54 protein-coding genes, 1 tRNA gene and 2 pseudogenes (2 of these 57 cut by a window edge) are annotated in these 57,671 nt (G+C 43.2%); 32 read left to right on the plus strand and 25 right to left on the minus strand.

What is annotated here, in order from left to right:
• From xanQ to mocA, 6 genes are all read right to left on the minus strand, one after another.
• Positions 1 to 757, minus strand: the 5' portion of a protein-coding gene (xanQ, locus tag FQ015_RS00730) for a xanthine/proton symporter XanQ (protein WP_039020574.1). Its footprint begins 644 nt before the window's first position; 757 of the gene's 1,401 nt are visible here — the first part of the coding sequence; it begins with the start codon at positions 755 to 757; its stop codon lies beyond the left edge, outside the window.
• 164 nt (positions 758 to 921) lie between these two features.
• Positions 922 to 3,792: a molybdopterin-dependent oxidoreductase Mo/Fe-S-binding subunit gene (locus FQ015_RS00735; protein ID WP_160523578.1), complete on the minus strand. Its 2,871-nt coding sequence runs from the start codon at positions 3,790 to 3,792 to the stop codon at positions 922 to 924.
• Positions 3,789 to 4,568 (minus strand): molybdopterin-dependent oxidoreductase FAD-binding subunit, encoded by a 780-nt coding sequence (gene ygfM, locus FQ015_RS00740; RefSeq protein WP_160523579.1) that lies wholly within the window; start codon positions 4,566 to 4,568, stop codon positions 3,789 to 3,791. The genes FQ015_RS00735 and ygfM overlap by 4 nt, the downstream gene beginning before the upstream one ends.
• A gap of 50 nt (positions 4,569 to 4,618) precedes the next feature.
• Positions 4,619 to 5,947: a putative aminohydrolase SsnA gene (gene ssnA, locus FQ015_RS00745; RefSeq protein ID WP_160523580.1), complete on the minus strand. Its 1,329-nt coding sequence runs from the start codon at positions 5,945 to 5,947 to the stop codon at positions 4,619 to 4,621.
• 2 nt (positions 5,948 to 5,949) lie between these two features.
• Entirely contained in the window at positions 5,950 to 9,048 is a 3,099-nt protein-coding gene (gene ygfK / locus FQ015_RS00750; protein WP_160523581.1) for a putative selenate reductase subunit YgfK, read from the minus strand.
• Between the two features lie 321 nt (positions 9,049 to 9,369).
• A complete protein-coding gene (gene mocA, locus FQ015_RS00755; protein ID WP_160523582.1) occupies positions 9,370 to 9,948 on the minus strand; it encodes a molybdenum cofactor cytidylyltransferase in 579 nt (192 codons plus the stop codon).
• 102 nt (positions 9,949 to 10,050) lie between these two features.
• Here mocA and yqeC point away from each other — a divergent pair, with 102 nt between their 5' ends.
• Together yqeC and yqeB are read left to right on the plus strand one after the other, a co-directional pair.
• The gene (gene yqeC / locus FQ015_RS00760) at positions 10,051 to 10,821 is read left to right on the plus strand and encodes a selenium cofactor biosynthesis protein YqeC (RefSeq protein ID WP_001604791.1); all 771 of its coding nucleotides are present in this window, start codon (positions 10,051 to 10,053) and stop codon (positions 10,819 to 10,821) included.
• A 47-nt stretch (positions 10,822 to 10,868) separates the two neighbouring features.
• The gene (gene yqeB / locus FQ015_RS00765) at positions 10,869 to 12,494 is read left to right on the plus strand and encodes a selenium-dependent molybdenum cofactor biosynthesis protein YqeB (RefSeq protein ID WP_001020405.1); all 1,626 of its coding nucleotides are present in this window, start codon (positions 10,869 to 10,871) and stop codon (positions 12,492 to 12,494) included.
• 40 nt (positions 12,495 to 12,534) lie between these two features.
• Here yqeB and arcC read toward each other — a convergent pair whose 3' ends face one another.
• The 5 genes from arcC to ygeW are packed head-to-tail and all read right to left on the minus strand — an operon-like array spanning position 12,535 to position 18,664.
• Positions 12,535 to 13,467: a carbamate kinase gene (arcC, locus tag FQ015_RS00770; protein WP_000037992.1), complete on the minus strand. Its 933-nt coding sequence runs from the start codon at positions 13,465 to 13,467 to the stop codon at positions 12,535 to 12,537.
• A 47-nt stretch (positions 13,468 to 13,514) separates the two neighbouring features.
• A complete protein-coding gene (gene hyuA, locus FQ015_RS00775) occupies positions 13,515 to 14,900 on the minus strand; it encodes a D-phenylhydantoinase (protein WP_160523583.1) in 1,386 nt (461 codons plus the stop codon).
• Between the two features lie 52 nt (positions 14,901 to 14,952).
• Positions 14,953 to 16,164, minus strand: coding sequence for a YgeY family selenium metabolism-linked hydrolase (locus FQ015_RS00780; protein WP_001107125.1), 1,212 nt, complete (start codon positions 16,162 to 16,164; stop codon positions 14,953 to 14,955).
• A 57-nt stretch (positions 16,165 to 16,221) separates the two neighbouring features.
• On the minus strand, positions 16,222 to 17,418 hold the full coding sequence (dpaL, locus tag FQ015_RS00785; RefSeq protein WP_000110502.1) for a diaminopropionate ammonia-lyase: 1,197 nt from the start codon (positions 17,416 to 17,418) through the stop codon (positions 16,222 to 16,224).
• Between the two features lie 58 nt (positions 17,419 to 17,476).
• Complete coding sequence (gene ygeW, locus FQ015_RS00790; protein WP_001360948.1) at positions 17,477 to 18,664, minus strand: knotted carbamoyltransferase YgeW; 1,188 nt, start codon at positions 18,662 to 18,664, stop codon at positions 17,477 to 17,479.
• A gap of 478 nt (positions 18,665 to 19,142) precedes the next feature.
• On the opposite strand from ygeW, the gene FQ015_RS00795 reads away from it, so the two are divergent.
• Positions 19,143 to 20,921, plus strand: coding sequence for a sigma-54 interaction domain-containing protein (locus FQ015_RS00795; protein ID WP_000417774.1), 1,779 nt, complete (start codon positions 19,143 to 19,145; stop codon positions 20,919 to 20,921).
• A gap of 39 nt (positions 20,922 to 20,960) precedes the next feature.
• On the opposite strand, the gene xdhC is transcribed toward FQ015_RS00795, so the two are convergent.
• The 3 genes from xdhC to xdhA are packed head-to-tail and all read right to left on the minus strand — an operon-like array spanning position 20,961 to position 24,623.
• Complete coding sequence (gene xdhC, locus FQ015_RS00800) at positions 20,961 to 21,440, minus strand: xanthine dehydrogenase iron sulfur-binding subunit XdhC (protein WP_001016587.1); 480 nt, start codon at positions 21,438 to 21,440, stop codon at positions 20,961 to 20,963.
• Complete coding sequence (gene xdhB / locus FQ015_RS00805; protein WP_105276700.1) at positions 21,437 to 22,315, minus strand: xanthine dehydrogenase FAD-binding subunit XdhB; 879 nt, start codon at positions 22,313 to 22,315, stop codon at positions 21,437 to 21,439. The genes xdhC and xdhB overlap by 4 nt, the downstream gene beginning before the upstream one ends.
• Before the next feature lie 10 nt (positions 22,316 to 22,325).
• Entirely contained in the window at positions 22,326 to 24,623 is a 2,298-nt protein-coding gene (xdhA, locus tag FQ015_RS00810; RefSeq protein ID WP_160523584.1) for a xanthine dehydrogenase molybdenum-binding subunit XdhA, read from the minus strand.
• A gap of 415 nt (positions 24,624 to 25,038) precedes the next feature.
• Here xdhA and actS point away from each other — a divergent pair, with 415 nt between their 5' ends.
• The 17 genes and pseudogenes from actS to FQ015_RS00890 all read left to right on the plus strand — a co-directional run bounded on the left by actS (position 25,039) and on the right by FQ015_RS00890 (position 40,418).
• Positions 25,039 to 25,791 carry an amidase activator ActS gene (actS, locus tag FQ015_RS00815; protein ID WP_001309712.1) on the plus strand — a complete coding sequence of 251 codons (753 nt, stop codon included), beginning with the start codon at positions 25,039 to 25,041 and terminating at the stop codon, positions 25,789 to 25,791.
• A 78-nt stretch (positions 25,792 to 25,869) separates the two neighbouring features.
• Positions 25,870 to 25,943 (plus strand) — tRNA-Gly (locus tag FQ015_RS00820).
• A 233-nt stretch (positions 25,944 to 26,176) separates the two neighbouring features.
• The gene (locus FQ015_RS00825) at positions 26,177 to 27,787 is read left to right on the plus strand and encodes a glycoside hydrolase family 15 protein (RefSeq protein ID WP_160523585.1); all 1,611 of its coding nucleotides are present in this window, start codon (positions 26,177 to 26,179) and stop codon (positions 27,785 to 27,787) included.
• Between the two features lie 66 nt (positions 27,788 to 27,853).
• Positions 27,854 to 28,033, plus strand: a complete 180-nt coding sequence (locus FQ015_RS00830; protein ID WP_001352966.1) for a GhoT/OrtT family toxin — start codon at positions 27,854 to 27,856, stop codon at positions 28,031 to 28,033.
• Between the two features lie 345 nt (positions 28,034 to 28,378).
• The gene (gene eivF / locus FQ015_RS00835; RefSeq protein ID WP_000568778.1) at positions 28,379 to 29,128 is read left to right on the plus strand and encodes a type III secretion system transcriptional regulator EivF; all 750 of its coding nucleotides are present in this window, start codon (positions 28,379 to 28,381) and stop codon (positions 29,126 to 29,128) included.
• Positions 29,125 to 30,828, plus strand: coding sequence for a type III secretion system outer membrane ring subunit SctC (gene sctC / locus FQ015_RS00840; protein WP_160523586.1), 1,704 nt, complete (start codon positions 29,125 to 29,127; stop codon positions 30,826 to 30,828). The genes eivF and sctC overlap by 4 nt, the downstream gene beginning before the upstream one ends.
• Before the next feature lie 4 nt (positions 30,829 to 30,832).
• Positions 30,833 to 31,978, plus strand: coding sequence for a YopN/LcrE/InvE/MxiC type III secretion system gatekeeper (locus FQ015_RS00845; RefSeq protein ID WP_160523587.1), 1,146 nt, complete (start codon positions 30,833 to 30,835; stop codon positions 31,976 to 31,978).
• Positions 31,971 to 34,031, plus strand: a complete 2,061-nt coding sequence (locus FQ015_RS00850) for an EscV/YscV/HrcV family type III secretion system export apparatus protein (protein ID WP_000482504.1) — start codon at positions 31,971 to 31,973, stop codon at positions 34,029 to 34,031. The genes FQ015_RS00845 and FQ015_RS00850 overlap by 8 nt, the downstream gene beginning before the upstream one ends.
• Before the next feature lie 31 nt (positions 34,032 to 34,062).
• Entirely contained in the window at positions 34,063 to 35,355 is a 1,293-nt protein-coding gene (gene sctN, locus FQ015_RS00855; RefSeq protein WP_000734320.1) for a type III secretion system ATPase SctN, read from the plus strand.
• The gene (locus tag FQ015_RS00860) at positions 35,345 to 35,803 is read left to right on the plus strand and encodes a type III secretion protein (protein WP_001354951.1); all 459 of its coding nucleotides are present in this window, start codon (positions 35,345 to 35,347) and stop codon (positions 35,801 to 35,803) included. Before sctN ends, FQ015_RS00860 begins: the two co-directional genes overlap by 11 nt.
• Positions 35,781 to 36,011, plus strand: a pseudogene (locus FQ015_RS24060) (type III secretion system needle length determinant, SpaN/EivJ family); the annotation flags it as partial. The gene FQ015_RS00860 and the pseudogene FQ015_RS24060, both read left to right, overlap by 23 nt.
• 297 nt (positions 36,012 to 36,308) lie before the next feature.
• Positions 36,309 to 36,656: a SpaN/EivJ family type III secretion system needle length determinant gene (locus FQ015_RS24065; protein WP_001329739.1), complete on the plus strand. Its 348-nt coding sequence runs from the start codon at positions 36,309 to 36,311 to the stop codon at positions 36,654 to 36,656.
• A pseudogene (locus FQ015_RS00870) lies at positions 36,616 to 37,603 on the plus strand (YscQ/HrcQ family type III secretion apparatus protein). The gene FQ015_RS24065 and the pseudogene FQ015_RS00870 overlap by 41 nt, the downstream one beginning before the upstream one ends.
• Complete coding sequence (locus tag FQ015_RS00875) at positions 37,593 to 38,258, plus strand: EscR/YscR/HrcR family type III secretion system export apparatus protein (protein WP_000071537.1); 666 nt, start codon at positions 37,593 to 37,595, stop codon at positions 38,256 to 38,258. Before FQ015_RS00870 ends, FQ015_RS00875 begins: the two are co-directional and overlap by 11 nt.
• 9 nt (positions 38,259 to 38,267) lie before the next feature.
• Positions 38,268 to 38,528: an EscS/YscS/HrcS family type III secretion system export apparatus protein gene (locus tag FQ015_RS00880; RefSeq protein WP_000341004.1), complete on the plus strand. Its 261-nt coding sequence runs from the start codon at positions 38,268 to 38,270 to the stop codon at positions 38,526 to 38,528.
• 1 nt (position 38,529) lies between these two features.
• On the plus strand, positions 38,530 to 39,297 hold the full coding sequence (sctT, locus tag FQ015_RS00885; RefSeq protein WP_039020562.1) for a type III secretion system export apparatus subunit SctT: 768 nt from the start codon (positions 38,530 to 38,532) through the stop codon (positions 39,295 to 39,297).
• Between the two features lie 8 nt (positions 39,298 to 39,305).
• Positions 39,306 to 40,418: an EscU/YscU/HrcU family type III secretion system export apparatus switch protein gene (locus FQ015_RS00890; protein ID WP_001284723.1), complete on the plus strand. Its 1,113-nt coding sequence runs from the start codon at positions 39,306 to 39,308 to the stop codon at positions 40,416 to 40,418.
• Positions 40,419 to 40,487: 69 nt separating this feature from the next.
• Here FQ015_RS00890 and FQ015_RS00895 read toward each other — a convergent pair whose 3' ends face one another.
• Together FQ015_RS00895 and FQ015_RS00900 are read right to left on the minus strand one after the other, a co-directional pair.
• Entirely contained in the window at positions 40,488 to 40,781 is a 294-nt protein-coding gene (locus FQ015_RS00895) for an invasion protein (RefSeq protein WP_000060687.1), read from the minus strand.
• A 1-nt stretch (position 40,782) separates the two neighbouring features.
• The gene (locus FQ015_RS00900) at positions 40,783 to 41,283 is read right to left on the minus strand and encodes a helix-turn-helix transcriptional regulator (protein ID WP_001195865.1); all 501 of its coding nucleotides are present in this window, start codon (positions 41,281 to 41,283) and stop codon (positions 40,783 to 40,785) included.
• Positions 41,284 to 41,541: 258 nt separating this feature from the next.
• On the opposite strand from FQ015_RS00900, the gene FQ015_RS00905 reads away from it, so the two are divergent.
• From FQ015_RS00905 to FQ015_RS00935, 7 genes are all read left to right on the plus strand, one after another.
• Entirely contained in the window at positions 41,542 to 42,723 is a 1,182-nt protein-coding gene (locus FQ015_RS00905) for a PrgH/EprH family type III secretion apparatus protein (RefSeq protein WP_160523589.1), read from the plus strand.
• Positions 42,724 to 42,736: 13 nt separating this feature from the next.
• Entirely contained in the window at positions 42,737 to 42,976 is a 240-nt protein-coding gene (locus tag FQ015_RS00910; protein ID WP_000796272.1) for a type III secretion system needle complex protein, read from the plus strand.
• A 19-nt stretch (positions 42,977 to 42,995) separates the two neighbouring features.
• The gene (gene sctI, locus FQ015_RS00915) at positions 42,996 to 43,328 is read left to right on the plus strand and encodes a type III secretion system inner rod subunit SctI (RefSeq protein WP_000116717.1); all 333 of its coding nucleotides are present in this window, start codon (positions 42,996 to 42,998) and stop codon (positions 43,326 to 43,328) included.
• On the plus strand, positions 43,325 to 44,059 hold the full coding sequence (locus tag FQ015_RS00920) for an EscJ/YscJ/HrcJ family type III secretion inner membrane ring protein (protein ID WP_160523590.1): 735 nt from the start codon (positions 43,325 to 43,327) through the stop codon (positions 44,057 to 44,059). Before sctI ends, FQ015_RS00920 begins: the two co-directional genes overlap by 4 nt.
• 15 nt (positions 44,060 to 44,074) lie before the next feature.
• Complete coding sequence (locus FQ015_RS00925) at positions 44,075 to 44,656, plus strand: type III secretion apparatus protein OrgA/MxiK (protein WP_160523591.1); 582 nt, start codon at positions 44,075 to 44,077, stop codon at positions 44,654 to 44,656.
• On the plus strand, positions 44,598 to 45,305 hold the full coding sequence (locus FQ015_RS00930; protein ID WP_123058298.1) for a hypothetical protein: 708 nt from the start codon (positions 44,598 to 44,600) through the stop codon (positions 45,303 to 45,305). Before FQ015_RS00925 ends, FQ015_RS00930 begins: the two co-directional genes overlap by 59 nt.
• A gap of 222 nt (positions 45,306 to 45,527) precedes the next feature.
• Complete coding sequence (locus FQ015_RS00935; protein ID WP_000516283.1) at positions 45,528 to 46,160, plus strand: LuxR C-terminal-related transcriptional regulator; 633 nt, start codon at positions 45,528 to 45,530, stop codon at positions 46,158 to 46,160.
• Positions 46,161 to 46,177: 17 nt separating this feature from the next.
• Here FQ015_RS00935 and FQ015_RS00940 read toward each other — a convergent pair whose 3' ends face one another.
• The 5 genes from FQ015_RS00940 to FQ015_RS00960 all read right to left on the minus strand — a co-directional run bounded on the left by FQ015_RS00940 (position 46,178) and on the right by FQ015_RS00960 (position 50,070).
• Complete coding sequence (locus FQ015_RS00940) at positions 46,178 to 46,681, minus strand: lytic transglycosylase domain-containing protein (protein WP_001239196.1); 504 nt, start codon at positions 46,679 to 46,681, stop codon at positions 46,178 to 46,180.
• Between the two features lie 83 nt (positions 46,682 to 46,764).
• Positions 46,765 to 46,983, minus strand: coding sequence for a hypothetical protein (locus FQ015_RS00945; RefSeq protein WP_000184104.1), 219 nt, complete (start codon positions 46,981 to 46,983; stop codon positions 46,765 to 46,767).
• A gap of 166 nt (positions 46,984 to 47,149) precedes the next feature.
• Entirely contained in the window at positions 47,150 to 48,526 is a 1,377-nt protein-coding gene (gene ygeH / locus FQ015_RS00950; protein WP_160523592.1) for a HilA family transcriptional regulator YgeH, read from the minus strand.
• Positions 48,527 to 48,860: 334 nt separating this feature from the next.
• Positions 48,861 to 49,352, minus strand: a complete 492-nt coding sequence (locus FQ015_RS00955; RefSeq protein WP_000102383.1) for a tetratricopeptide repeat protein — start codon at positions 49,350 to 49,352, stop codon at positions 48,861 to 48,863.
• Between the two features lie 226 nt (positions 49,353 to 49,578).
• Positions 49,579 to 50,070, minus strand: coding sequence for a hypothetical protein (locus FQ015_RS00960; RefSeq protein WP_160523593.1), 492 nt, complete (start codon positions 50,068 to 50,070; stop codon positions 49,579 to 49,581).
• Between the two features lie 430 nt (positions 50,071 to 50,500).
• Here FQ015_RS00960 and yqeK point away from each other — a divergent pair, with 430 nt between their 5' ends.
• Both yqeK and FQ015_RS00970 read left to right on the plus strand, forming a co-directional pair.
• Positions 50,501 to 50,926 (plus strand): protein YqeK, encoded by a 426-nt coding sequence (gene yqeK, locus FQ015_RS00965; protein WP_000350603.1) that lies wholly within the window; start codon positions 50,501 to 50,503, stop codon positions 50,924 to 50,926.
• Between the two features lie 35 nt (positions 50,927 to 50,961).
• Positions 50,962 to 51,042 (plus strand): hypothetical protein, encoded by an 81-nt coding sequence (locus FQ015_RS00970; RefSeq protein ID WP_072132081.1) that lies wholly within the window; start codon positions 50,962 to 50,964, stop codon positions 51,040 to 51,042.
• Between the two features lie 32 nt (positions 51,043 to 51,074).
• Here the strand turns inward: FQ015_RS00970 and yqeJ are convergent, their stop codons facing one another.
• From yqeJ to FQ015_RS00990, 4 genes are all read right to left on the minus strand, one after another.
• Complete coding sequence (yqeJ, locus tag FQ015_RS00975) at positions 51,075 to 51,557, minus strand: protein YqeJ (RefSeq protein WP_160523594.1); 483 nt, start codon at positions 51,555 to 51,557, stop codon at positions 51,075 to 51,077.
• Complete coding sequence (locus FQ015_RS00980; RefSeq protein WP_088542177.1) at positions 51,550 to 52,359, minus strand: winged helix-turn-helix domain-containing protein; 810 nt, start codon at positions 52,357 to 52,359, stop codon at positions 51,550 to 51,552. The genes yqeJ and FQ015_RS00980 overlap by 8 nt, the downstream gene beginning before the upstream one ends.
• Positions 52,360 to 52,692: 333 nt before the next feature.
• The gene (locus tag FQ015_RS00985; protein WP_160523595.1) at positions 52,693 to 53,325 is read right to left on the minus strand and encodes a helix-turn-helix transcriptional regulator; all 633 of its coding nucleotides are present in this window, start codon (positions 53,323 to 53,325) and stop codon (positions 52,693 to 52,695) included.
• A 459-nt stretch (positions 53,326 to 53,784) separates the two neighbouring features.
• Positions 53,785 to 55,014, minus strand: coding sequence for an amino acid permease (locus FQ015_RS00990; RefSeq protein ID WP_160523596.1), 1,230 nt, complete (start codon positions 55,012 to 55,014; stop codon positions 53,785 to 53,787).
• 254 nt (positions 55,015 to 55,268) lie between these two features.
• Between FQ015_RS00990 and FQ015_RS00995 the strand changes: the two genes are divergently transcribed.
• From FQ015_RS00995 to kduD, 3 genes are all read left to right on the plus strand, one after another.
• Positions 55,269 to 56,450: an acetyl-CoA C-acetyltransferase gene (locus FQ015_RS00995; RefSeq protein WP_000656041.1), complete on the plus strand. Its 1,182-nt coding sequence runs from the start codon at positions 55,269 to 55,271 to the stop codon at positions 56,448 to 56,450.
• 286 nt (positions 56,451 to 56,736) lie between these two features.
• On the plus strand, positions 56,737 to 57,573 hold the full coding sequence (kduI, locus tag FQ015_RS01000; RefSeq protein WP_000383251.1) for a 5-dehydro-4-deoxy-D-glucuronate isomerase: 837 nt from the start codon (positions 56,737 to 56,739) through the stop codon (positions 57,571 to 57,573).
• A gap of 29 nt (positions 57,574 to 57,602) precedes the next feature.
• Positions 57,603 to 57,671 carry the 5' end (the start) of a 2-dehydro-3-deoxy-D-gluconate 5-dehydrogenase KduD gene (gene kduD, locus FQ015_RS01005; protein WP_032185041.1) on the plus strand. Its footprint extends 693 nt past the window's final position, so only the first 69 of its 762 coding nucleotides appear in the window; the start codon lies at positions 57,603 to 57,605; its stop codon lies beyond the right edge, outside the window.

Consider the following 57,671-nt stretch of genomic DNA (forward strand, 5'->3'; position numbering starts at 1 on the left):
TAAACCCGTATTTGAACGGATGCGGGATGGTGATTAACGGCAAATTGCGCATACTGCTGAAATCCACCATGCCCAGGCATAACGACGCGATATAACCGACACATAGCCCAATGGCAATCCCTCCCATGCGTAGTAACGGACTGCGGCAGCAGTTAAAGCCGATCACCACAATCAAAACCAATAAACCAACGCCGAGATGTTCGTAATTGCCGAACGTACCGCTGCTTTTGGCAGCAAATCCTCCACCAAAATCGATAATGCCGACTTTAATCAGACTTAAGCCGATCATCAGCACCACAATGCCGCTAACGGTAGGTGTAATAACCCGACGTAAATAGGGCAGGATAAAAGAAGAGCCGACAACCAGAAATGCGCCAACGAAGGAGACGCCGAGAAGCGACGACATGATTAACTCTTCGTGAAAACCATCGCTTTTCATGCTGCTGCCCAGCGCAATCATGACTGTAACAAATGAAAAATTGACTGACTGAATTGAGAGTAGGCCAGAACCGACGATGCCATAGCGGTTTACCTGTAACCAGGTACCAATACCAGAGGCGATCATCGCCATAGAAACAAGATAGGCGGTTGTTTCAGCGGAAAGCTGTAAGGCCGCACCCACGATTAACGCAGGGGTTACCATCGGAACGAAAATTGCCAACAGATGGGTAATGGCACCAACGAGAGCCTGATGAAAGGGAGGGCGATCCTCCAGTTCAAATATAAGGTCAGAACCTGCATGGTTTATATCAGACATCCCTTCACTCCTTTTAAAGTAAATTTGATCATCTGAATCAGTAAAATAAATTCCCACGAATTTGGGGCGCAGGACGCCTTGAGAACGGCTTATCTCATTTTCGCAGTCACTATTTAGTCATCGTTCAAACAGAGAAACAGGCCGCCGAAGCGGCCATTTATTATTTATATTTTTTCCAGCGCGGTGAGTATTTTCTCCGGTGTGAAATGCCATTCGCGTAACCAGATGCCGCAGGCATCGTGAATTGCGGTAGCAATCGCCGGAGCTGCGCCATTTACACCGATTTCTGAGATTGATTTCGCCCCGAATGGGCCGACTTTATCGTCGCTCGGCACCAGCACAGCGCGGAAATCACGCGGAATGTCACCAATTTTCGGTGCGCCGTAACTGCGTAAATCACGCGTTAACGGGTGGCCTTCGGCGTCATAAATGATTTCTTCGCTCATACTGTGCCCGATAGCACGCAGGGTGGCTCCGTAGATTTGTCCCAACGCTAACTCTGGATTGACCGGTGTACCACAGTCCAGCAAGGCATAGAATTTATCCAGGCGGATTTCACCCGTACGTGTGTTGACGGCAACTTCAGCAAAGTTTGCGCCATACGGGAAGGCGAAATCAGGCGTGATATAACTGGCAGTTCCCACCAGTGAACCAAAACCGGTGCCGGTTTCGCCTTTATGGGCAATATCCCCGAAACTAACTTCGCCTTTCTTGCCGCGCACGACGCCCGGCGTTGCTAGTTGAACATCTGCCACTGGCTCACCCAACATTTGCGCGCCGTGGAACAGAATTTTCTCCCGCAGATTTTCCGCTGCCAAACGCGCCGCGTTACCCGAGAAGCAAGTACCGGACGAGGCATATGCGCCTTTATCAAACAACGCATGATCGGTATCACCGGAGATAACATGCACGTCCTGCGGTGGGCAGTGCAGCACTTCTGCTGCCAGTTTCGTCACCACAGTATCCAGACCAGTACCAATATCCGCACCGCCAGAATGAACGATAAAGGTACCGTCTGATTCCAGTTTGATCATGCAGTTAGCCTGATCGATATCCGGGATCCCTGATTTCTGCATGATAATGGCGACGCCACGACCGATGTGCCAGTCACCGTTTTGTGGTTTTGGTGAAGACCATTGGATCATCTCGCGACCCTGACGCAGGATCTCTTCCAGTGCGCAGCTGGCGGCGGAAGGAACGGAGGTCGGCGCTTTACCTTCACCGATTGCACCGAGAATTTTCAGCTCTTGCCCTTCGTGTACCCGGTTACGTTCGATAATTTCCAGTTGGTCGATCTGTAACTGTTCAGCCAGTTCGGCTAATGCCATGGTGATAGCGAAGTTACCTTTCGGTGCGCCATAACCCTGATAAGCACCATTTGGGCAAATGTTGCTGTAGTAGGTGGTGACCTGGAAATCGACGTTATCGCACGGATATAACGGCAGCGACAGCGCCGGTCCGTTACACGGTACGGTGAGTGAGTGGTTGCCGTAAGGGCCTGTGTTGGCGCGGAAATCCATCTTCACAGCCGTCAGGCGACCATCTTTCTTTGCCCCCAGTTTGACGGTGACTTTCGCGACGTGACGAGAGGTGTTAGCAATAAACTCTTCTTCACGGGTGTAGCGGAACAGTACCGGACGCCCGGTCACGCAGGTTGCCCAGGCGCACACTTCTTCCAGCAGGATGTCCTGTTTAGACCCAAAACCGCCGCCAACTCGCTCTTTAATGACATGAACTTTATGTTGTTTCATGCCCACGAGGCGCGCGACCTGGCGGCGTAAGTGCCATGGTACCTGGGTGGAGGCGTGGATAACCAGACGATCGCCGTCCATACGGGTAAAGCAGATATGAGTTTCAGTCGGGCATTGCTGCGCCTGAGTTGAGTTATAGGTTCGCTCAATGATCACATCGGCATCGGCAAAGCCTTTATCCATATCGCCAATATGACCATGAATACTGGCGGCGATATTTTTACGAGGGCGAGAACCGATAGGGAAGTTGATAATCATATGCTCGCCGCGCTGGGCTGCATGGCTGTTATCGTCTTCCAGAGTGTCTGGCGCACCCGCCACATACACCACCGGTTCATCGTGTACGACAGGCGCATCTTCCGCCATTGCCTCGTCAATCGACATTACCGGCTTAAGCACTTCATATTCAACGTCGATGAGCTTCAGTGCTTCGAGCGCAATTTCTTCACTTTCAGCGACTACCGCAGCAACGCGATCGCCGACGTGACGCATTTTCTTGCCGAACATACGGCGGTCAAGCGGTGACGGTTCCGGTGCGCTCTGACCACCCGGGGTGTAGTAGATATCCGGGCAATTCAGATGAGTAATAACGTGAACGACGCCTGGTAAGGCTTCAGCTTTGCTGACATCCAGGTGAGTAATCAGTGCGTGAGCGTGAGGGCTACGTAACATTTTAATGACGCAGGCGTCAGCCGTTACGCGGTCTTCAACATAGCAGGGTTTCGCCTGCACCATTTTTGCGGCATCAGTTTTAGGATAATGCTTACCAATGACTTCAAGGTCATTGCGGAAAGTCGGAGCGATATCAATGGTGGCCTGCGGGTTATTTTTACGTGCAACCGCCAGTTCAATGACCTGATAGTATTGTTGCCAGCCTGCATCGCGACTGAACAAACCAGAAAGCGCGTCGTCGATCTCTTCGCGGGTCGGTGCGGCGATACGCTCGAGCAGATCAGTGATAATCAGAGCAGCAGCTGGATCGTTATAACCAGACTGCACCACGCCAACATCAACCATTGCCTGTTGAACCAGACTTAACTCGTTCCATTTTCCCAGAGACTCTGCGGTACGAATATTAGCCTTCTCTATCTGTGCGGCAATAAGTAAGGACGCGTTGACGATATTACCGTTAAAGATAATTGCGTCAGAACCGGCAAAACCGAATCCATCATCGCTGTTGCGTACAGAGTGCATTCCCATGTTAAACAACAGCTTTTGCACGTTTTCACCAGGATTAACGGTTAGCTCCTGGGGCGTGCCATTTAATGTAAAGTGGATGATCATACGGCTTCCTCCCCAGCCTGTTGGCAGTCGGCATAAAGGTCGGCTACCAGAACTCCCGTGATATAGCGTTTATAGGCCACGCTGCCCCGCAAATCTTCCTGCGGGAAAATGGCGTTGGCGACAGCCTGTTCAAGGGCATCGCCTTCCAGGTTTTGTTTTTCAACATCGTGCAGACGCAGTGCTTTACTGGCCACGCCATCCAACGCAATTCGCATACCGTCGTGATCGGTTAACGCAACGGCTGCCGTTACTACCGTTAACCCAGCCTGAGAACGGCTAATTTTGCGAGTCGCACAGGTGCGATACGGATCTTTAATGATGATTTCGGTTAGCAGGTGATCGCATGGGCAGGCCAGGTACTCCTCAATTGACAGAGTTTCACCGTTGCCAAAAACCAGTTCGGCATCCAGTGCCAGCAGGACGGGAAGCAGCACCGACTCTTCCTGCCGGGCGGCGATTTCACCACCAATGGTCGACTGATTACGAATATGGCGAGAGTAGACAAAGCCGAGGGCCTCACGCAGTGCTGCAGGAATAAACCGTGCATCACGTAGTGTTTGCAAGCGAGACATTGCGCCAATCCGCAATGCACCGTTATCCCAGTCAACCCAGTCCAGTTCCAGATCCTGTAAGGATATGGCAATCTTTTTATCGGTACGGGTTGGTGTGGCGTTGAGTTTACTGCCTCCGGCAAACCAGACAGCTTCATCCTGATAGCGGCGCTTCAGTTCCAGCGCCTGTTCGACAGAGTCGGGCCTGAAAAATTGTTCAATCATCTTCTTTCCTTATTTAACCCTCTTCCCTGCGGGAAGAGGGTATTTGTCATTTATGCCAGCGCATCCATCCGACGCCACATACTGGCAGCGGCTTTTCTGGCTTGCGCATAAATGGAATCGCAATCGAAGTTAAACTGACGGTCTTCATAGACCATCATGCCATTGACCATCACGCTATGAACGCTGCCTGAACCCATGCCGAAAGCGATATGTCCAGCGATATTGTCTGCCAGCAGTGGCGTCGGCGAGTTGTAATCGCAAATGGTTAAATCGGCTTTATAACCGGTTTCCAGCAGGCCAAATTTCGCGCCAAAGTTGCGGCTCATCAGTTCGTTGCCGTTAGCCAGAGCTTTGGCAAAGCTGTCAGGCCACAGCGGACCACCCGCATCGCGATGTTTAAAGAAGGCAAATTTCATCTCTTCAAACATATCTGAACCAATACCGTCCGTACCCAACGCCAGATTGCGGATGTCGCAAAGATGATGGTTGTAGCCGACATGGTTGTTCATGTTTGAACGGGCGTTATGCACCAGGAATGCATCACGCTGATTGAGCAACGCGATGTCGTCTTTAGACAGATAAAGCCCATGAGCGACCAGCGTTTTGCTGTCGATGAGATCGAATTGCGCTAATCGTGCCAGCAGATCTTTGCCGTACCAGTGATGACTATGGGAAACATCGTAAAGGTCTTCCGCAGCGTGAATATGTAAACCACGGCCTGTGGCTTTCACGGCCTCACGCAGCATTTCCAGACCGGCATCCGGCACAGTAAACGGCGCGTGAGCACCAATATGAGCCTCTACCAGATACGGTTCAGTTGCCGCTTTCTTCGCATCATCAATCTGACGGGCGAAGCGGATATTTTCCTCTACTCCTTCCTGTAGTTCTTTAATGCCGTTGTTACGGTCAGTGGTTTCAAAACAGGTCATCGCACGCAGGCCAACTTTTAAAAATGCGTTGCGCAATGTGGAGAGCGACCCGCTGATATACGCCGGAGAGGCATGGTGATCGATAACAGATGTACAGCCGCTCTTAATCGCTTCCAGTGAACAAATCAGCCCGCTGTAATAGAGCGACTCTTCATCAAGGGCGCGATCGAGCCGCCACCAGAGATTTTTCAGCGTTGAAATGAAATCCGGGCAGGGGGCGATGTTTGCCATAATTCCACGGGAAAGCCCCGAGTAAAAATGGTTGTGCGAGCAGACAATTCCCGGCATCACAATCCGACCATGCATCTCTTTGTAGTTGGCATCGGGGTAGCGTTGCGTCAGCGCATCGCCGATAGCGACAATCACATCATTTTCGATGGCGATATCAACGCCTTCCTGCACTTTCGCCGGGTGTAACTGCACTGCGGTGACATTCTTCAGAATCAACATGATTACACCTCCACGCGGCCCAGCAGATAATGATGATGCTGGTGGACATGGCTAATGATGCGGCACATATCGTTCAGCTCCGGTGGTACGTTGTTGAACTGACCTTCGCTGTCGATGTTTAACACCCAGCTTTGGTTATTCAGACGTATGCGTACCTGGCAATCTTCCACAAGGAAGCCTGGGTTGCTGCTGTTATCAAAGTCTTGCGACAGGCTGAATACGGTGATTTTGTCTTTATATGGTTTACCGTTCCACGGGCAGAACTGGGCGCAGTTGCCGCATTCGTTACAGTAAGCGTCGAGGTGCAGCGTCTGGAAACGGTTCTGGAATCCAGGGACCGCAATTGAGACATTGGCGCGGTTAGGGCAGACATCCACACACTTGCTGCAAACGTAGTTACATTCAAGACAGCGAGAAGCTTCCTGAGCGACAAACGCATCACGATCGTCGCTATCCACTAGGGTGATAGAGATATCGCCTTTGCGTTGATAGATTTCCGCCGGATTGACGTTGTTCCAGTATTTATCGTTCTGGTGGGAACGGATATTTTCCCGACTAAGGATGGCATCGGTCGCCCGACGCGCGGTTCCGACAGCAGCGACAATGGAGGATGGTCCGCGCTGTACGTCGCCGATCATAAAGACGTCAGTCAGACGAGTTTCGCCATTATGGTCGACGTCTGGCCAGCCATTTTTGTCCAGCGGCACGCCCATCGCATTCAGGGCTTCAGTATCCTGCTGTTCGCCAATGGCGGTGATCAGGCTGTCTACATGCAGTGTTACTGTTTCGTTGGTTTCAACCGGACGGCGACGACCTTTCTCATCAGGTTCGCCAAGCGACATAACGCGCAAGGTTAAGGTGCCATCAGCATCGAAACGTTCCGGATTATTCAGGAAACGGAACTCCACGCCGTCGTGCAACGCTTCTTCATACTCTTCGCGCCATGCGGGCATCTCTTGCAGTGAACGACGATAAACGACCGTTGCTTTTTCTACGCCTGGAACGCGTAACGCCGCACGAGCGCAGTCCATTGCGGTGTTACCCGCCCCGACAACGACCACATGCTTGCCCAGCTTGAGCGTAGTGCCTTTGTTGTATTCACGCAGGAAGGGGAGTGATTTCCACACATTTTGGTTGTCGCCCGCCAATTTCACACCGCTATTTTTATCAGTGCCGGTGGCAATCAGAACATAGTGGAAGCCCTGATTTTTTAACTGTTCAACGGTCAGATCGGGTGAGCAGCCATACTCAAATTTCACGCCGTGAGCGGCAACAAAATCGATATCGTGCTGAATTAACTCTGCAGGAATACGGAACTGAGGAATGATATTTTTCACCACGCCGCCCGCATTGGCTTCGCGTTCAAACAGCGTAACCGGATGGCCCGCTCTGGCAAGGAAGTAACCTGCTGCCAGACCCGCCGGACCTGCACCAATCACGGCAACCGGATGGCGTGAACCAGAACCGGCTGGTTTGTGCCAGCGTTGCTTATATTCATCCCAACCTTTTTCCAGCGCGACTTTTTTCAGTTCGCGGATATTCAGCGCACTGTCGTAATCCAGGCGGGTACAGTTGTATTGGCACTGGTGATCGCAAATATGACCGGTAATGGCGGGCAGGGCGTTGCGTTGGTAGATGAGTTCCAGTGCGTCGGCATAGCGGTGTTCGCCAAGCAGACGGATGTATTCCGGAATATCCTGTTTAATGGCGCAAGCAGTAACGCACGGTGCAACGTAGCAGTCGGTCAGCGGCAGGTCTTCTGCCACTTCAATACGCTCTTCTGGCTTCCAGTGTTTCTGCGTGTATTCCATGGTTAACGCGTCTGCTGCCAGTTTGTTCAGTCGTTCGACGTCAACATGGTCAAGCCCCCAGGCGTCGGAGCCTTCCAGCTCGCGCATGCAGGCACTTAAGCGCAGATAGCCGCCGGGTTTCAGCAGGTCGGTTGCCATAGTAATAGGGCGAATACCAGTATCAAAAATATCGCGGATAGTCAGCTGACTGGCACCACCGGAATAAGAAATGGGCAGTTTGCCGTCAAAGGCGCGAGAGAGAACTGCTGCAACATTGATGGAGAGCGGGAACAGCGCACGGCCTGACATATACATCTCTTCACCAGGCAGTGCGCCTTTATTGTTGATGGTGCCGAGAGTGTTAGTCAATTTTACGCCAAAGCCGAGTGATTTTTCTTTTGCCAGTACCATCAGGCGTTCCAGCATTTCCAGCGCTTGCGTCAGCTTGAGGTCGTGATCAAATGACTCTTCTTTTAAGCCAATGTAACCGAAACCGCAGACATTGAGGATCTCACGAACACGCGCGTACCCCAGTAAGGTCGGGTTGAGTTTCACAAAGGTATTGAGCCCTTTTTCTTCCAGCATGTAGCGGCAAATGGCTTCGATTTCATGCGGAGGACAGCCGTGCATCGTGGAGAGGGTAACGCCTTGTACCATGCTGGTGGGGATGCGTGCCGGTAAGGCCTGCAAGCATTCGCGTTTTTCCTGTAAGCCGTGGCGGGCTAAAAATGCGTCATCCTGGAGTAATTTATTCAGCGTATCGCGATATTGAGCGAATTTCGGATGGTCAGATGCGTCCATCATATTGTCGATGAACTGTTGCATCGGCGGTTGCTTAATACCTTCGAGGTTGTAACCGACGCTCATATTAAAGATGAACGATTTACCGGAATCAGAAGGCTGGAACATCGCTTCGAGAAGGTGCAGGGCAAACCAGGCTTTGAGGTATTCATCCCAGGCTTTAAGCAGGGTAAATTCGGTAGACCATTCGGTGTTAAAGCACTCGTCTTCAGCGTCGATACAGGGCTTTTCCAGTTCCAGGCGGTCAAGAATTTGGACAGTTTTTAGTTCGATGAAGCGTCCGCCAGTCAGCCAGGATGTGACAATATTTTGCGCGAGCTGCGTGTGCGGACCAGCGGCAGGGCCGACGGGAGTGGCACAGGTTTCACCGAAGACGCTAACAGTTTTACCTTTTACGGGTGAGTAAAACTGTTGCTCGGGAATACCAAAGATTGAGCGTTGTTGTTGGTATTCATCAAATATGCGCGTCAAAAGTTCCTCAAACGGAATGGGACGCATAATATCCCCCATAACCCTCTCCTTAGCTTATACAGATATCATTGAGTGACCGGTGTTGAGAAATCCGGTGGTTTAGGGGGATAGAGCAACAATCGCACCACTCTTGCCAGGTTTGGCGGGAAATATAAAAAAATGTGAGGCGGCTCGAAACTTAAGGGCTTTTTGTGAATGAACTCACAGGTGCCAAATGAGAATTAAAATCACTCCTGGAAATTATTATTACCAGCCCATTTATCACTTTTTCTCTTTTCTCAAAATCAGTGATTCCTTATCATAATGATAAAGCAGGCTGGATGGTTTAAATATTTGAACGCAAACGTTTAACTACGTTTTCTAAATTTTAGTATACCTTTTTTGCGCTGTAATAAAGTCGTCCGGAGTATCAATATCTAAAATTATTTCTGCATTTTCTATTTCGACGGAATAATGTTCTCCCATAAGGAGAGCCTGACGCATATTGGTGACATTGGGTCGCTGGGTTGCCTGCATCAGGCATGGCTTTGACACTAAAATCGGATGGCCGGGGATACCTTTATGGAGTGGCAGTATTGCGCCATCATTACGTAACGGCCAGATTTTTCTAAAAATATCGATGGTGAGGGTTGGCATGTCACCGTGGGTGAGAAAACAATGTTCGGTTTGCACCGCGGGTACTGCGGCCTTTACTGATGTCAGTAAACCCTGCGCATAATCTGGGTTGTGGATAATAGTGATATTACTCTGGTTCGCATAACGTTCGTGCAGTTCATTACCACGATAGCCGGTGACTAAAATAATTCGGCTACAAAACTGCAACGCATTTTTGATACTTGCATCAAGAATTGTTCCCTGTTGCCAGGGTAACATCATTTTCCATTGCCCCATTCTTGATGATAATCCGGCAGCGGTAATTATACAGTCGATGGCTGACATAGTGGTTCCATTATTTATAGGGGCTAATAACGCCTGATAATTGCGTTACTTCCTGATGGATTAAGTTGGGGATAATTTATCCCAGAGAGGTCATAAAGACTCGTGAAAAGTATAGTTGACCCATCGGCATTATTCATTGATTTAGGCGCGCAGAAACGTCCCACTGTGATTTCTGTTGTTGGGGCTGGGGGGAAAACCAGCTTGCTTTTTTGGCTGGCAGAACTGCTCCAGGCTAGCGGCAGGCGTGTGTTAATCACTACGACGACACATATGTTTATGCCAACGTCTCACTGGCCCGTGGTTTTCTGTCGTGATCCCGCCATGCTTCCTCATGCGTCTCTTACATCCCCCATTTCATTTTGTTTTCACAGCTGGAAAGCGAACCAGGGAAAAGTGCAGGGATTTATGCCAGAAGCGATTGATGCACTGGTGCAACGACCAGAGTGTGACGTAATTCTCATTGAGGCAGATGGCTCGCGTGGAATGCCGTTAAAAGCGCCTGATGAGCACGAACCTTGCATACCCAAAAGCAGTTGCTGCGTAATTGCTGTGATGGGAGGACATATTTTGGGTGCGAAAGTGAGCACAGAAAATGTCCATCGCTGGTCGCAGTTTGCTGATATTACCGGGTTAACACCTGATGCGACCTTGCAACTGAGCGATCTCGTTGCGCTGGTTCGCCACCCTCAGGGCGCATTTAAAAACGTACCGCAAGGTTGTCGGCGAGTCTGGTTCATTAACCGTTTTTCTCAATGTGAGAATGCGATTGCGCAAAGCGAGCTCCTTCAACCGCTGCAACAACACGACGTAGAGGCAATCTGGCTGGGCGATATACAAGAACATCCTGCAATCGCGCGCAGATTTGTGAATTAGCGGCCCGGGTATTCCGGGTTACTGAAAGGATATCCATTGAGGTTGGTATGAATATTTTCACAGAGGCTGCAAAACTTGAAGAGCAAAATTGTCCGTTTGCGATGGCGCAAATTGTTGATAGCCGAGGCTCGACTCCCCGCCATTCTGCACAAATGTTAGTGCGCGCCGATGGTTCTATCGTCGGTACAATTGGTGGTGGAATGGTTGAGCGGAAGGTGATTGAAGAGTCGCTTCAGGCATTGCAGGAACGTAAGCCGCGATTATTCCATGGACGTATGGCTCGTAACGGTGTGGATGCTGTCGGGTCAGATTGTGGAGGTGCAATGTCCGTGTTTATCAGCGTCCATGGTATGCGTCCTCGTCTGGTGTTGATTGGCGCGGGGCATGTCAACCGGGCGATAGCCCAGAGTGCGGCGCTATTAGGATTTGATATTGCCGTTGCCGATATTTATCGCGAAAGCCTTAATCCTGAATTATTCCCACCATCAACCACGCTTCTCCATGCTGAGTCGTTTGGTGCGGCAGTGGAAGCACTGGATATTCGCCCTGATAATTTTGTCCTGATTGCCACGAATAATCAGGATCGTGAAGCCCTCGACAAACTCATTGAACAGCCCATTGCTTGGCTGGGGTTGCTGGCAAGTCGCCGCAAGGTTCAGCTTTTCCTACGTCAATTGCGTGAGAAAGGCGTGGCTGAAGAACATATTGCCCGTTTACATGCGCCCGTTGGTTACAACATAGGTGCGGAAACGCCGCAGGAGATCGCCATCAGCGTGCTGGCAGAAATATTACAGGTGAAAAATAACGCGCCGGGTGGGCTGATGATGAAACCTTCTCATCCTTCCGGACACCAGCTGGTGGTGATTCGCGGTGCGGGGGATATCGCCAGTGGTGTGGCGCTACGTCTGTATCATGCGGGTTTTAAAGTGATCATGCTGGAAGTGGAAAAACCGACAGTGATTCGTTGTACCGTGGCGTTTGCCCAGGCCGTGTTCGATGGCGAAATGACGGTCGAAGGCGTCACTGCCCGCCTGGCAACCAGCTCTGCGGAAGCGATGAAACTTACCGAACGCGGATTCATCCCTGTGATGGTAGATCCCGCCTGTTCATTGCTTGATGAACTGAAACCGCTTTGCGTGGTGGACGCTATTCTGGCGAAACAGAATTTGGGTACGCGGGCAGATATGGCACCAGTAACAATCGCGCTTGGGCCGGGCTTTACTGCTGGGAAGGATTGCCATGCGGTAATTGAAACAAATCGCGGGCACTGGCTCGGTCAGGTGATTTACTCTGGTTGTGCGCAGGAGAATACCGGTGTTCCCGGCAATATTATGGGGCATACCACCCGACGGGTGATCCGTGCTCCTGCTGCAGGCATTATGCGATCCAACGTGAAATTAGGCGATCTGGTGAAAGAGGGCGATGTGATTGCCTGGATTGGTGAGCATGAAATTAAAGCACCGTTGACGGGGATGGTGCGTGGCTTGTTGAACGACGGACTGGCGGTGGTCGGTGGTTTTAAAATTGGTGATATCGATCCACGTGGTGAAACGGCTGATTTCACCAGCGTTTCTGATAAAGCCCGGGCAATTGGCGGCGGCGTACTTGAGGCGTTAATGATGTTGATGCATCAGGGCGTTAAAGCGACAAAAGAAGTGCTGGAAGTGGCTTAAATGAAAATGGCCGGATGGTATTACCCACCCGGCCTTTAAATTACTGACAAATCACCGTTCCGGTTTTGCCTTCAATCCCTTCTTTCGCTTTGCTCAATACGGTAATCAGTGCTTCGCGTCCAGCGCGAGAGCGAGCAAACGAGGCGGCTGCTTCCACTTTAGGCAGCATAGAACCTTTCGCAAAATGACCTTCTTCGATAAAGCGTTCAGCATCACTTAATGACAGGCGATCGAGCCACTGTTCGTTCTCTTTACCGAAGTTAATGGCCACTTTTTCTACCGCAGTCAGAATGATCAGCATATCGGCATCAATCATTTCTGCTAAACGGGCGCTGGCCCAGTCTTTATCAATAACCGCGCTGGCACCACGCAGATGGTTACCTTCACGAATAACAGGAATACCACCACCGCCAACGGTGATCACTACCTGGCCTGCATCTACCAGAGCTTTAACCGTTTCTTTTTCAATGATATCAACCGGTTTTGGCGAGGCAACAACACGGCGATAGCCGCGACCAGCATCTTCTTTCAGAGTGTAACCCTGTTTTGTCAGTTGCTCTGCTTCCTGCTCGGTAAAGAACGAACCGATCGGCTTGGTCGGGTTGAGGAATGCCGGATCGTTAGCGTCGACTTCGACCTGGGTAACCAGCGTTGCTACAGGTTTATTAATGCCACGAGAAAGCAGTTCTTCTCTTAAGGCGTTTTGTAGATCGTAACCAATATAACCCTGGCTTAAGGCAACACAGACGGACATCGGCAGCATTGGCGAGTGCGCTTCAGTTTTTGCCGCGGCTTCAAAGGCCTGGTTAATCATGCCTACCTGCGGCCCGTTACCATGAGTGACGATGACCTCATGTCCCTGGGCAATTAAATCAACAATTGCCTGAGACGTAATTTTTACCGCTTTCATTTGTCCGGCTAGATCGTCGCCCAGCGCATTCCCGCCCAGGGCGAGAACAATTTTCTTACTCATTTTTCCTCACTCATCATTCTTGATTGTGTATAGATCCCTGGCAGTGGTTAGAGCACGGGAGGGACAAACGGTTTGCGTCGCAGGAAACGACCTCGCCCGGCTTTGCCTGTAAAGGTGCCGTCACAGAAAATCGTTTCACCACGGGATAATGTTCTGACAATCGCGCCCTGACAGGTAAACCCCTCCCAGGGCGAGTAGTCGGCGTTGTCGTGGAGATGGCTATGCTGAATTTGTTGGCTCTGACGTGGGTCGATAATCACCACGTCACCATCGGAACCGGGCGCTAATATCCCTTTTTGCGGCCACAGGCCAAACAGCCTGGCGGGCATTGCACTGGTTAGTTCAACAAAACGTTCCGGTGTTATACGTCCCGTCATCACGCCACTGGAGAACAGCAACTGCATGCGGTTTTCCACACCGGGCAAGCCATTTGGGCAGCGGCTGAAATCGCCTTTAGAAATTTGCAGGCGTTGAGCCATCGAGAAGGTGCAGTGATCGGTCGCCACCACGTCAATCGCACCATCACTAATGCCACACCACAGTTTGTCCTGCTCACGCACGTTACGCAGTGGTGGGCTAAGAATGAACTTCATGCCGTCTTCTGTATCGTAACTGCGTTCGTCCAGCAGGAGATATTGCGGGCAGGTTTCAACCCAGACTGGCTGGTGATTCGCTCGGGCAAGACGCAGATAATCCAGACCTAAGCCGTTAGAGAGGTGGACGATATAGAGCGGGGCGTTACCGGCAATTTGTGCCAGGTTAATCATGCGGGCGATTGCTTCCGCTTCGCATTCCAGAGGGCGACTCAAGGCGTGATAGCGCGGCGCGGTTAACCCTGCGGCAATAAACTCCGCCCGCTTGCTGGCGATAGCCGCGTCATTTTCCGGGTGCACGGTGGTCAGTGCGCCAGACTCATGCAAGCGGCGTAATGCCTGCAACACTTCATCATCGTTGAGTTTATATTGATAGGTTAAATAGAGTTTAAAACTGCTCAGCCCTTCTTCGACCATCATCGGAATTTCGTCGAGGATGGCGTGATTAATGTGCTGGATAACACCGTGAAAGCTGTAGTCAATAACCGCTTTATGGGCGGCATAACCACGATAAACTTCCAGTTGATGGCGTAATCGGCAGCCATTTGGTCCAAATCCCATATGGTCAATAATGGTTGTTGTACCGCCACACGCAGCTGCGCGGGTACCGGTAAAAAAATCATCACAACTGCGCGCGATGCCGACATCAATATTGAAGTGTGTATGGACATCTACGCCGCCAGGGAAAACGTAACAGCCAGTAGCATCAATTTCTTCATACGGGAGCTGCGGCGAAATATCGGTGCCCAACTGGCGAACAATCCCGCTTTCAATCAGCAAATCCTGTTTGGCTTGTCCATCTGCGTTAACGATAGTGCCGTTTTTGATCAATACGCGCATAGCAAACTCCAAAAACCCTCCGGCGAACCGGAGGGGAATAAGTGAAGAATAATTATTCGGTTGCCAGCCAGCTTAACGGGATTGCAGCGTACATAGCGGCACAGGTCACCAGGTGAGATTTCCAGGTTTTTTCGTTAGGTGCGTGCGCTTCAGGTTCTTTACCAGGGCCAAAACCGATCACCGGAATGCCGTGACGACCCATGATGGAGACGCCGTTAGTTGAGAAGGTCCACTTATCAACAACCGGCGCTTTGCCAAACAGCCCTTCGTAGGCGTTTACCAGGGCTTTAACAGTGAAGTGATCTTCTTCCACTTTCCAGGTCGGGAAGTAGCATTCGGTTGGGTAAACCAGGCCAGTCCAGGAAGGACGGTCGTAGTTGTACATAGAAACAACCGCGTTAGCTTTCTGTACCGCAGGCAGGGCGCGGATTTCGTCCAGCGCGCCTTCCCAGGTTTCGCCCCAGGTCAGACGACGGTCAATTGAAACTGCGCAGCTGTCTGCTACAGCGCAACGGCTTGGGGACGTGAAGAAGATTTCAGAAACGGTGAGGGTGCCTTTGCCGAGGAATTCGTCATAGCCCAGGCGCTGGGAGAGTTCCTGTAATTCGCCAAGAATCGGACCCATTTTGAAAATGGCGTTATCACCGCGTTCTGGCGCAGAGCCGTGGCAGCTAACGCCCTGAACATCAATGCGAATTTCCATACGACCGCGTTGACCACGATATACCTGGCAGTCGGTTGGTTCGGTACTGACCACAAATTCCGGGCGAATGCCAGATTGTTCAATAATGTACTGCCAGCACAGACCGTCGCAGTCTTCTTCCTGCACAGTGCCGGTGACCAGCAGGGTGTATTCATCTTCCAGACCGAGGTCTTTAATGATTTTACCGGCATAAACCATAGATGCCATGCCGCCTTCCTGGTCGGAAGTACCACGGCCGCCGATCAGCTCATCAGTTTCCATGCCTTCGTACGGATCGAAGTCCCAGTTTTTGATGTTGCCAATGCCGACGGTGTCGATATGCGCGTCCATCGCCACCAGACGCGGGCCGTGACCGATATAACCGAGCACGTTGCCCATCGGGTCGATTTCAACTTTATCGAAGCCGACTTTTTCCATCTCTTCTTTAATACGATGTACTACGCGTTTTTCGTCGCAGCTTTCGCTGGGGATCGCAACCATGTCGCGCAGGAAGCGAGTCATGTCTGCCTGGTAATCTTTTGCTTTTTCAAGAATCAGTTTGAATGGAATATTCTTAGCCATTATTTTTCTCCAGATTTTTTACTCCCCGTTTTGCGGGAAGCAGTTCCAATAGGGTGATTAAGGTGCTACAGAGTGTTTGCCTTCCCAGACAACTTCGCGGTAGTGCTTCACATCGGTGTCGCCTTCAGTGCTGATAACCAGCACCACGGCATCTTTGTTCAGCGCCAGTTTTTCCATCAGGCTTTGACGTTGCGGGTGATAATGAACCGCTGCGAGAACGCCCAAACCGACAGCGCCGGATTCACCGGAGATGATGCGCGGGTCGTTGCCGTACGGATTACCCAGCACGCGCATACCTAATGCGGCAACGCTGTCCTGGCAGGAGATGAATTGGGTGGCGCAGTTACGAAGGATTTCCCAGCCCAGTGGGTTAGGTTCGCCGCAAGCCAGGCCCGCCATGATAGTGGCCATATCGCCGCCAACGTTGACGATGTCGCCTTTGACACCAGAACGATAGATACAGTCAGCTTTGTCAGGTTCAACAATAATGCTGTGCAGATTTTGCGGGCTGTAGACGTCGACCAGATAACCCAGTACGCCGCCGGCCATCGCGCCGACACCGGCTTGCAGCAGAACGTGAGTTGGGGTTACGCCCATTTCACGCATTTGCTCGACGGCTTCATCTGCCAGAGTGGCATAGCCCTGCATGATCCAGGTTGGGATTTTGGTGTAGCCTTCCCAGGCGGTATCTTGCACCACTTCCCAGCCGTGTTGCTGCGCGTGTTGCATGGTCAGACGAACGGTATCGTCATAGTTCATATCAGTGACGATGCACTCGGCTCCGAGGTTCAGAATGGCGTCAACGCGTTCCTGAGCGGAACCTTTCGGCATGTAAATTACCGCGTTCTGACCGAGTTGCTGTGCTGCCCAGGCAACACCGCGCCCGTGGTTGCCGTCGGTCGTTGTAGCAAATGTCATTTTTTCGCCGATGGCACTTTTCAGATGCTCGAATGACAGTGTTTCGATATCAAGATGATATTTTTCGCACAACAACTGAGCGATGGCATATGCGCCGCCGAGCATTTTGAATGCGTTCAGACCGAATCGTTTTGATTCGTCCTTAACGAGAATTTTTTTTACCCCAAAAAGGTTTGCGAGATCGTCCAGCGCGCAAAGTGGTGTTGGGCGATAGCCAGCAATTTTCTGGTGGAACTGGCGCGCCAGTTTTGCCTGGCTTTGCGAAAAGAGCGGTGATGTTTCGCCGTTGAAAAATTTGTTATCGGCGATATCAATCTTCAATGAGAAAACGGACATATCCTATCCTTTTGGCCTCTGGAAATAGAGAGCCGACCTGTCGATCGGCCCGAGGGGGTTATTTCACGCGTTCTTGCGCTTCTTTCAGCAGTTGTTCGAGCAGTGCGCCTGGTTTGGAATATTTACGGGAAAGAATCATTGCTGCGATGATGTATGGCTTCCAGCTGGCTTCTTTGTAGGTCGCGATACGGTATTTTTCGAATACGCCTTCAGTGACTTCACCTTCTTTGCAGGATACGCCGCTGATATCTGCTGGCAGGCAGTGCATGTACAGGGCTTCGCCATCACGGGTCAGTTCCATCATCTCTTCAGTGCAATGCCAGTCTTTGTGTTGCGCGTTCTGTGCCAGACACTGTTTTTCCAGTGCTTTTAAGCCTTCGTGATCGTTCGCACGCAGCAGTTCAGTACGCTCTTCCATCACTTTGTAAGGTGCCCATGACTTCGGATAAACGATGTCTGCGTCTTTGAAGGCTTCTTCCATGCTGGTGACCTGACGGAAGCTACCGCCAGAGGCTTTAGCATTATTTTTAGCTACTTCAACTACATCCGGGATCAAATCGTAGCCTTCCGGATGGGCCAGGGTGACATCCATACCGAAGCGGGTCATCAGGCCGATAATGCCTTGCGGTACAGAGAGCGGTTTGCCGTAGCTTGGGGAGTATGCCCAGGTCATGGCGATTTTTTTACCTTTCAGGTTTTCGAGCGAACCAAAGTGTTCACGCAACCATGCCAGGTCAGCCATTGACTGAGTCGGATGGTCGATATCGCATTGCAGGTTCACTAAAGCCGGACGCTGTGGAAGCACGCCCTGCTTGTAGCCGTCATCAAGCGCAGCGCCAACTTCACGCATATAGGCGTTACCTGCGCCCAGATACATATCGTCACGAATACCAATAGCGTCGGCGCAGAAGGAGATCATATTGGCGGTTTCACGTACGGTTTCGCCGTGAGCGATTTGTGATTTGCCTTCGTCGAGATCTTGCTGTGCAAGGCCGAGCAGGTTAAGCGCGGAAGCATAAGAGAAGCGGGTACGGGTGGAGTTGTCGCGGAATACGGAAATACCTAATCCACTATTAAAGACTTTGGTTGAGATGTTTTCAGCACGCAGTGCTTTTAATGCTGCGGCAACGTCCAGTACTTGTTTCAGTTCATCAGGCGTCTGTTCCCACGTTAACAAAAAATCTTTCTCGTGAAGGTGAGAGGTCAGCGAATTGATATCCTTAATCAGCTCATTAACAGTTTTCATCATAAAGTCCCGGTAGTGGAATGACAGGCAAAGTGGTTTATTTCACTGTGACTTGCCAAAGTGATTGGTGTTTTCACAGCTATACCAGGGACTAACAATAAGTGTGCCAGAATTATCCACGCGGCTATAAAAGACTAATTTGACGGGTAATGTGTGGTGTAGATCACAAATTGATGCCAGCTTCCGGTTGTGTGTAAAATACGAAAACGTTTGGCTTTTTTTATTGCGTTGTTTATTTGCTGCTAAGTATCAGAAATAAGATAAAGGGGCAGGCTATCCCTCGTCAGTTTGATAAACTCACCGCTGTAATTCTCATATTGATATAGAAATGTGATATCTCTTCCATAATTTCATTAGAAAGTGATAAAAACCTTATGTTTTTATCAAAGCCAATTTCGCCTGAGTTAATATCATGATGATCTGTGAACCATCAACGTCTTCAATGATCGACTTTTAAGTAAGTCTGGAAGGTAAAGCTATGGAGCTTGCTACTACGCAGTCAGTATTGATGCAAATTCAACCGACAATTCAGCGTTTTGCCAGAATGCTTGCCAGCGTTTTGCAGCTTGAGGTTGAGATCGTTGATGAAAACTTGTGTCGCGTCGCCGGAACGGGCGCGTATGGGAAGTTTCTTGGCCGCCAGTTGAGCGGCAACTCACGCCTGCTCCGCCACGTCCTGGAAACGAAAACTGAAAAAGTTGTGACACAGTCTCGCTTCGATCCCCTTTGCGAAGGTTGCGATAATAAAGATAATTGTCGCGAAAAAGCATTTCTGGGTACGCCTGTCATTTTACAGGATCGTTGTGTTGGGGTGATAAGTTTGATTGCAGTTACCCACGAGCAACAAGAACATATCAGTGATAATTTACGCGAGTTTTCTGATTACGTTCGCCATATATCCACCATTTTTGTTTCGAAACTTCTGGAGGATCAGGGACCAGGAGATAACATCAGTAAAATATTCGCGACCATGATCGATAATATGGATCAGGGCGTATTAGTTGTTGATGACGATAATCGGGTTCAGTTTGTTAATCAGACGGCCTTAAAAACACTCGGTGTTGTGCAAAATAATATTATTGGGAAACCTATCCGTTTCAGACCATTAACATTTGAGAGTAATTTTACCCACGGACATATGCAACATATTGTTTCGTGGGACGATAAAAGTGAATTAATCATTGGTCAATTGCATAACATTCAGGGCAGACAATTATTTTTAATGGCGTTTCACCAATCGCATACCAGTTTTTCTGTAGCAAATGCACCTGATGAACCGCATATTGAACAATTGGTTGGCGAGTGCCGTGTTATGCGGCAATTAAAACGACTCATTAGCCGTATTGCGCCCAGCCCATCCAGCGTTATGGTGGTTGGTGAAAGCGGCACGGGTAAAGAAGTCGTCGCGCGTGCAATCCATAAGTTGAGTGGAAGACGAAATAAACCCTTTATTGCTATCAACTGTGCCGCGATTCCTGAACAACTTCTGGAGAGCGAACTATTCGGTTATGTTAAAGGCGCATTTACTGGCGCTTCAGCCAACGGTAAAACAGGGTTGATTCAGGCGGCGAATACGGGCACGCTGTTTCTCGATGAAATTGGTGATATGCCATTAATGTTGCAGGCTAAATTACTGCGCGCTATTGAGGCGCGTGAAATACTGCCGATTGGTGCCAGTAGCCCAATTCAGGTCGACATCCGTATCATTTCTGCAACTAACCAGAATTTGGCCCAGTTCATCGCCGAAGGTAAATTCCGCGAAGATCTCTTCTATCGACTTAATGTTATCCCGATCACTCTTCCACCGCTGCGTGAACGTCAGGAAGATATTGAACTGCTGGTACATTACTTTTTACATCTGCATACCCGTCGTCTGGGATCGGTTTATCCGGGTATTGCTCCCGATGTCGTCGAGATATTGCGTAAGCATCGTTGGCCCGGAAACCTGCGCGAGTTAAGCAATTTAATGGAATATCTGGTTAACGTTGTTCCTTCAGGTGAAGTTATCGACAGCACGCTATTGCCGCCAAATTTGCTGAATAATGGCACAACGGAGCAAAGTGATGTAACAGAGGTCAGCGAGGCGCACTTGGCACTCGATGATGCGGGCGGCACGGCGCTGGAGGAGATGGAAAAGCAAATGATCCGCGAGGCACTTTCACGTCATAACAGCAAGAAGCAAGTTGCTGATGAACTGGGTATCGGCATTGCTACGCTCTATCGCAAGATAAAGAAATATGAGTTGTTAAACGCATAACCTCAGTGAATCCGGCCTGAGTTCAGGCCGGATATCCTTTTACTTCGTTTTCTCGCAATCCAGAACTGTATTTACAATCATCTGATACCCCGTGCAGCGACAAAGATTTCCCGCCAGGCCGCGACGAATCTCCGTAATAGTTAATGGCTTCTCGCGTGGTTTCGCCAGCATTGCCGTGGTAGCCATAATCAGGCCAGGCGTACAAAACCCGCACTGCACCGCGCCGGATTTCGCATAAGCTTGCTGGACATGAGAAAGTTTTCCGCCTTTCGCTTCACCTTCCAGCGTGCGGATTTCTTTGCCTTCAGCCCAGGCGGCAAGGTATAAGCAACTGTCTATCGCAGTACCGTCGACCAGCACCGTACAGGCACCACATTCACCCACGCAGCAACCTTGCTTGACGCTTAGCAGTCCTTGTTCGCGGAGTAATTCCGAGAGCGGCGTGCCTGGCGCGGCGTGAAGCTGAAAAGGTATCCCGTTAATGGTGCATTCGATGGTAATTGTTTCGCTGTGATTCATTGCAATTTTCCCCCCGCCGCGGCGACGGCTTCGCTAATCACTTTTTTGGTCATCGTCTGGATGAGATGCAGACGAAACTCTTTGCTGGCCCGCCATGAAGAACGCGGGGCGACATCCTGCAGGACTGATTCGCTGATGGCTTCCAGCGTTTGCAGGTTTAATGGCGCATTTTGTGCAGTTTGTTCGGCATGTTGGCAGCGAATCGGCGTTGGCGCGGCAACGCCAAATGCCAGGCGTAATTCGCTGAAATTGCCGTTATCCAGTCGGCAATGTGCGGCACAGCCAATCGTTGAAATATCCATCGCATCGCGCATGGCATATTTAAAATGGGCGCTGCCTGCGTGTTCTTTCGGCTGGGGCGGAAAATGAAAGGCGACAAGGATTTCGTCATGCTCAAGGGATACTTTGCCCGGTCCGGTGTGGAAGCCATTAATCGGGACGAAATGAACACCGCGCGGGGAGTGGATCTCCAGCTTCGCATCATAAATTAGCGTTGGCGTGGCAGAATCCGCGCTGGTGGCTCCATTGCAAATATTTCCTCCGTAGGTAGCGACGTTACGGATCTGCGGTCCAGCAATGGACGAGGCCGCAGCACATAACGCCGGGAGATGACGTTGAGTTACAGGATCTTCAATGAGCTGGGTAAATGTCGTTGCTGAGCCGATGCGTAGCGAGTCATCTTCCGCTAGCGTAATTCCACGAAGCTCCGTCAGATTGTGGATATCAACAATATGGCGATAACGGTCATTGTGATGGTGGAGCTGAATCAGTACGTCAGTGCCACCGGCGAGCAGTTTGGCCTGTGGGTTGTCAGCCAGCAGGTTTATTGCATCGGCAAGGGATGCTGCGCGATGGTAAGAAGCAAAATCAAACATGATGTTATCCTCAAATCAATCCTGCCAGATGGAACTCTTCATATAACCGTTTTGGCGTCAGCGGCAGTGTATTGATTGCAACACCGGTAGCCATCTTCACCGCGTTACGAATAGCAGCGGCAACAGGAATTATTGGTGGCTCACCCAGTGACTTATGTCCGTATGCGGATTGCGGCTCATTGATTTCGACGAACGCGCTTTCCAGTTGTGGCAGATCCGGCATGGTGGGCATTTTGTAATCCAGCAGATTGGGGTTACGGACCACGCCGCTTTTCGCATCGATGATCATCTCTTCAAATAGCGCCCAGCCAATGCCCATCCCCATTCCGCCGTGTACCTGACCTTCTGCCAGCAACGGATTAAGAATATGACCCGAATCATGAACGTTGAGGATTCGGTTGATGGTGACTTTGCACAGCGCAATATCGACCGTCAGATCAACAAAGGTACAGCCAAATGCTGGTGGGTTAGTGGTGGTTTTGATGGAGCTTTCGGCAGAGAGCTGCCCGCCGCGTTCAGGGTGGTAGAAGGCGTCCATCGCCAGATCTTTTAACGACAATAACGATTCCTCCGGTCGTTCAACCAGCACGATATGGCCTTTTATTAGGGTCAGATTCATTGCTGACTGATGTAGCATGACAGCGGCGTGAGCGATGATTTTCTCTTTTAATAACAGTGCCGCACTGCGCAACGCAGGCGCGGCAACATAGCTCTGGCGTGAAGCAAATGCGCCGGGATCGAACGGCGTAACGTCGGTATCTTGTGTTGAAATAACGCGAACGTCGCTGACCGGAACCCCTACGGTTTCTGCCACCATTTGCGAGAACACGGTGTCGGCACCCTGGCCGATTTCCGTCGCGCCGCTTTGCACATTGATGGTTCCATCCTGATTCATCAGAAGGCGCGCGCCGGCTATTTCTACGCCGACAGGCCAGGTGTTAGAGGTGTAGCTAAAACAGGCGACGCCAACGCCGCGGCGTAAATTGCCTTGCTGGTTCTGGCATTCTGCACGGCGTTTTTCCCATTCAAAGATTTTCCGGCCTTTTTCAAGACACTCCGGCAACCCTGCGCTGTAAATACGTTTGCCCGTGAGCGGATTAGCATCTCCTTCGCGGGCAGCGTTGCGTAAACGAATTTCAATAGGATCAATATTTAACGCTGTCGCGGCGTCATCAAGCATTGACTCAACGGCAAATACGACTTGTGGCGCGCCATAACCGCGCATCGCTCCAGCCGAGGGGAGGTTGGTATAAAAGGTCTTTGAACTGTAAGCGTAGGCACAACGAGGATAAAGGTAAGCGACTTTATTCCCGCCCGCAGAAGCGATGGAGTGCCCGTGAGATGCATAAGCGCCTGTGTTAGACAGAACATCCAGACTATAGCCTTTCAACGTTCCGTCTCGGTTTACGCCCATTTGCCCGTCAATAGTAAAAGCGTGGCGGGTACGGGTTGCGAGGAAACACTCTTCACGGCTAAGGGAAACTTTCACCGGAATGCCGCCGAGCTTGCTGGTCAGAAAAGCCGCCATGGGCTCTTCCAGCACATCCTGTTTATTACCAAAACCGCCACCGACAAACGGTTTGATAACTCGTACGCATGACCAGGGAATATCCAGCGCCTGACCAACTACGCGGCGAACAATGTGCGGGATCTGGGTGCTGGAAACGATGGTAATTCGAGAGTCATCCTCCATCCATGCCAGCGATGTCACGCTTTCCATATGACAATGTTGAATGACCGGCGTCTGATAGTGCCCCTGGACCTGGTGATCGGCGGCATCAATTGTTTGTTGGACATTGCCCGTCGACATCGTGCTTTGTTTAAGTAAATTACCGCCGTTATGGATTGGTGCTGCATCTTCTGCCAACGCCGCTTCTGGTGTGGTGATAACAGGTAATTCTTGCCACTCAATGCTGACCAATTGCGCCGCTTTTTCTGCAGTAAGTTCATCGCGGGCAACGACGATGGCAACTGCGTCACCATGATGACGAACATGGCGAGTTAGTAGTGCGCGATCGGCGGTATCGCGCTTATTTTCGTCAAGTGTCCAGGCATGCCCCGCTGTAGCGAATGGGATATCAGGCACATCTTCCCAGGTAAAAATCGCCAGTACGCCAGGCAAACTTCTGGCTTGTTCATCATTAATACTTACAGCATAACCATGTGCGATAGGGCAACGTACATATTTCGCGTAACACATGCCCGCCATAACATAATCGTCAGTATATCGTGCCCGCCCAGTGACCTTAGCAATGGCATCGACGCGCATGCATGATTCACCCGTAGCGGTTGCTTCCCGCGCTTCCATAGAAATCCCCTCGATTTGAACATTTGGTTCTTATGGCAAAGATTTAGTCTAAGCAGGCAAGATTTACGCCAGAAACGACGATAAACGTTAGGGGAGGAAGGAAGTGTGATGACGTTAAAAAAATACAGATACGATACGAAACAGGACCCTGAATAGGGACAGTGATACGTATCAATATGAGTGGCGATAAAATCAATGTGATAAATCAGGATTATTACGCATCAGGATGGGAAATAGGGTAAAAGAGTCAGGAACTTCGATACCACCACAGCAAATATTTTGCTTATGATACTTCCCTTTGCCAAATGAAATTAATCTCTTTCTCAATTACCTCGTTTTTCCAGAAGCGAGAGATTGGGTATCCAGAGGCTGGCTGCTATGATATGGCGTCTTGTTTTTTAAGCGAGGAAAGATTTTGAGTGCGGGACGCCTGAATAAAAAATCTCTGGGTATCGTGATGTTGTTATCGGTTGGACTGCTTTTGGCGGGCTGTTCGGGTAGCAAATCATCCGATACAGGAACGTATTCCGGCTCCGTTTACACCGTGAAACGGGGGGATACGCTATATCGTATTTCGCGCACCACGGGAACCAGCGTAAAAGAGCTGGCGCGGCTGAACGGCATTTCCCCCCCTTACACCATTGAAGTTGGTCAGAAACTAAAACTGGGTGGGGCGAAAAGTAGCAGTACACGTAAATCAACCGCCAAATCAACGACCAAAACCGCATCGGTTACACCGTCATCAGCAGTACCAAAATCTTCCTGGCCGCCAGTAGGGCAACGTTGTTGGTTATGGCCAACGACAGGGAAAGTTATCATGCCGTATTCGACAGCTGATGGCGGCAATAAAGGGATTGATATCTCAGCTCCACGGGGTACACCTATTTACGCCGCGGGTGCAGGAAAGGTGGTGTATGTGGGCAACCAGCTGCGTGGCTACGGTAATCTCATCATGATTAAACACAGTGAAGATTACATTACGGCTTACGCCCATAATGACACGATGCTGGTAAATAATGGGCAAAGCGTGAAGGCTGGGCAAAAAATCGCCACTATGGGGAGCACTGATGCGGCATCGGTTCGCTTGCATTTCCAGATTCGTTACCGTGCAACGGCAATTGATCCGCTACGTTACTTGCCGCCTCAGGGCAGCAAGCCAAAATGCTGATGGCGAATTAATCAGCAGTCAGCAGCGCGGCACTTGCTAAGGAGAGCGTAAGGTTTATAATGCCTTACGCATCTCGAAGCGGGCGTAGTTCAATGGTAGAACGAGAGCTTCCCAAGCTCTATACGAGGGTTCGATTCCCTTCGCCCGCTCCAATTTATCTTCACCTCATCAATCTGCCATTTTTGCTGTATCTGATTTTCTATATTATCTTAATTCAATTGCTTCAGACTTTTCGCAATCGCTGTAACACTTCCCCATTTTTTTGTAAATAAAAAGCGTTTACGCAATGCAATCCTTTTGTAACAACCCAGGTAAAATACCTTATTTTCAAGTTGTTAAATAAGTGGTTATCTACGCTTTTAACAAACGATAGATGGAATATTTTATGAAAGGGAAATCTGCATTAACTCTTCTGCTCGCTGGTATATTTTCATGCGGCACATGCCAGGCGACAGGGGCAGAAGTGTCGAGTGAATCTGTATTTAACACTCTTAATTCCACAGGGGCAGCAACTGATAAAAGTTATTTATCGTTAAATCCAGATAAGTATCCTAATTATCGTCTTCTGATTCACTCAGCCAAATTACAAAATGAAATAAAGAGCCACTATACCAAAGACGAAATTCAAGGATTGTTAACATTAACAGAAAATACACGAAAGTTAACGTTGACGGAGAAACCCTGGGGAACATTTATTCTTGCTTCTACTTTCGAAGATGACAAAACAGCGGCAGAAACCCACTATGATGCTGTCTGGCTGAGGGATAGTTTATGGGGCTATATGGCATTAGTATCAGATCAGGGAAATAGTGTAGCCGCAAAAAAGGTTCTGCTCACTCTGTGGGATTATATGTCTACGCCCGACCAGATTAAGCGGATGCAGGACGTCATTAGCAACCCAAAACGACTGGATGGTATTCCTGGGCAAATGAATGCTGTGCATATCCGATTTGACAGCAACTCCCCCGTGATGGCAGATGTGCAGGAAGAAGGCAAGCCGCAGCTGTGGAACCATAAACAAAATGATGCGTTAGGTCTTTATCTTGATCTCCTTATACAAGCAATCGACACTGGTACTATTAACGCTGAAGATTGGCAAAAAGGTGACCGATTAAAATCGGTTGCGCTGCTGATTGCTTATCTGGATAAAGCCAATTTCTATGTTATGGAAGATTCCGGAGCGTGGGAAGAAGATGCCAGATTAAACACATCTTCCGTTGCACTGGTGACCTCTGGACTGGAACGTTTGTCAAACCTACTCTCGAAGAAAGACTCTGTTTTTATCTCTGATTTACTACGCGAAGCTAAAGCTAATGAACTGGATGAACCTCTTTCAACAACGAGGTTGAACCACCTCATAGATAAAGGTTATGAAAGAATAACGTTACAGCTTGATTTAGGGGGAGAATCCCCAGGTTATCTGGAAAAAGATAAACATTACAGAGAAGCCGATGCGGCTTTACTTAATGTTATTTATCCTGCAAATCTTTCAAAGATAAATACCAGAAGAAAAGAGCAAGTTTTAAAAATAGTTAAAAAACTAGCAGGTCCGTATGGTATAAAAAGATACGAGAAGGATAATTATCAGTCGGCAAATTTTTGGTTCAATGATATTAAAACTGATACTGATGAAAATTCACATGCGAAAAGAGAAAAGAGCTTCATTCCATCAACAGAAGCAGAATGGTTTTTTGACTCATGGTATGCAAAATCAGCAGCAATTGTTTATAAAGAATCAAGAAAAGAAGAATATTTGAATGACTCAGTGCAATTTATGAATAGATCATTGGCCCAAATAACAGGCGAGAATATGATTGGTGCAAATGGCAGGAGCGTACCTGAAATGGCACTTCCCGAAAGCTATAACTATATCCACAAGTCGGGAACTTTGCATGAAGCGCCAAGCCCTATCATTCCGCTAAATTGGTCGAAAGCTTCAATGACTCTTATGTTGAAAGAAATGTCCAACCTTATCAATGATGAGGGAAATAAATAGTTTTCATAATGAGGCGGTCCTGGATTAAAAGGACCGCTCAAAGAGAAATCGAAAGGGGAGGTAAAAGTGATCAATAAATTACTGTTAGCTTACCTGATAGGTCTGGTTGTGACATCGACCTTAATATTTATCTTCTCGGAAGAAAAAGTAACATATCGGTTGTTTGCTGCAGTAATTACAGGGTTGACCTGGCCGCTTAGCCTCATTCCATCCATCATAAGTATCATAATTCGTAAATCCGACTAACAAGAAAATTATATGAACGATTAAGAAAAATAGAATCGAAAAAGAGAATAAAATATATGCGGGGAGTAACAAAACACTCGCAGTGCGTTAATGTGTAACTAACAAATATGATTTTTATTGAAAATAGTCACCAAACAAGTGTTATAAGAAATACGGGGTATGTTTAAGTAAAACATATCAACAGTTGCAATTCTGTATATGGACAGGATGACTTACTACTGTAAGTGGCTGATAGCTATTCGCTCATAACAAAATCATTATTTTATAAATAGGAATCATCACTTTTTAATCATGTTTTTATTGCAAGTTTATGGAGAATGAGAATATGGAATAAGGAGATGAAACATGATTGAAGAAGGGCTGTTACTTCCAATGAATGTTTTGCTTCAAGGACAGAAGTTAACCCTACTGGACCCTGAAATGTGGTTCTTACGGGGAAATGAAAACAAGGATGTAACCCTTGTTATTACGATTGGTAATAACCATCAAAAATTAATGGTAGTGGAAGACATATTACTGCTCATTGACCGAAGCCAAATTGAGGTAACTGCAGGGAAAGTAATTTATCATCCACTTCGCATTGATATCCTGAGTAAATTATTAGCTTTTATAGATGAATCAACGGGGAGTGTGGAAAGGGAACACCATGACTTGTTTGCTGATGCCTTGCCCTTTGCATCAGAAGTTGTGCTATTCAGTAAAGTTGCAAGTGAAGCCTGGTTTTTAGCCACTTATCTGAGCAGCGATAATATTAATGAAATTCTGTTTCAGCATCTAAGAAAAACAGAATGCTATAAACTGGTTCGCTATTTATTATCGCAATCGCTCATACAGACTTCACTCTATGATCTTGGTGAGCTTTACGGCGTATCGTATTCACATTTTCGCCGTTTATGTAGTTATGCATTGGGTGGTAAAGTTAAAACGGAATTATGTGGCTGGAGAGTTGCCAGAGCCGTGTTGGAAATCATTGAAGGAAACAGTGATATGACAACTATTGCGCATAAATATGGCTACTCATCCTCATCACACTTTTCAGCCGAAGTAAAAAGCCGGTTAGGAAAAACACCGAGAGAACTATGTAAAAAGTTATGAAAATAAAATTACGTATTACTATTATATTAATTTCAGCCTTATGCATTTTTAATGGATTATTGACTCCTGGTGCATATGCCGCAGCAGCGAATGGATACGTAGCAAATAAAGAAAATCTACGTAGTTTTTTTGAAACGGTTTCATCATATGCGGGTAAGCCTACAATAGTAAGTAAGCTTGCCATGAAGAAACAGATCAGCGGAAATTTTGATTTAACCGAACCCTATGCCTTGATTGACCGCCTGTCGGCGCAGATGGGACTTATTTGGTACGATGATGGCAAAGCTATTTATATCTATGACTCATCAGAGATGCGTAATGCGCTGATTAATCTGAGAAAGGTATCGACGAATGAGTTTAATAATTTTTTAAAAAAATCGGGTCTGTATAACTCTCGTTATGAAATTAAAGGGGGCGGCAATGGTACTTTCTATGTATCTGGGCCACCGGTTTATGTTGACCTGGTCGTTAATGCTGCAAAATTAATGGAGCAAAACAGTGATGGCATTGAGATCGGACGCAATAAAGTAGGTATTATTCACCTGGTCAACACATTCGTTAATGACCGGACTTATGAATTACGTGGCGAAAAGATAGTTATTCCTGGCATGGCAAAAGTACTATCGACGTTGTTAAATAATAACATTAAGCAAAGCACTGGGGTTAACGTACTTTCTGAAATTTCAAGTCGTCAACAACTAAAAAACGTATCACGTATGCCTCCTTTTCCTGGTGCTGAAGAAGATGATGACCTACAAGTAGAGAAAATAATATCGACAGCTGGAGCGCCAGAGACTGACGATATACAAATTATTGCATATCCTGATAACAACAGTTTACTTGTTAAAGGAACAGTATCTCAGGTTGATTTTATCGAGAAGTTAGTAGCTACGCTCGATATTCCAAAGCGACATATTGAATTATCTTTATGGATAATAGATATTGATAAGACTGATCTAGAACAGTTAGGAGCTGACTGGTCGGGCACGATAAAAATTGGATCCAGCCTAAGTGCATCATTTAATAATTCAGGTTCAATTAGTACCCTGGATGGGACACAGTTTATTGCAACAATACAGGCACTTGCGCAAAAAAGAAGAGCCGCCGTTGTTGCTCGTCCTGTCGTTTTAACACAGGAGAATATTCCTGCTATATTTGATAATAACCGTACTTTCTATACTAAATTAGTCGGCGAGCGTACTGCGGAGTTGGATGAAGTAACCTATGGTACGATGATTAGCGTGCTACCACGATTTGCTTCGCGAAATCAAATTGAATTACTCTTGAATATTGAAGATGGCAATGAAATCAATTCCGACAAGACCAATGTTGATGATCTGCCTCAGGTTGGTAGAACGCTTATAAGTACTATTGCGCGCGTGCCTCAAGGGAAAAGTCTTTTGATTGGTGGATATACACGAGATACGAATACCTATGAAAGTCGCAAGATCCCAATATTAGGCAGTATTCCATTTATTGGTAAATTATTTGGATATGAAGGAACAAATGCGAATAACATCGTTCGTGTCTTTCTTATTGAGCCAAGAGAGATCGATGAGCGCATGATGAATAATGCGAATGAGGCTGCGGTTGACGCCAGAGCAATAACACAGCAAATGGCAAAAAATAAAGAAATCAACGATGAATTACTGCAGAAATGGATAAAAACTTACTTGAATCGTGAAGTCGTCGGAGGATAGTGAAATGGCGATTCATGTAGAGCATGTCGGTGTATTAGAAAGAGCCAGAGAAGTTTCTCGCTTAGAGGACATTATCACAGAAGATAATGAAGATATTGAAGCTGAAATGCCTAAAATGGGAGATGATCCCGCCGGTAAAGAAGCTCGATTCTTACAAGCTACTGACGAGATGTCAGCAGCGTTAACGCAGTTTATGAAGAAAAAAATCTACGAAGAACAACTGGCCAACTTTCTGGACGGAGAAGAATATGTCCTGGAAGATCAGCCAATAGAAAAAACCGATAAAGTCATGGAGGCGCTTAAGGCAGCAACTACCCATGACTATGAAGTGTATAGCTTTGCTAAAAAATTATTTCCAGATGAAAGCGATCTGGTGGTTGTATTACGTGCAATTTTACGTAAAAAACAAATATCTGAAAATGTGCGGATAAACGCTGAAGCATTACTTAGAAAAGTTAATCAAGAGACTACTAAAAAATTCATTAATAGTGGCATTAACTCGGCATTAAAAGCAAAGTTATTTGGCCAGGCGTTGTCATTAAATCCAAAATTACTAAGGGCAAGTTATCGACAATTTTTAATGGCAGAAGACGATGCTGTAGATACTTATGTAGAATGGATTGGTAGTTATGGCTATCAAAATAGAATGCTAGTGACAAAATTTATCAAAGAGACGCTTTTCTCAGATATAAATGCACTTGATGCGAGTTGTTCATCATTGGAATTTGGTATGTTTCTCAATAAGTTGTCACAACTATTGTCTCTTCAGTCGGCAGAGGCTTTATTTCTGAAAACTTTAATGAATAACCCAATAATTAAAAAATTTATTAGCGCAGAAGATTACTGGATATTTTTTCTGATATCGTTAATAAAATTCCCTGAGACTGCAGAGGAACTCCTGAAAAATGCACTGGTAACCCTACCCGCAGATGCTAATTATAAAGACAAAACGTTACTCCTGAAGGCGATTTACAGCGGATGTACAAATCTTCCATTTTCACTTTTTATTAATAATGAACAATTATTAGAGATTAGGGAGTGTTGTAAACAGGCAATAAAAGTAACATTTGCAGTAGAGCTCTTTGATACACAAAACAGTAATAAAAAACAAAATAAAAAACCATGGAAGAAGGTAATGTTCAATGTTTAACAAAGTTTTGATAGGGTTAAGGAGTCATCCAGAATTAATAATTCTTGGATTAATGGTGATGATTATCGCCATGCTCATAATTCCATTGCCCACTTACTTAATCGATTTTTTGATTGGGCTGAACTTAACATTGGCAATACTTGTGTTTTTAGGATCATTCTATGTTGATAGGATCTTAAGTTTTTCTTCATTCCCATCAATTCTCCTCATCACAACGTTATTTCGTTTGGCGCTGGCGATCAGTACCAGTCGACTTATACTTCTTGAGGCGGACGCCGGAGAAATTATAACGAGTTTTGGTGAATTCGTTATTGGAGATAGCCTGGTAGTTGGTTTTGTTATTTTCTCCATTGTTACTATTGTTCAGTTTATCGTGATTACTAAAGGTTCGGAACGTGTGGCTGAAGTTGCTGCCCGCTTTTCGCTTGACGGTATGCCAGGTAAACAAATGAGTATTGACGCCGATCTACGCGCCGGGATCATTGATGCAGATTTAGCAAAAGAACGTCGTAGCGTATTAGAACGAGAGAGTCAGCTGTATGGTTCCTTTGATGGTGCGATGAAATTTATCAAAGGTGATGCTATTGCAAACATCATTATTATCTTTGTTAATATTATCGGTGGGCTATCAGTAGGAGTAGGCCAAAATGGAATGGATTTCTCGACAGCGTTGACCGTCTACACAATTCTTACCGTCGGTGATGGTCTTGTTTCTCAAATTCCAGCTTTATTAATTGCTATTAGCGCAGGGTTTATCGTAACGCGCGTGAATGGCGATAGTGATAATATGGGGCAAAATATAATGTCCCAGTTATTAAGTAATTCTTTTGTCATTATTGTGACATGTGTCCTCGCGCTGAGTATTGGGTTGCTTCCAGGTTTTCCCCTTCTTGTGTTTTTATGTTTGGCAGTAATCTTAGGAATTTATTTTTACTTTAAATTTAAAAAGAAAGGGGTTGAAGAAACGGTTGTTGAGGGAGATATCACCGTTGGGTTGGAACCCTATAATCAGGATGATGATATTTCATTAGGTATTATTAATAAACTTGATCAGGTTATTACCGAAACGGTACCTTTGGTTTTGATTATGAATAGTGTACAGGCTAAAAAATACACTGAAATCAATCTTGCTGATAGGATTCGTAGTCAGTTTTTTATTGAGTATGGTATCCGTATTCCCGGTATTGTCATTCGCGAGGGGGAAGGCCTTAATGATGAAGATGTCATATTAATGCTAAATGAAGTCAGAGCCTCGCAATTTAAAATTTATCATGATCTTGTCTTGTTGGTTGAATATTCAGATGAAGTGGTTTCGACTTTGATCAAGAAACCTGTCATCGTAAATAGTAATGGTGAACAATATTATTGGGTTACAAAAAGTGATGCCCAAAAATTAACAAAAATTGGCTGTTATACTCGCACGGCCATGGATGAAATGTACAATCATTTATCTGTATGTCTGGCTCATAATATTAATGAGTATTTTGGTATACAAGAAACCAAATATATTCTTGATCAATTAGAGATGAAGTATCCTGATCTATTAAAAGAAATATTAAGATATATAACCGTGCAGCGCATTTCAGAGGTAATTCAGCGTCTGATCCAGGAGCGAATTTCAGTGCGCAATATGCGTTTAGTTATGGAGGCTTTAGCATTATGGAGCCCACGCGAGAAAGATATAATCACACTCGTCGAGCATGTACGAGGTGCATTAGGTCGCTACATTTGCCATAAGTTTTCATATTCTGGAGAAATTAAAGCAATTGTGATTTCGCCTGAAATAGAGGACAGAATCAGAGATGGTGTCAGGCCTACCGCTGGCGGTACTTTTCTTAATCTCGATGCATCCGAAGCTGAGATGATTCTGGATAATTTTAAACTGGCACTTTCTGGAATCAATATTCCAATTAAAGACATTATTTTACTGGGATCTGTGGATATTCGTCGTTTTATCAAAAAACTTATTGAATCTAGTTATCGAGACCTCGAAGTACTTTCGTACGGGGAACTAACGGAAAATGTTCCCGTTAATATTCTGAAAACTATTTAGGATAATGTCTTGCGATATGGAGCATGCTGGTATGAAAAAATTAAAACTATTAAATAAATACAGCTACTTACATAGCATAAACGGCTCGCTGATTGAAGCAGAGCTTGACGACGTTTCAGTGGGCGAAGTATGCGAAATTTATGCGAGCTGGCAAGCAAATGAACGTATAGCCAGGGCTCAGGTCGTTGGCTTTCGCAATGGAAAGACATTATTAAACCTTATAGGCAGCTCTGTGGGGCTTACACGTACTGCAGTATTGAAACCAACGGGAGAGCAGTTAACCATACAGATCAGTGATGCCTTTCTTGGTTCAGTTTTGAATGCTTCTGGTCAAATTATGGAAAGGTTTGTCCCGGTCACTCCAGGGGATAGGGGAAATTTACGCCTGATTGATGAACTGCCACCGTCGTATCAGGAACGTCGAGTTATTAATACACCACTAGAGACACGGATAAGAGTCATTGATGGCGTACTGACATGTGGCATTGGTCAACGTGTTGGGATTTTCGCATCGGCTGGCTGTGGCAAAACGGTTTTAATGCATATGCTTGTAAACAACACTGAAGCTGATGTGTTTGTTATTGGCTTGATTGGCGAACGTGGAAGGGAAGTTACGGAATGCGCGGAATCGCTGAAAAAATCAGTAAATGCAGCAAAATGTGTTTTGGTTTATGCCACCTCTGATTTTTCGTCAGTAGATCGGTGTAATGCCGCCCTGATGGCGACAACCGTGGCAGAGTATTTTAGAGATCGAGGAAAGAGAGTTGTACTTTTTATCGACTCAATGACGCGCTATGCACGAGCACTACGCGATATGAAGCTGGCAGCGGGTGAACCACCTGCCAGACGTGGTTATCCTGCTTCTGTTTTTGACAGCTTACCTCGCTTACTGGAGAGGCCGGGACCAACACTAAAAGGAAGTATTACTGCCTTTTATACCGTATTACTGGAGGGGGAGGATGAATCAGACCCACTGGGGGATGAAATTCGCTCAATCCTTGATGGCCATATCTATCTAAGTCGCAAACTCGCTGGGCAAGGTCATTATCCGGCAATAGATGTTCTAAAAAGTGTGAGTCGAGTATTTGGTCAGGTCACTGATGAAAAACACAGAGATAATGCTGCACGGGTAAGGAAGATCCTCACCACTTTGGAAGATCTACAGGTGTTTATTGATTTAGGGGAATATCGCGCTGGGCAAAATGCTGAAAATGATTTTGCCATGAATGCCCGGCCTAAACTCACAAATTGGTTAAAACAGTCAGTTAATGAAAAAATGCCAATGAGTGAAACGCTAAAAGAGCTTGAACGAATTGTTAAGTAAAGTTAATCGACTTATCAGAAGAACAGCGCAGAGCCTGGCTGCATGTGAAGCATCATTACAAAAGTTAAATGCAGAAAAAGAAAAGTTAGTCGAAAAGGAACGCCTGTATGATATGCAACTTAAAAACCTACAGTCACTGTTAGATATGAAGGAGTTACTCGGCGAAGTAGTATTTCGCCAGGATATATTTTACTCGTTACGTAAAGTTGCAGTCATTCAGCAGCAGATCGCTGAGATAAATCTTGAAAAGCAAAAAATAGCAGAGCGGCGAAAAATACTTAACAAGGAAATAGTTCAACAGCAAGCACAAAGAAAACACTGGTGGCTAAAAGGAGAAAAGTACGATCTACTAAAGAAGCGCATAAAAAAACAACTTTTAAATCAGATGCTTTATCAAGACGAGCTTGAACAGGAGGAGAAATATAATGGACGAAGTCAAGAAAATTGAACATTATAAAAATTTAAACACAGACACATCCGAGAATTCTGCTGCGTATTTAGACAGTTTCGTAAAGAAAAACAAAAAAAATAAAGAAATGAGTGAGATTGTTGCTGGATCCATTCTCCAGTTATTACGTCAGGCTCAGGATAGCCAATTCCCTACTTTTGGGAAAAAGAATGGGCAAATGAAGTCTATTGATAACAAATCGTCTCTCCAGGTTGACAGGAATTCATCTTTTTCTTTGCAAACAAATGGAATAGAGCAACTTTCTACAAAGAAAGTCCTCAATATGACTTCACGAGATCAGGGTCTTAATTCTGAACTATCTGATAAAACGATACAATTTAAGGGGGGAATCCATAATGGTATCCATACAGAAAAAATCACGGTTCAAAACCACAGTAATAATAAAGAGCGTGAAAAAAAATATCGCGATGGAGACAAAAAAAATGGAGAGCAGGCCCATTTATTAGATATTACTAACGAAAGAAGGTTTGCTGATAACAAAACCATGTTTACTCAACATATCGAAAAGCAAAGGAATGTTCATACGCTCAATCAGAATGATATAAATAATTCTGTTAATAGTGCCAATGTACCCGAAAATGAATTGACATATCAGTTTCAGCGTTGGGGACAGAATCATACAGTTCGGATTCTGGAAAGTAGTGAAGGGATACGACTAAAACCATCAGACACGATTGTCTCCGACAGACTCCATGAAGCCCAACACAATGATGTTACAGCACAACGTTGGGTATTGACTGAGCAAGATGAACGACAAGGGCAACGACATCAGCCTCATGATGAGCAAGAAAATGAAGGTAAATTCGAAAACGATCAGAAGGACGAAAGTTAATGTTCGGTCTGAGAAAAGTAAATGGAAACACTCATTCCTTTGAAACCACTTTTCAAAACTGGAAAGAAAATGGTGAAGATGTTGCGTTATTAATTCCCGAATTTAGCGCCAAATGGCTACCGATAGCAGAAGAGAGCGGCAGCTGGTCTGGATGGGTGTTACTTCGAGAAATATTTCCCTTAATTTCTGCCGAGCTCGCTGGGATGGCTTTAATGCCAGAAACGGAAAGGTTAATAGTGGAATGGCTCAGTTTATCTAGTACCCCGTTAAATCTAAAGTATCCTGAACTAAAATATAATCGTTTGTGTGTAGGTAAAGTATTTGATGGAGTATTGAGTCCAGCTCAACCACTAATAAGAATATGGACAGGGGAATTAAATGTTTGGTTAGATAAAGTCACGGTCTGCCAATACGAAAACGCTCTAACGCTAGACAAAAAAACATTATATTGGCCCATTCATTTTGTAATTGGATTTAGTAAAACATGTTATAGAACCATTGTTGATATTGAAGTTGGTGATGTTTTATTAATTTCAGATAATTTTGCTTATGCGGTTATTTATAATACAAAGATTTGTGACTTAATTTATCCAGAGGAGTTAAAAATGGCTGATCATTTTGAGTACGAGGAAGATTTTGAAACAGATGACTTTGATATCAAAAAAAGCGAAATCGAGATTAATGATGAAAATGACTATCAGCAGATTAATAGTTTTGAAGACTTGCCTGTAAAAATTGAGTTTGTTCTTGGAAAGAAAATAATGAATCTATATGAAATAGACGATCTCTGTGCAAAAAGAATTATATCTTTGCTTCCTGAAGCTGAGAAAAATATAGAGATACGTGTAAATGGCGCGCTAACTGGCTATGGCGAACTTGTTGAAGTGGATGATAAATTGGGCGTAGAAATTCATTCTTGGTTATCAGGGAATAATAATGTCAAATAGCATTTCGCTGATAGCGATATTATCATTATTTACACTATTACCGTTTATAATAGCATCCGGGACATGTTTTATTAAATTCTCGATTGTTTTTGTTATTGTCCGAAACGCACTGGGACTTCAGCAAGTGCCATCAAATATGACACTTAATGGGGTAGCTTTGCTATTGTCAATGTTCGTAATGATGCCGGTTGGGAAGGAAATATATAATAACAGTCAGAATGAGAATCTTTCATTCAATAATGTAGCGTCGGTTGTTAATTTTGTTGAGACAGGCATGAGTGGTTATAAATCATATTTGATAAAATATTCTGAACCGGAGTTGGTTAGCTTTTTTGAAAAGATTCAGAAGGTGAATAGTTCTGAAGACAATGAAGAGATAATCGATGATGAGAATATTTCAATTTTCTCGTTACTCCCGGCATATGCATTGAGTGAGATAAAAAGTGCATTTATTATAGGTTTCTATATCTATTTACCCTTTGTTGTAGTTGATCTGGTTATATCCAGCGTTCTGTTAACGTTAGGTATGATGATGATGAGTCCGGTAACCATATCTACACCGATAAAATTAATTCTGTTTGTCGCGATGGACGGTTGGACAATGTTATCGAAAGGACTCATTTTACAATATTTTGACCTATCCATTAATCCCTGAGGAAAAAATATGGACGACATTGTTTTTGCGGGGAATAGGGCGCTGTATCTGATTTTAGTTATGTCTGCAGGACCTATTGCAGTTGCGACATTTGTTGGTTTATTGGTAGGGCTTTTTCAAACGGTAACACAGTTGCAAGAACAGACTTTGCCATTTGGCGTCAAATTATTGTGCGTAAGTATTTGCTTTTTTTTAATGAGCGGATGGTATGGTGAAAAATTATATTCGTTTGGTATCGAAATGCTTAATTTAGCATTCGCGAGAGGATAGCATGGGGGAGGCGATACTCTATCAGTTGCATAGTCTGCTGGCTGCTACAGCGCTCGGTTTTTGCCGATTGGCACCAACTTTCTATTTGTTACCATTTTTCGCCAGTGGGAATATACCAACAGTAGTCCGCCATCCAATAATAATAGTGGTATCATGTGCATTAGTTCAGCATTACCACTATGAATTATCTACCCTAAATGAAATAGATATCGCTTTGTTTGCTGTCAGAGAAATTATTATAGGGTTGTTTATTGCTTGCTTATTAGCATCCCCATTTTGGATTTTCCTTGCTATAGGCAGCTTTATCGATAACCAACGTGGTGCAACGTTAAGTAGTACTTTGGATCCGGCTACAGGTGTCGATACATCGGAATTAGCAAGATTATTTAACCTTTTCTCTGCAGCAGTTTATCTTACTAACGGTGGATTGAACTTTATTCTGGAGACTCTATGGCAAAGTTATAACTTATGGCCTTCAGGAAATTTTAATTTTCCTAAATTAGAGCCTTTATTCTCATATATTAATAATATAATGACTCATACTATCGTTTACGCAAGCCCCGTGATTGCGGTTATGCTGGGCGGTGAAGCTGTCCTGGGATTGCTGGCACGCTATGCTTCACAACTAAATGCTTTTGCCATCTCACTGACTGTCAAAAGTGCGCTGGCATTTTTAATATTAATTATTTATTTTGGCCCAATACTGGCTGAACGAGTTATGCCGTTATCCTTTTTCCCAGAACAATTGCAATTATACATTGATAAATAGAGTGTTTCATGGCAAATAAAACTGAAAAGCCAACACAAAAGAAACTCCAGGATGCTTCTAAAAAAGGGCAAATTCTAAAAAGTAGAGACTTAACAGTCTCTGTAATAATGCTTGTGGGTACTTTATATCTCGGATATGTATTTGATGTGCATCATATTATGTCGATTCTTGAATACATCCTTGATCATAACGCTAAACCGGATATTTGGGACTATTTTAAAGCTATGGGGATAGGTTGGTTGAAAACGATCATTCCTTTTTTGCTGGTTTGCATGTTTACAACAATACTTGTCTCATGGTTTCAAAGTAAAATGCAATTAGCAACTGAAGCTATTAAGTTTAAGTTTGATTCATTAAATCCAGTAAATGGCTTAAAACGTATATTTGGCTTAAAAACCGTAAAAGAATTTGTCAAAGCAATACTTTATATTATTTTTTTTGCATTGGCGATCAAAGTATTTTGGAGTAACCATAAATCACTGCTTTTTAAAACTCTTGATGGAGATATCATATCTTTATTATCAGATTGGGGAGAGATGCTATTCCTTCTCATACTATATTGTCTCGGCAGTATGATAATTGTTCTAATATTTGATTTTATCGCTGAGTATTTTTTATTTATGAAAGATATGAAAATGGATAAACAAGAAGTTAAAAGAGAATACAAGGAACAAGAAGGAAATCCAGAAATTAAGTCTAAACGCAGAGAACGCCATCAAGAAATTCTGTCAGAGCAATTGAAATCTGATGTCAGTAATAGCCGTCTGATGATTGCCAACCCTACGCACATTGCCATAGGGATATACTTTAAGCCACATCTGTCACCTATACCTTTGATTTCTGTAAGAGAAACTAATGAGGTCGCATTGGCCGTAAGGAAATATGCAAAAGAAATCGGAATACCAATTATTACAGATAAAAAATTAGCACGAAAAATTTATGCTACCCATCGTCGCTACGATTATGTTAGCTTCGAAAATATAGATGAGATCTTGCGTCTTCTGCTGTGGCTTGAAGATGTGGAGAATGCTGGACAACCTATTCCAGATGAACTGCTCCCCTCAGAAGATAAATTCAAAGAAGGTGAAGACACAAAAAGTGAGAATAAAGACAATAATTAAAAAAATTAATCATCTATCATAGTCGGAAATTTATAAGAATCTACACGCAAAAAGCGTGTAGATTCTTATTTAATGTGTTAAACGATCTTGCGAAATGACAAGCAATTGATACATACTCATCTCTTTATAAGCTGGAACAGTCGTAACCTGTGCAAATTCGCGATATAGTTTCTGCTCTAGTTCTGCTGATGATATATATTCCGGGTGTTCGCTAAAGAACTGTCTTGCATCTACTATCGCTTGAGATTCGCCACTTCTTTTATTCTGAGTATCCTTTAATGAATTTTCTCTGGTGCATGCAGAGAGCAACGATATCAGTGCGACAGTTATTATGATTTTACTATTATATCTTACTAATGACATATCAACTTTCTCTTATGCAAGATTGGAGTTTAAAATAATGTTTATCCCATTCACAGAGTGCTATAAACAACTCAACAGTACCTTTTATGTTAAGTTTATTTAGGGCTCTTATTTTGTGATATGATACTGTTTTATAATCAATTCCTTTGATAATGGCTATTTGTTTTAACGAATAAGAAACACATAACCGCAGGATATCTATCTCATCATGGGTAAGTGGTTCTTGAGTGGAATACACATTTTGTGTATGAAGATTCGAAACCAGGAAATGCGTTAAATCAGATAATGTAATATTCTTATTGATCCTGATGAAATTGTTGCTCAAAAGGGTGTTTACAGGTTCTGTATTTGGTTTGAGATTTCGATGTTGGTGCTCATCAATAACAACGAACGAATGTCCAAGATCAACCAACGCAACCAAATCGCTGTAATATTCCTTTTGGGATGCTAATAATGCATTAGTGCCTACAGTGAAGTAGACATCACTGGAAAAGACTTGCATATGCCAACCTGCACTCTAAAATCATTTAGGGTAAATATTACGTGTAAAATTTAAAATAATGGTAATTGTTATATTTTCATATCAATGAGGGAATAGGGTGAATACCTTAAATTGCAAATAAAGTTATGTATGTAGGCATTTAAAATGGTTCTCGAAAATTATAATCTTTTTATTGTGTGTCATCATAATTTGGTCATGAAATTTCCGTCTTGTTACACTACTCTAAACTAGAGCTTATGGAATTAGCGGGTGGTATTCATGGGAAATAATGATAAATTCTTATCACAAGACTTATTGGAATCTTATGCCATTCGTTTATTGAGCGGACCATTGAATGGATGCGAGTATGAAATACTTAATAGGCGTGTACTCGTTATCGTTGGTAATGATGTTTCGTTAGGAAGAAGTGATTCTTTTTCTGAGTTACCAGAGAATACGATAGTCATTCCTTATGGAGAGCTTACAGGCAGTTTTGAGGTAATAATCACTACCGACCCTGATCTGGTTGTAACAATCAGAGAATTAACAGCACAAGAACCTGAAGATAGAACGTTAACATTGAATCAGCAAATAGAAGTTTTAGGCCTCAAATTTGCTGTAAAAGGAAAAAATGAAGTTTGGCAGTATTCAATACCAGGTATTGTTGAAAATAACATTACTTCAACAAGACAACATTTCTTTAGTAGTACGCTGTTTAAATATGTAACGCTATTTTTTCTTTTTGCTATCATTTTTATAGCTTTTTATATTGTTAATGCCAGTAATGATCCGCAGCTGAGACATATCGATAAAATTCTTGTAAACAAAAATAGAAATTATGAAATTTTATATGGTAGGGATCATGTCATCTATATCAATACCAATAGTTTGGATGAAGCTGTCTGGGTCAAACAAGCACTGGAAAAAAATCAACCAGGAAAGCCAGTACGGGTGATAAATCCTGATGATGAATCGATACGAATTTTTTCATGGCTTGCTGATAATTTCCCAGATCTACAATATTTTAAACTACAGCTATTAGATGCCAGTAATCCAAGACTGACAGTGAGTAAGCAACGGAATGCTATCACACAGCAACTAATCGATAATCTTATTAAAGGATTACTGCAAACTATGCCATATGCCAGCAATATAAGTATTGCGGTATTAGATGATAATGTATTGGAAAGTCAGGCAATTGAAACATTGTCGGCAATAGGTCTTTCTTATGAAAAATATAAAACAGCTAACAATGTATATTTCAATATCATTGGTACGTTAAGCGACAGTGAATTAAATAAAATTAATAATTATGTTGACGAATATTATAAACAATGGGGTAAACAATATGTAAGATTTAATGTGAATTTGAAAAATCAGGACACAAATAATAGTTCATTTAGCTACGGAGATAACCGATTCGAGAAGTCTCAAGGTAGCAAGTGGACATTTCAGGAATAATTGAGGAGGACTTATGGCAGATTGGAATGGTTATATTATGGATATCAGCAAACAATTTGATCAGGGCGTTGATGATCTTAACCAACAAGTTGAAAAGGCGTTGGAGGATTTAGCAACCAATCCTTCCGACCCGAAATTCCTTGCCGAATATCAGAGTGCATTAGCTGAGTATACATTATATCGAAATGCGCAATCTAACGTTGTAAAAGCGTATAAAGATCTTGATTCGGCAATCATACAAAACTTCCGCTAAACTGGATAAGGATTTTATTATGTCAGTAAGCAATATGCCACCTATTGATAGAGCTGAGCAATCAACTGCTCATGAAATACAGCAAGCGAAAGTTATTGATTTAAATGACCGGGTTCTCAATCTTGATAACCCGGATGATAAAATGATCTCCGCTTTTGCTAACTATGCGGTACAAACTGAAAATTGGCAGCAAAATGCGTTACAAGCATTAAGGTCTGATAAAAAGGGGTTAACTCCTGAAAAATTATTAGTCTTGCAGGATCATGTGCTTAATTATAATGTCGAGGTTTCATTGGTGGGAACATTAGCAAGAAAAATTGTCGCTGCAGTTGAGACGTTGACTCGCTCATGAAATATATATCATTATTCTTGTTTATCCTGCTGTTGTGCGGTTGCAAGCAGCAGGAATTACTGAACCATCTTGATCAACAGCAAGCTAATGATGTCCTTGCTGTTTTACAAAGACATAATATTAATGCAGAGAAGAAGGATCAAGGCAAAACTGGATTTTCAATCTATGTAGAACCAACGGATTTTGCTTCTGCGGTGGATTGGCTAAAAATCTACAATCTCCCGGGTAAGCCTGATATTCAAATATCGCAGATGTTCCCTGCAGATGCACTCGTTTCCTCTCCACGAGCGGAAAAAGCAAGATTGTATTCTGCTATTGAACAGCGTTTAGAGCAATCTCTCAAAATTATGGATGGCATTGTTTCTTCAAGAGTACATGTTAGTTACGATGTTGATACAGGTGATAGTGGCAAAACTGCTTTACCAATTCATATTTCTGTACTTGCTGTATATGAAAAAGATATCAATCCAGAAATAAAAATAAATGACATTAAGAGATTTATTGTTAATAGCTTTGCAAGCGTACAATATGAGAATATTTCAGTCGTATTGTCAAAACGAAGAGATATTATTGAACAAGCACCAACATATGAAATTAACGAACCTGTTTTTGCTTATGATAAGACTATGCCGGTTTCTATCTTACTTGCATTAATGTCCATTGCGACTTTCTGGCTGTTATGGAAGTACAGGGCTATTCTAACTAATTTAATCAGGTTAAAAAATAAGTAGACATATGAGAACGTTATGAACCTTGCCCTGAGAAAGATTATATATGATCCAATTAGTTATATTCATCCTCAACGAGTAAGTTTGAATAATGCACGTATTAGCAATCCGGTACTTAGATCTATTACCAATGAAATGATACTCCTACAGTACAATCTTTCAGTTGAGCATTTCAGTCTGAATAGTTCACTTATTTACTACATAAACAATTGGAAATTATTTCCATTGATCTGTTTACTCAGTGGTTGTCACTTTTATCGAGAAAGGTTTGCAGAACGGGGATTTTTTTACAAGGTTCCTGATGTGCTAAGGAATTATTTATCAGCGATACCGGTGGAAATAAATGAAAAGGCACGATATAAACCTGGCATCGTTAACTATCAGAATATCATCACATGTGGTTTTTCAACGTTGTTGCCCTATGTAAGGCAACAACCGTTGGCAATGCAGCAACGATTTAATTTATTATTTCCTGATTTTGTTGACCACATACAATTGCCGTTACCACTTGCGGCTACTCTTTTGGAGAGAATTACATTTTATGCGAAAAAAAATAGAGATGAGCTTGATAAACTCTCCTGCAAATGGTGTTGTGATTAAAAGAATAATTTCTGATGGATTGAAAGAAATAGTCTCTCTAAAAGAACAGATCCTTCTTGAAACCACCGCAAAAATTCAGAGTATTGAGGAAAAGAGAGAAGAAAAAGTTATTCAAGGTTATTATGATGGCTATGCGAAAGGCATTATTGATGTGATGGATAATTTTATACCCTTGATAAGTTTGCTGAGCTCAGAATTAGAAAAAAACAGAATAAACATGATAAACGATCTGAAGAGCATATTGTTAAAATCTTCAGAGGAAGTTGAAGTTTTTATCAAACTTTTTGAAAGTTGGGTAACAAAATTACCGTCAATATCAGGCCCTTTAAATCTCTATATACCTACCAGTTTCAAAGATAAGTCTATTGAAGTAGAGTCATATTTTGTCGACAAGTCAATATGGAATGTCCATATTTCATATCATGATGACAAACGTTTTATTTTTTTTACAGATCAATTTATTGCTGAATTTAGTCCGCAGGAATTTGTGGATAATTGTGAGCAATATTTAATTAGCAATCACTGTTTTTCCCCTGATAAGGTTAATGAAATCTGTGAACATGCCAGACATTATTTAGTTGAAAGAATGTGTGAAATAGATTCTTTGGCTATGAATAACTCTGATTTGACGAACCCAGAGGACTTATAGATCACTGTCTCCGGTTTAATGACTTGAATATAATCTAATTCTAATATTTTAAACGCCTAATGATTTTTCAACACTGGTCTTATTTTGCTTACACAAAAATTTTATTTTTAATTATATTTCATTATTATTTCATCAATGTATTCTTTGGATTTTGCTTATAATAATAATGGAAGGGATGATTATAAATGAATGCGTTATAGCATTTACACTCAGGATGAATATATGGGAAAGATTAAAATTGTAGTTTCAGATCAGCAGCCGTTTATGATTGATGGGATAATTGGATTTCTCGGACATTATCCCGATTTATATGAGGTTGTTGGGGGCTATAAAGATCTGAAGAAAGCTATAGCGGAGTGTAACAAATCTGCAGCCCAAATATTTATTTTAGGAGAATTTGCAGGTGGAATGATGGGGTCCGAACTCATAAAATGGGTTAAATCGCATAAAATAGATGCTCATATTATTACATTTGTAGCAAAAATGCCGTATATTGATTCAATAAAATTGCTTGAAGCCGGTGCGAAAGGATGCGTATGGAAAACCAGTCACCCGGCGAAACTAAATCGCGCTATTGATTCGATTAGTAATGGTTACACTTATTTTGATAGTGTACATATGGATTGTGAAAAAATATCTTCAAGATATTCCTCTGATAATCAACTTACAAATCGTGAGTCAGAAATACTACAACTCATAGCTGATGGAAAAACAAACAAAGAAATCGCTAATTTCTTGCAGTTAAGCAGGAAAACAGTCGAAACTCATAGACTCAATATCATGAAGAAATTAGATGTTCACAGTGGTATCGAGTTGATCAAAACAGCTTTACGTATGGGTGTTTGCACTATATAAAAAAAGAGGCTTTAGGCTCATTTTGCTAAAGCCTTACGCTTGTCTATTTCATTAAGTCTGGTATATACAACATATATTTTTTTTGCATATTGCAGCCTCTTTTTTTGGTTTTCCATTGCAAAACCCGCGTTATAAGTCCCCAGACATTGCCACGTTACCCCACAACGTGAAAAATGATTATATAAAATCTCGGTCCCTATTTTAATGTTCAGACAGGGGTTATCTAACAAATCTCGTTCATCTTTTATTATTCCACGTTTTTTTAACATGGGAATGTGCATCTGGTTTATCTGCATTAAACCATAATCAAAACTCTTTATATTGTTTTTCTTATCCCTGTTCTTGCCGATGCTATCATTTTTTAAATTACTTTCAACAAGAGCGATAGCTTTGATCAAATTTGGTTCGATTCTGAAAATTGATCCTGCTTCATTAAAGCAAGCGCTACTGGCGAAAGACATTTTTGTAATTAATATAGAAAATATGAAGATGGATAAGATTTTAACTTTGGGTAAGCGCATATATTTTTATGTGTAGGATTGAAGGAAAGGAACGAGATACTTATATAATCAGTATCTCGTTAAACATTTAAGTGGTCAATTGTCTACCATTCCAGTTCATAGTAAGGAGAGATAGGATTATCTTTCGAATACATATCATTTTGAAAAGATGCCATCCATGTTGAAACTATAAATGCTTGTATTTGATCTGTATCAGTAGCACTGGTGGTGATGTGTTTATCTAATGAAACTACTTCATCACCCGTTGCAGTTGCTATATTTAAACTTTGAGAAAAATTATTCATATTGATTGGATTAGTCATAAAGTTCCCTTTTTATTTGTCCAGGCCAATAGCCTATATACAATACTTTTTAATCTAGAGTATTTGATATATATTGCAATAAGGCAAATATCTTAGATATTTTCATCTCTGTTGTTTAAATAACTAGTTGCATACATCTAAACAATAAAATTGCGACAATAAAGATTTATCGCATACAAATTCTCGTCAGTTGCTTTAGTTTCAAAATGTTGTCAATTATAACTCGATGGCTTTCACTCGAAGTTTCTTTATAGTAGAGTTTCATTTTGCTTTTGAGCGGGTTAGGCACATACATATCTACACACTCTTTTATCACAACTGCTTTTCGTCTTCTGGGTTCGAGTTGTAGTGATTTGTCTATACAAATCCTTGCCTCTTCAATTCTTTCATTATGAAAGTTGACAAGTGCTCTATAGTAGTAGAGAGAGGCTATATCAGTTGTGTGTATCTTAGCCTGTTCAAATAAGATATGAGATACTTTTGCTTGTCCAGACAGGCCAGTTATCAGTCCCATAATAGCTAAAATTTTTCCATCGACATTGGTTATTTCTGATACATAATGTAAAAGCTCTAATGCTTTTTGAGCAGCAAGTTCAAGTTCATATTTTCCATGAAGTGCCAAAGACATATGGCATTCCGCTAGCAGACAATAACATTCTGTTTTTAGCGTCTGTATATCACGTTTATTTTGTAATCCATCAAATATAGTCATAGCCCTGTAAATGCTTTCAGGAGTAAACTCGTAAAGTTCTTTCTTACCAGCCAACAGTTCATCTGATAAATAATGATTCTTGTAACCTTGATCCGGTTTAGCTAATCTTACAGAACGCTCTGGATTATGTACCGTTTGAAGGATATTATCTATAATAAATTGTGATGTGTTATGTAGTTCATCAACAGGAAGATGATTACTGGCGATGAGGAAAAGATTTTTAGCGTCGATCAGTTCAATGTATAAAGTTTTCACCGCGTTATTCTGGTTTATTCTTCCTGTAACGAAATAATCTGGCTTGAATCTTCTCAAAAATGAATTTTGCGATATGTGATCATTACAAAAATTTGTCGCAGCCATCGGATAGGTATAAAGGCCCTCGATTTTTTTATTTGAAATGTTTTGCACTAATTCCTGATTAAGTATTAATGGATCCAGGGTATTCAATGAAGTGGTGAAAGGAAATATAGCTATGGAATAGTCTGAAGTGTTATCTTCATTTATTCTAGTTTTGAAAACCTGTCCACTGAAACGATAACCTTTCCGGTAGATTGTTTCTATGCAACGATCATAGCCAATTTTTTCAAAAATGCAGCGCAAAGAATAGATACATCTTGTCAGGGACTCGTCACTTACAATAATATTTTTCCATACTGATTCGATGATCATATCTTTCAGGACAACATGACCAGCGGATTCAAGTAATACGATCAATACTCCTAACTCTTTCGGTGGAATATAAATTTGCTCATTTCCTTGAGTAAGAATTCCATCTTCCGTGAGCGTTAATCCCTCAAGAAAATGATATGAGAATTTATTTTCTAAGTCCATTAGTTAACCTCTATGAAAAAATTGGTTTCTTGCATCCTGCATAAGCAATAGAAATAGTGGCTATTCATATTTATGTGTCATTAATGCTATAGGAGTTTACATTCGACATATCTATGGTTGTGTTCACTAATTTATCTTAGGAATTCAGTGATGTAATCTGAAATAGCCTTATTCAATTTTGATAAAATAGATTGTTCTCTAACGCGTTGAAAAATAATAATTTATAGTGTGTTCTTAACTGTTTTAAGATGTTGATTTAAGAAAACATAAGAGAAGCTGGTCATAGTGGTTAACTGCACTATAACCAGCAATTTTAACCAAAAGATTGTAATGCTTAGCCATTATCTTCTGAATTATCAGTTAAGAGTTCAATATATGCCTGCGCTTTGCTCTTAACACTTTCATCCTCACAATTGTTAATAATATGATAGAAACATTGCATTGCGTTATCGATATTTTTAGCCCCAATTTGACATTGACCCATACGATAAATAACTGAATAGTCATCATACGGGGAGTAATTGTAACTTAGTTTGTAAAGGTCATATGCTTGTTGATATTTCTTTTTTGACTGGCACACTGATGCAAAACCTTTTAGATATTCATGATTTTCGAACGCATAAATGCACAGAAATTTATAATAAATTTCTGCGTCCGTTATATTACCTTTTTCATGGTAGTCGAATGCATATGCATATATTCTATCAAGGATATCAGGAGTCAATCCATGTAGTAATGCCAGATTTTCTCCTTGTGATAATGCGTGTTTTAGTTGACTTGCCCATTCATCACTGTTATTGAATATTTCAAGTGTATCTGTGCTCATAATATTCCTCTGTGATGTGTTTCGTGATGCTAAATTATTATTTATTGACTCATTAATTTTTATGTATTTATCTTTTTTGAATTATGAGTTTTAAGCTTGCATTGCTTATGGGTATATTGGTTCATTATTAGTAAAAATACTGACCACTATAAACCAATAATGTCATTAGTTGTTTTGCTAATATTCACCTTATTAGTTATCTTATTTACGATATTTCATAAATGCCTTAATATGCATGACCTTGATTCATATTATCAATTTCCATTTTTTCGATGAAAATTAAAAAGGGGATTTTTGCGAAGGGTAGTAAGTCGTCTGGTTTTTTTTCTTTATTATGTCTGATGACGAGGGGGGATAGTACGTCGGTGCATATAGTAGAGAATTTATTCAGGTCTAAATTATTCTCTATTTTGGCCAGTTTTATGAGTTCATTTGTAGCCATACTCATTAAATCATCTGTTATCGGAAATTTATATATGCTCATAGCAGATAATATTGCTTGCTGAATTATTTCTTCAGAAATATCCGCTATCTTTATTGACAAATCATGTGATAGATATTTTCCTCCAAGAGATTCTTGTTCAATATAATTTAAACCAGACCTCATCGTAATTTTAACTGGATTCACGAATTTCTCTTCATTTTTCTTATTTTTGTTCTCCTGATCAGGAACTAATGGTTGCAGTGGTAGGCTATTATTAATATTTCGTGGCTTCATTTTACATTTCTCTCATTTGATTAGAGCAAAATCCGAATTCGCAGCTTCTGATAATGTCAAATATCACCTTTTCTAATGCTTTATTCTATCAAAAATCGCTCATTTTTACTTTTTTTACCATAATGTTACTTAGTAGCATCGGCAATTTACATAACTTACATGTTGTTTTTTATATCCTGAAAAAACAGATAGATAGTGTGCGCACTCGAAATGATATTGGTAACATAAATAGCTTTATTCGTGACAAACATCTCAAAAGATTTCCTTTTATTATTTTTGAAATTCATTTGATCAAGGTTATCACCTTATGGAGACGTTACGTAGAATGACTATATTTGTTATCGGCACATTAGGGGTATTAAATTTAGTATTGATGGAAGGTGATTATTGAAAAGTAACATCGAGTCACGGTAAAAGTGTGAGGTATATAATGGACATTGAGTTTTCGCAGATTCATGAAATGGTCTATATGCATGATATTGTAAATTCGGACTCGAAAAAGAAACCAAGGATTCCGTTAAAAAAATTCCTTAATGCTGAGAAGGTTCTCACGCAAACAACATCATGGGCACTAAATTCAAGATATGTGAATGTTAATTCTGTCAGTAAAGTCAACGTAAAGAGTAAAGTTAAAAACAGTTATATCTCACGATCTGTCAATGATGAGTTTAGTTTAACAGATGATGAAATCAATTCTTTTAAAGAAACGTTAGTCCTTTCCTCTATTGATTCACTAAGTAAACTGGTTCTTAATAATCCTCTTTCTGTATTGTTTACATCGACTGTACGAAGGAATAATAATAGAGCTAAGATGAATGTTGAGTTCGACTCATGGATTTGCACCAGATGTTGTTGATACATGATATTTTACATTGCAAGGTGATGTCTAAAATGAAAGATGTTGATCAAAACTTTGATGCTTTATACTGGCATATACTACAAGCATATTTAATTTTATTGTTTTATGATTAACGAGGTTCCATCTTTTTGTTATCTATTTAAGTTTACCTTGCACAATGCATGATAGCTCTGTTACCAATACTCAAAATAAAAGCATGCTTACCTTGCTTTATTATATTATAGCTTACACTTTTTTCTGGAAAGACATAAAAATCAGGAATAAGTTCTGCAAGTCTATCATCATCGACTTGATCCATGATCTCAAATTTATTAACTTTCTTTGATGTTAAATGGGCAGTGTCATAGTTTTCAATCCATGTGTATTCAATATTTCGCCGTATTGATTTACTTTCTCTGTTACCTTGTTGCCAGGTTCCGCTCAACGCAACAGTTCCTGTTTTATTTTTTTGGTTATACATAAAGTCGATGGTAAGATTTGCTCGCCCCTTGTCATTAAAAATTACCCAATTTGCAGTGCATGTTTCATTATATATCATTTTTTCTGCAGTATAAGAGTAAACAATGAAGAGAATAAACCCACTGATAAAAACTAAAATAAATAATAAGCTTTTTTTATAATCAATCACGATTAACCTCACGGTAAGACAGGGTTAAACAGCCTGCCACTTCATGTTGGTTATAGTTTTTATTGCATGCCATAACAATCATCCTTGGTGAGGATTTTGCAAGAGGGAAGTATAACCACGGATATTTTTTACAGTTAATCCCCGAATCCAGTATCCGTGTCTTATATTTATCGAACTCTTTCAACCCATCAATTGTATCTTCTGTCACATTAAAATGGCAGCCATTAATTTCCGCAACAGTCTTGTAATCCTTGAAGAATGGCTTCGGTTGATTATTATTCCATAGCCAATGTGCAGAATATACGCCTATAGCAAATATGCTCAACATAATTAGATAACTTTTTATATGTTTGAGGATTTTGTTATTGAAATTGTTTGCGCTACCAATGCTCTCTTTGTACCCCGCATTACCTTTTACGGCAGGTGGGGTATTGTGTGTATGTGCGTCTGTTGAAGAGTTTATTGCATGATTTTGTATGTTAATGTCATTATGAATCTTGAATCCTCTTCTCGGCACGGTTGCAATAAGCGAGTGGGTGGTATCACCAACAGCGCGAAATCCGCGTCTGATAATGGATATGTTCTGATATAACGTGTTAGTTGGCACACGCATACCTTCTTCTTCCCAGACTCTGGTGAAAAAATCTTGTTGTGCAACCACATCAGGAAAAGCTTCAAGTAGAAGTGATAAACAACGACTGGCTGGCGTTGTCAGAACGACGTTAAGATCGGCGTTATGTACCGATATTAATTTTCGGTGCTCAGGCCAGAACTCGATATTATCGTTAATAATCCAGTACATACGTCAATAGACACTAAATCAATCGAAATGGAAATCACATAGTTTGCTAAGTATATTGGTATTTACGGCATAAATATATATTAATTTTATATTTATCATAATGATTGAAATGAGGCTTTAATGTCGCAACGTAAAACTTTACGTAAATTAACATGATTAACATTTACGCCACTATTGTTTGTAAATTCATATTTCGTAATGCTTCTGAATTTTTCGTGTGATGGTTTTAAATACCATGTTGTTTACTCTTGGGGTTACTGCTTATTTATAAAATACGGGCATTTCAATAGATGCCCGTATAAGCAGAGTATGATTCTGGCAGATTGTTGAGTATCAATGTTGGACCGAATGTGAACGAATAAATAACTCGTTTATTTTACCACCCATTCTCTTTTCGATTCGTTGCTTGTACGCGTAGATGCTACGGATATCCATATCCAGAACTTCAGCAATCTGATATGGATTATAACCAGAAACCATATACCCCATTATGGTGAATTCCATCTGAGTTAATGTGTTCCCTCTGGTAAATGATAAATAACGACCAATAAATAGTTGTCTGATCTTTTCATTGGCAACATCAAGACCATCATCATTATATATGACAGCAGATATTGCAGAGTTGTGTTTTCGCCAGTAGTTAGCTAACGATTGCATATTGCGGTCGCTGACTAATACAATCCCCATGTCAGTACTTGCAAGATAGTCAATCCAGTCTTTTTCAAGGAATAGACGTAAAAAACTTACTGAAAAATCGACAAAAATATATCCGCTTAATCTCGCATTGTGGTTTTTTGTTAAGATACCTTCCACCACACCACGATTAAAATATGAACTTTCTTCGGGCCACATACAAAAACACGAGTTTGCGCAATACTGCAAACGCGGTGACTCTTCTGGCATTATTTGGCAATGCATTGAGCAACTATTGCATGTAAGACTTTTATAACGACTACCAAGCCCCATGTTAAGAACCTCCCTATCCGTATATAATTGCATAATTTCATTGGTTATTGATGATGTCAATACACCATGATTTTGTAATTTTGCTGGGAAAAATTGCGATTAATCTGTATTTGCTATAATTCTGAGTAAGGCATTTAAAAATGCATTTCTCGTTATCAAATATGATTATGTTTCACTGATTTAATCTTGCATGGTTGAGAACGGTTCAGATAACTATCTCATGGTATAAGAATATCTATATCGCAAATTGTTTTTGAATGACCAGAAGATATCTTGCGAATCTAAGTTATGCATCTTAAATAGTCTTATTTAAGATGTTCAGATCTCTTTGTGTGTTTAACTAACTGATAATACTAGGATATGACGAGAGAAGTGATAGAGCGGAATAATAACAAATGAACATTATGAAAACTGGAATGGTTCAAAATTGTAGCAATTTTGAACCATTCACAACAGATATTAGCTAAAGAACATTACCGATACGCACAGGATACCCACGATCAGCGTAATCAGATTTCCGATGGAACGCCAGGGTTTAAGCGCCGGGATGAGATATGTTGACAGCGTAGGCATGATGAAAAGTATCATGGCAATGAGCGGGCCGCTGATCGCGTAAATCATCGAAATCGCGTTCGGGTTAATGCAACAAACAAAGAAGGTAATGAGCGATACCAACATAATTGATAGTGCGCGGTTAAATGCACGACTTTTCTTTACACCAACCTGCTGTAGTGTTGTTTTGACGACCTCCGTGGCACCTTCAATAACGCCAAAGTACGTACCCAGGAATGATTTCGACATCGCAACTACTGCGACAATAATCCCGGAAATTGACAACCATGCTGGGGCGTTCGGCAGCATAGAAAGCGCCGATAAAATGGTAACCCCTTCTTCTTTAGCCGCTTCAATATACGAAGGTGGAATAGAAAGCAGGCAGCTAAAGACAAAGAACAGTACACTTATGCAGATGATGAGATAAGCGACTTTCATAATTCTTTTGCATTTATCCATAGCGTGTTCGCCATATTTTTCACGTCTGTCTATGGCAAACGTAGAAATAATGGGCGTATGGCTAAAGGCGAAAACCATCACGGGAATCGATATCCATATCTGGTGAAGGGTATTCTGATTGAACTCTACCTGGGTAGTTAATAGATCAGGTTGCCAACTACCGACCAGGTAAATAGATAGAAATAAGAAATAGGCAATCAATGGGAATACCAAAAATCCCATTACCCGAATAGTGGCATGGCGTCCCATCAGAAAAATGAGATTCAGAATTAATACAACACCCAGACTCACCAACATACGGATGCGAAGATCAATAACCATATGCTTTGCCAGCTGTTCCGTAAGTGAGTTGGTAATTGCCACGGCATATATCAACACGACGACAAAAAAGGCGATGAAGTACAGCGTGGTAATCAGATTACCAATCTTCTTGCCATAGTAGTGTGTTACCGCGCCCGTTATCCCTTCACCTGCTGATGTTTTTGATGAGAGGATGAATTGGCATAAGGCTTTATGTGGCCAATATGTTAAAGGCCAGGCGACCAGAGCAGTAATAAACAGGACCACAGCCCCTGCCGAACCTAACTGAATAGGAAGGAAGAGCGTGCCTGCACCAACGGCTGTGCCGTAGAGCGCGAAACTCCACAGAGTTTCTTCTTTTGACCAAATATTAGACATTATCTGAACGTATCATCTACAAATTAAACAAAATGGAGGGCAATTTACCATAAACCAGGTTAAGTATGGGAGATTAACGCCCTTTCTACCTCTCTATTGGTGGGTTAGTGGTTGCAAACCTTACGTGCCAGTTATGTCTCTGAGTGCTGGTCAGGCGTATTTCCTTTGTGATAAAAATCACTTTTTTTAAACAATTAAGATAACTGTAATTAACAATCATTTACTATTGCACTGTTAATTGGTGCGAGGTTGTGATGAAAGACGTTGTGATTGTCGGGGCGTTACGGACACCTATCGGCTGTTTTCGTGGTGCGTTAGCGGGTCATTCCGCCGTGGAACTTGGCAGCCTGGTCGTGAAAGCGTTAATAGAACGTACTGGTGTTTCTGCATATGCGGTGGATGAAGTGATTCTTGGTCAGGTGTTGACTGCAGGGGCAGGGCAGAATCCGGCAAGGCAATCGGCTATTAAAGGTGGTCTTCCTAACAGCGTTTCTGCAATCACTATTAATGACGTTTGCGGTTCCGGGCTTAAAGCACTGCATCTGGCTACTCAGGCGATCCAGTGTGGCGAGGCGGATATTGTCATCGCCGGTGGCCAGGAAAACATGAGCCGCGCACCACACGTTCTTACAGATAGCCGCACCGGTGCACAGCTTGGCAATAGCCAGTTGGTTGATAGTCTGGTGCATGACGGCTTGTGGGATGCCTTCAATGATTATCATATTGGTGTCACCGCCGAAAATCTGGCTCGCGAATATGGCATCAGCCGTCAGTTGCAGGATGCTTACGCGCTTAGCTCGCAACAAAAAGCGCGAGCGGCGATTGACGCCGGACGATTTAAAGATGAAATCGTCCCAGTAATGACCCAAAGTAACGGTCAGACGTTGGTTGTTGATACCGATGAACAGCCACGCACTGACGCCAGTGCAGAAGGCTTGGCCCGTTTAAATCCTTCATTTGATAGTCTCGGTTCTGTGACAGCGGGTAATGCATCATCCATAAACGATGGCGCAGCTGCGGTAATGATGATGAGCGAAGCCAAAGCGCGAGCGTTGAATTTACCCGTGCTTGCCCGCATTCGCGCATTTGCCAGCGTTGGTGTAGATCCGGCATTAATGGGAATTGCGCCGGTGTATGCGACACGCCGTTGCCTGGAACGTGTCGGCTGGCAGTTGGCTGATGTCGATCTTATTGAGGCTAATGAAGCGTTTGCTGCTCAGGCGCTTTCGGTTGGCAAGATGCTTGAATGGGATGAGCGTCGGGTCAATGTTAATGGTGGCGCGATCGCGCTCGGTCACCCAATAGGCGCGTCCGGTTGCCGAATCCTGGTTTCTCTGGTTCATGAAATGGTGAAACGTAATGCCCGCAAAGGACTGGCTACGCTTTGTATCGGCGGGGGCCAGGGCGTGGCATTGACCATTGAACGTGACGAATAGCTCTGCATTTCCTCCTTACCGATAAATATCAGCCGTCATTAATCTGTTGAATAATGGTGGCTGGCGAGTCGACATACATTTTCAGGGCTCCCTGATTTTTCCATTCTCATGACATATTCGTGATCGACACTGCACTTTTTTCAGTCCTTGCCTTAAAAATGAAACATTGTTTTATTTTTAATTGAAAACCCTATCCCGTGGGCATATCATCCCCTTATAGAGAAAACGAAACAGCGTTTCACTATCGTTTTCTATTTTCACGCTTCACTGATTATCGGAGGTTGATGTGGACGTAAGACAGAGCATCCACAGTGCGCATGCAAAAACGCTGGATACCCAGGGGTTGCGCAATGAATTTTTGGTTGAAAAGGTATTTGTCGCCGATGAGTACACCATGGTTTACAGCCACATTGACCGTATTATTGTTGGCGGCATTATGCCGGTAACTAAAACGGTTTCCGTTGGCGGGGAAGTTGGTAAACAACTCGGGGTAAGCTATTTCCTGGAACGTCGCGAGTTAGGTGTTATCAATATTGGCGGTGCCGGTACGATTACCGTCGATGGTCAATGCTATGAAATCGGTCACCGCGAAGCCCTGTATGTTGGTAAAGGCGCAAAAGAAGTTGTCTTTGCCAGTATTGATACCGCTACTCCGGCGAAGTTTTATTACAATTGCGCACCTGCGCATACGACGTATCCCACCAAAAAAGTCACACCGGACGAAGTATCTCCAGTCACGTTAGGCGATAACCTCACCAGCAACCGTCGCACGATTAACAAATATTTTGTTCCGGATGTGCTGGAAACCTGCCAATTGAGTATGGGGCTGACAGAGCTGGCTCCGGGTAACTTGTGGAACACCATGCCGTGTCACACCCACGAGCGCCGGATGGAAGTTTATTTCTATTTCAATATGGATGATGACGCCTGCGTTTTCCACATGATGGGGCAGCCGCAAGAAACGCGTCATATTGTGATGCATAACGAGCAGGCGGTGATCTCCCCGAGCTGGTCGATCCATTCCGGTGTCGGAACCAAAGCTTATACCTTTATCTGGGGCATGGTCGGTGAAAACCAGGTCTTTGATGATATGGACCATGTGGCCGTTAAAGATTTGCGCTAGTTGTGGGCATAAACGAATAAGGTATTGTTATGATTTTAAGTGCATTTTCTCTCGAAGGTAAAGTTGCGGTCGTCACTGGTTGTGATACTGGACTGGGT

It is taken from the genome of Escherichia sp. HH26CH (assembly GCF_009820205.1).
Classification (GTDB): Bacteria; Pseudomonadota; Gammaproteobacteria; order Enterobacterales; family Enterobacteriaceae; genus Escherichia; species Escherichia coli_F.

What these genes read in the sequence shown, in the direction of transcription:
- FQ015_RS00875 (WP_000071537.1), top strand. Translation starts at nt 37,593, where the DNA reads ATGTCAAATAGCATTTCGCTGATAGCGATATTATCATTATTTACACTA.
- FQ015_RS00935 (WP_000516283.1), top strand. Translation starts at nt 45,528, where the DNA reads ATGGGAAAGATTAAAATTGTAGTTTCAGATCAGCAGCCGTTTATGATT.
- eivF (WP_000568778.1), top strand. Translation starts at nt 28,379, where the DNA reads ATGATTGAAGAAGGGCTGTTACTTCCAATGAATGTTTTGCTTCAAGGA.
- sctI (WP_000116717.1), top strand. Translation starts at nt 42,996, where the DNA reads ATGTCAGTAAGCAATATGCCACCTATTGATAGAGCTGAGCAATCAACT.
- sctN (WP_000734320.1), top strand. Translation starts at nt 34,063, where the DNA reads ATGAAAAAATTAAAACTATTAAATAAATACAGCTACTTACATAGCATA.
- sctC (WP_160523586.1), top strand. Translation starts at nt 29,125, where the DNA reads ATGAAAATAAAATTACGTATTACTATTATATTAATTTCAGCCTTATGC.
- FQ015_RS24065 (WP_001329739.1), top strand. Translation starts at nt 36,309, where the DNA reads ATGTTTACTCAACATATCGAAAAGCAAAGGAATGTTCATACGCTCAAT.
- FQ015_RS00925 (WP_160523591.1), top strand. Translation starts at nt 44,075, where the DNA reads ATGAACCTTGCCCTGAGAAAGATTATATATGATCCAATTAGTTATATT.
- xdhC (WP_001016587.1), bottom strand. Translation starts at nt 21,440, where the DNA reads ATGAATCACAGCGAAACAATTACCATCGAATGCACCATTAACGGGATA.
- FQ015_RS00990 (WP_160523596.1), bottom strand. Translation starts at nt 55,014, where the DNA reads ATGTCTAATATTTGGTCAAAAGAAGAAACTCTGTGGAGTTTCGCGCTC.
- FQ015_RS00940 (WP_001239196.1), bottom strand. Translation starts at nt 46,681, where the DNA reads ATGCGCTTACCCAAAGTTAAAATCTTATCCATCTTCATATTTTCTATA.
- ygeW (WP_001360948.1), bottom strand. Translation starts at nt 18,664, where the DNA reads ATGAAAACTGTTAATGAGCTGATTAAGGATATCAATTCGCTGACCTCT.
- mocA (WP_160523582.1), bottom strand. Translation starts at nt 9,948, where the DNA reads ATGTCAGCCATCGACTGTATAATTACCGCTGCCGGATTATCATCAAGA.
- FQ015_RS00995 (WP_000656041.1), top strand. Translation starts at nt 55,269, where the DNA reads ATGAAAGACGTTGTGATTGTCGGGGCGTTACGGACACCTATCGGCTGT.
- FQ015_RS00780 (WP_001107125.1), bottom strand. Translation starts at nt 16,164, where the DNA reads ATGGCTAAGAATATTCCATTCAAACTGATTCTTGAAAAAGCAAAAGAT.
- dpaL (WP_000110502.1), bottom strand. Translation starts at nt 17,418, where the DNA reads ATGTCCGTTTTCTCATTGAAGATTGATATCGCCGATAACAAATTTTTC.
- FQ015_RS00930 (WP_123058298.1), top strand. Translation starts at nt 44,598, where the DNA reads ATGCGAAAAAAAATAGAGATGAGCTTGATAAACTCTCCTGCAAATGGT.
- FQ015_RS00825 (WP_160523585.1), top strand. Translation starts at nt 26,177, where the DNA reads ATGAAAGGGAAATCTGCATTAACTCTTCTGCTCGCTGGTATATTTTCA.
- FQ015_RS00945 (WP_000184104.1), bottom strand. Translation starts at nt 46,983, where the DNA reads ATGACTAATCCAATCAATATGAATAATTTTTCTCAAAGTTTAAATATA.
- FQ015_RS00985 (WP_160523595.1), bottom strand. Translation starts at nt 53,325, where the DNA reads ATGGGGCTTGGTAGTCGTTATAAAAGTCTTACATGCAATAGTTGCTCA.
- ygfM (WP_160523579.1), bottom strand. Translation starts at nt 4,568, where the DNA reads ATGATTGAACAATTTTTCAGGCCCGACTCTGTCGAACAGGCGCTGGAA.
- xdhB (WP_105276700.1), bottom strand. Translation starts at nt 22,315, where the DNA reads ATGTTTGATTTTGCTTCTTACCATCGCGCAGCATCCCTTGCCGATGCA.
- hyuA (WP_160523583.1), bottom strand. Translation starts at nt 14,900, where the DNA reads ATGCGCGTATTGATCAAAAACGGCACTATCGTTAACGCAGATGGACAA.
- ygeH (WP_160523592.1), bottom strand. Translation starts at nt 48,526, where the DNA reads ATGGACTTAGAAAATAAATTCTCATATCATTTTCTTGAGGGATTAACG.
- yqeK (WP_000350603.1), top strand. Translation starts at nt 50,501, where the DNA reads ATGGACATTGAGTTTTCGCAGATTCATGAAATGGTCTATATGCATGAT.
- ygfK (WP_160523581.1), bottom strand. Translation starts at nt 9,048, where the DNA reads ATGGGGGATATTATGCGTCCCATTCCGTTTGAGGAACTTTTGACGCGC.
- FQ015_RS00895 (WP_000060687.1), bottom strand. Translation starts at nt 40,781, where the DNA reads ATGTCATTAGTAAGATATAATAGTAAAATCATAATAACTGTCGCACTG.
- yqeB (WP_001020405.1), top strand. Translation starts at nt 10,869, where the DNA reads ATGAATATTTTCACAGAGGCTGCAAAACTTGAAGAGCAAAATTGTCCG.
- FQ015_RS00980 (WP_088542177.1), bottom strand. Translation starts at nt 52,359, where the DNA reads ATGTACTGGATTATTAACGATAATATCGAGTTCTGGCCTGAGCACCGA.
- FQ015_RS00905 (WP_160523589.1), top strand. Translation starts at nt 41,542, where the DNA reads ATGGGAAATAATGATAAATTCTTATCACAAGACTTATTGGAATCTTAT.
- FQ015_RS00920 (WP_160523590.1), top strand. Translation starts at nt 43,325, where the DNA reads ATGAAATATATATCATTATTCTTGTTTATCCTGCTGTTGTGCGGTTGC.
- sctT (WP_039020562.1), top strand. Translation starts at nt 38,530, where the DNA reads ATGGGGGAGGCGATACTCTATCAGTTGCATAGTCTGCTGGCTGCTACA.
- arcC (WP_000037992.1), bottom strand. Translation starts at nt 13,467, where the DNA reads ATGAGTAAGAAAATTGTTCTCGCCCTGGGCGGGAATGCGCTGGGCGAC.
- FQ015_RS00880 (WP_000341004.1), top strand. Translation starts at nt 38,268, where the DNA reads ATGGACGACATTGTTTTTGCGGGGAATAGGGCGCTGTATCTGATTTTA.
- FQ015_RS00910 (WP_000796272.1), top strand. Translation starts at nt 42,737, where the DNA reads ATGGCAGATTGGAATGGTTATATTATGGATATCAGCAAACAATTTGAT.
- FQ015_RS00735 (WP_160523578.1), bottom strand. Translation starts at nt 3,792, where the DNA reads ATGATCATCCACTTTACATTAAATGGCACGCCCCAGGAGCTAACCGTT.
- FQ015_RS00845 (WP_160523587.1), top strand. Translation starts at nt 30,833, where the DNA reads ATGGCGATTCATGTAGAGCATGTCGGTGTATTAGAAAGAGCCAGAGAA.
- xdhA (WP_160523584.1), bottom strand. Translation starts at nt 24,623, where the DNA reads ATGGAAGCGCGGGAAGCAACCGCTACGGGTGAATCATGCATGCGCGTC.
- FQ015_RS00955 (WP_000102383.1), bottom strand. Translation starts at nt 49,352, where the DNA reads ATGAGCACAGATACACTTGAAATATTCAATAACAGTGATGAATGGGCA.
- ssnA (WP_160523580.1), bottom strand. Translation starts at nt 5,947, where the DNA reads ATGTTGATTCTGAAGAATGTCACCGCAGTGCAGTTACACCCGGCGAAA.
- FQ015_RS00890 (WP_001284723.1), top strand. Translation starts at nt 39,306, where the DNA reads ATGGCAAATAAAACTGAAAAGCCAACACAAAAGAAACTCCAGGATGCT.
- FQ015_RS00970 (WP_072132081.1), top strand. Translation starts at nt 50,962, where the DNA reads ATGAAAGATGTTGATCAAAACTTTGATGCTTTATACTGGCATATACTA.
- FQ015_RS00850 (WP_000482504.1), top strand. Translation starts at nt 31,971, where the DNA reads ATGTTTAACAAAGTTTTGATAGGGTTAAGGAGTCATCCAGAATTAATA.
- FQ015_RS00900 (WP_001195865.1), bottom strand. Translation starts at nt 41,283, where the DNA reads ATGCAAGTCTTTTCCAGTGATGTCTACTTCACTGTAGGCACTAATGCA.
- FQ015_RS00795 (WP_000417774.1), top strand. Translation starts at nt 19,143, where the DNA reads ATGGAGCTTGCTACTACGCAGTCAGTATTGATGCAAATTCAACCGACA.
- FQ015_RS00960 (WP_160523593.1), bottom strand. Translation starts at nt 50,070, where the DNA reads ATGAAGCCACGAAATATTAATAATAGCCTACCACTGCAACCATTAGTT.